44 protein-coding genes and 1 tRNA gene (2 of these 45 cut by a window edge) are annotated in these 57,671 nt (G+C 43.8%); 19 read left to right on the forward strand and 26 right to left on the reverse strand.

The annotated features are described in order from the left end of the window. Positions 1-3,092 carry the 3' portion of a phage tail tape measure protein gene (locus DTQ70_RS04355; protein ID WP_122929685.1) on the forward strand. The gene continues 85 nt to the left of window position 1, outside the view, so the window shows 3,092 of its 3,177 coding nt (coding positions 86-3,177); its start codon lies beyond the left edge, outside the window; the stop codon is at positions 3,090-3,092. A 259-nt stretch (positions 3,093-3,351) separates the two neighbouring features. On the opposite strand, the gene DTQ70_RS04365 is transcribed toward DTQ70_RS04355, so the two are convergent. From DTQ70_RS04365 to DTQ70_RS04405, 8 genes are all read right to left on the reverse strand, one after another. Next, positions 3,352-3,999: a heavy metal-binding domain-containing protein gene (locus DTQ70_RS04365; protein ID WP_122929687.1), complete on the reverse strand. Its 648-nt coding sequence runs from the start codon at positions 3,997-3,999 to the stop codon at positions 3,352-3,354. A gap of 54 nt (positions 4,000-4,053) precedes the next feature. Continuing rightward, complete coding sequence (locus DTQ70_RS04370; protein WP_122929688.1) at positions 4,054-4,236, reverse strand: hypothetical protein; 183 nt, start codon at positions 4,234-4,236, stop codon at positions 4,054-4,056. 37 nt (positions 4,237-4,273) lie between these two features. Then, complete coding sequence (locus DTQ70_RS04375) at positions 4,274-5,266, reverse strand: phage integrase SAM-like domain-containing protein (RefSeq protein WP_164489868.1); 993 nt, start codon at positions 5,264-5,266, stop codon at positions 4,274-4,276. Then, positions 5,224-5,751 carry a 3'-5' exonuclease gene (locus DTQ70_RS04380; RefSeq protein ID WP_122929690.1) on the reverse strand — a complete coding sequence of 176 codons (528 nt, stop codon included), beginning with the start codon at positions 5,749-5,751 and terminating at the stop codon, positions 5,224-5,226. Before DTQ70_RS04380 ends, DTQ70_RS04375 begins: the two co-directional genes overlap by 43 nt. A gap of 69 nt (positions 5,752-5,820) precedes the next feature. Further along, complete coding sequence (locus tag DTQ70_RS04385) at positions 5,821-6,564, reverse strand: hypothetical protein (protein WP_122929691.1); 744 nt, start codon at positions 6,562-6,564, stop codon at positions 5,821-5,823. 164 nt (positions 6,565-6,728) lie between these two features. Next, complete coding sequence (locus tag DTQ70_RS04390) at positions 6,729-7,961, reverse strand: phage integrase SAM-like domain-containing protein (protein ID WP_122929692.1); 1,233 nt, start codon at positions 7,959-7,961, stop codon at positions 6,729-6,731. Positions 7,962-8,160: 199 nt separating this feature from the next. Continuing rightward, entirely contained in the window at positions 8,161-9,081 is a 921-nt protein-coding gene (locus DTQ70_RS04395) for a transposase (RefSeq protein WP_229600055.1), read from the reverse strand. Positions 9,082-9,652: 571 nt separating this feature from the next. Beyond that, a tRNA-Lys gene (locus DTQ70_RS04405) sits at positions 9,653-9,725 on the reverse strand. Positions 9,726-10,006: 281 nt separating this feature from the next. Between DTQ70_RS04405 and DTQ70_RS04410 the strand changes: the two genes are divergently transcribed. From DTQ70_RS04410 to DTQ70_RS04440, 7 genes are all read left to right on the forward strand, one after another. Next, entirely contained in the window at positions 10,007-10,861 is an 855-nt protein-coding gene (locus DTQ70_RS04410) for a fumarylacetoacetate hydrolase family protein (RefSeq protein WP_122929693.1), read from the forward strand. A 110-nt stretch (positions 10,862-10,971) separates the two neighbouring features. Beyond that, complete coding sequence (locus DTQ70_RS04415; protein WP_122934260.1) at positions 10,972-13,137, forward strand: DUF5916 domain-containing protein; 2,166 nt, start codon at positions 10,972-10,974, stop codon at positions 13,135-13,137. 28 nt (positions 13,138-13,165) lie between these two features. Then, positions 13,166-13,849, forward strand: a complete 684-nt coding sequence (locus tag DTQ70_RS04420) for an HAD family hydrolase (RefSeq protein ID WP_122929694.1) — start codon at positions 13,166-13,168, stop codon at positions 13,847-13,849. A 264-nt stretch (positions 13,850-14,113) separates the two neighbouring features. Beyond that, positions 14,114-14,734, forward strand: coding sequence for a TetR/AcrR family transcriptional regulator (locus DTQ70_RS04425; protein ID WP_122929695.1), 621 nt, complete (start codon positions 14,114-14,116; stop codon positions 14,732-14,734). 101 nt (positions 14,735-14,835) lie between these two features. Beyond that, on the forward strand, positions 14,836-15,657 hold the full coding sequence (locus DTQ70_RS04430; protein WP_122929696.1) for a DAPG hydrolase family protein: 822 nt from the start codon (positions 14,836-14,838) through the stop codon (positions 15,655-15,657). Between the two features lies 1 nt (position 15,658). Next, on the forward strand, positions 15,659-17,008 hold the full coding sequence (locus DTQ70_RS04435; RefSeq protein WP_122929697.1) for an FAD-binding oxidoreductase: 1,350 nt from the start codon (positions 15,659-15,661) through the stop codon (positions 17,006-17,008). A 51-nt stretch (positions 17,009-17,059) separates the two neighbouring features. After that, the gene (locus DTQ70_RS04440; protein ID WP_122929698.1) at positions 17,060-21,721 is read left to right on the forward strand and encodes a tail fiber domain-containing protein; all 4,662 of its coding nucleotides are present in this window, start codon (positions 17,060-17,062) and stop codon (positions 21,719-21,721) included. An 82-nt stretch (positions 21,722-21,803) separates the two neighbouring features. Here the strand turns inward: DTQ70_RS04440 and DTQ70_RS04445 are convergent, their stop codons facing one another. Continuing rightward, positions 21,804-23,588: a MutS-related protein gene (locus tag DTQ70_RS04445; protein WP_229600067.1), complete on the reverse strand. Its 1,785-nt coding sequence runs from the start codon at positions 23,586-23,588 to the stop codon at positions 21,804-21,806. A 35-nt stretch (positions 23,589-23,623) separates the two neighbouring features. Next, on the reverse strand, positions 23,624-23,923 hold the full coding sequence (locus DTQ70_RS04450; protein ID WP_122929699.1) for a muconolactone Delta-isomerase family protein: 300 nt from the start codon (positions 23,921-23,923) through the stop codon (positions 23,624-23,626). Between the two features lie 138 nt (positions 23,924-24,061). Between DTQ70_RS04450 and DTQ70_RS04455 the strand changes: the two genes are divergently transcribed. After that, positions 24,062-24,589, forward strand: a complete 528-nt coding sequence (locus DTQ70_RS04455; RefSeq protein ID WP_122929700.1) for an acyl-CoA thioesterase — start codon at positions 24,062-24,064, stop codon at positions 24,587-24,589. Positions 24,590-24,612: 23 nt separating this feature from the next. Here the strand turns inward: DTQ70_RS04455 and DTQ70_RS04460 are convergent, their stop codons facing one another. Next, positions 24,613-24,900 carry an ATP-dependent Clp protease adaptor ClpS gene (locus DTQ70_RS04460; RefSeq protein WP_028527197.1) on the reverse strand — a complete coding sequence of 96 codons (288 nt, stop codon included), beginning with the start codon at positions 24,898-24,900 and terminating at the stop codon, positions 24,613-24,615. 104 nt (positions 24,901-25,004) lie between these two features. On the opposite strand from DTQ70_RS04460, the gene DTQ70_RS04465 reads away from it, so the two are divergent. Both DTQ70_RS04465 and DTQ70_RS04470 read left to right on the forward strand, forming a co-directional pair. Beyond that, entirely contained in the window at positions 25,005-26,474 is a 1,470-nt protein-coding gene (locus DTQ70_RS04465; RefSeq protein ID WP_122929701.1) for a sodium:solute symporter, read from the forward strand. A 20-nt stretch (positions 26,475-26,494) separates the two neighbouring features. Further along, on the forward strand, positions 26,495-27,211 hold the full coding sequence (locus tag DTQ70_RS04470; protein WP_122929702.1) for a LytTR family DNA-binding domain-containing protein: 717 nt from the start codon (positions 26,495-26,497) through the stop codon (positions 27,209-27,211). Between the two features lie 50 nt (positions 27,212-27,261). On the opposite strand, the gene DTQ70_RS04475 is transcribed toward DTQ70_RS04470, so the two are convergent. Both DTQ70_RS04475 and DTQ70_RS04480 read right to left on the reverse strand, forming a co-directional pair. Further along, on the reverse strand, positions 27,262-27,558 hold the full coding sequence (locus DTQ70_RS04475) for an HU family DNA-binding protein (protein WP_028527200.1): 297 nt from the start codon (positions 27,556-27,558) through the stop codon (positions 27,262-27,264). A gap of 352 nt (positions 27,559-27,910) precedes the next feature. Beyond that, positions 27,911-30,121 carry a hypothetical protein gene (locus tag DTQ70_RS04480; protein ID WP_122929703.1) on the reverse strand — a complete coding sequence of 737 codons (2,211 nt, stop codon included), beginning with the start codon at positions 30,119-30,121 and terminating at the stop codon, positions 27,911-27,913. Positions 30,122-30,504: 383 nt separating this feature from the next. On the opposite strand from DTQ70_RS04480, the gene DTQ70_RS04485 reads away from it, so the two are divergent. The 3 genes from DTQ70_RS04485 (at position 30,505) to DTQ70_RS04495 (ending at position 33,150) form a co-directional block, all read left to right on the forward strand. Beyond that, positions 30,505-30,945: a hypothetical protein gene (locus tag DTQ70_RS04485; protein ID WP_122929704.1), complete on the forward strand. Its 441-nt coding sequence runs from the start codon at positions 30,505-30,507 to the stop codon at positions 30,943-30,945. A 332-nt stretch (positions 30,946-31,277) separates the two neighbouring features. Beyond that, complete coding sequence (locus DTQ70_RS04490; RefSeq protein WP_122929705.1) at positions 31,278-32,102, forward strand: SGNH/GDSL hydrolase family protein; 825 nt, start codon at positions 31,278-31,280, stop codon at positions 32,100-32,102. Between the two features lie 154 nt (positions 32,103-32,256). Further along, the gene (locus tag DTQ70_RS04495; RefSeq protein ID WP_206019629.1) at positions 32,257-33,150 is read left to right on the forward strand and encodes an NAD(P)-dependent oxidoreductase; all 894 of its coding nucleotides are present in this window, start codon (positions 32,257-32,259) and stop codon (positions 33,148-33,150) included. A gap of 357 nt (positions 33,151-33,507) precedes the next feature. Here DTQ70_RS04495 and DTQ70_RS04500 read toward each other — a convergent pair whose 3' ends face one another. The 5 genes from DTQ70_RS04500 to DTQ70_RS04520 form a co-directional block, all read right to left on the reverse strand. Then, positions 33,508-34,956 (reverse strand): serine hydrolase, encoded by a 1,449-nt coding sequence (locus DTQ70_RS04500; RefSeq protein ID WP_122929706.1) that lies wholly within the window; start codon positions 34,954-34,956, stop codon positions 33,508-33,510. 261 nt (positions 34,957-35,217) lie between these two features. Beyond that, positions 35,218-36,399, reverse strand: a complete 1,182-nt coding sequence (locus DTQ70_RS04505) for an exo-alpha-sialidase (protein WP_122929707.1) — start codon at positions 36,397-36,399, stop codon at positions 35,218-35,220. 108 nt (positions 36,400-36,507) lie between these two features. Next, positions 36,508-37,563 (reverse strand): polysaccharide deacetylase family protein, encoded by a 1,056-nt coding sequence (locus DTQ70_RS04510; protein WP_122934263.1) that lies wholly within the window; start codon positions 37,561-37,563, stop codon positions 36,508-36,510. Positions 37,564-37,678: 115 nt separating this feature from the next. After that, entirely contained in the window at positions 37,679-40,090 is a 2,412-nt protein-coding gene (locus DTQ70_RS04515) for a GH92 family glycosyl hydrolase (protein WP_229600068.1), read from the reverse strand. Between the two features lie 31 nt (positions 40,091-40,121). Beyond that, positions 40,122-42,047, reverse strand: coding sequence for a PfkB family carbohydrate kinase (locus DTQ70_RS04520; RefSeq protein WP_122929708.1), 1,926 nt, complete (start codon positions 42,045-42,047; stop codon positions 40,122-40,124). Between the two features lie 434 nt (positions 42,048-42,481). Here DTQ70_RS04520 and DTQ70_RS04525 point away from each other — a divergent pair, with 434 nt between their 5' ends. Then, entirely contained in the window at positions 42,482-43,183 is a 702-nt protein-coding gene (locus DTQ70_RS04525) for a hypothetical protein (protein WP_122929709.1), read from the forward strand. 521 nt (positions 43,184-43,704) lie between these two features. Continuing rightward, positions 43,705-44,238, forward strand: a complete 534-nt coding sequence (locus tag DTQ70_RS04535) for a TlpA disulfide reductase family protein (RefSeq protein ID WP_122929711.1) — start codon at positions 43,705-43,707, stop codon at positions 44,236-44,238. Positions 44,239-44,355: 117 nt separating this feature from the next. On the opposite strand, the gene DTQ70_RS04540 is transcribed toward DTQ70_RS04535, so the two are convergent. Further along, on the reverse strand, positions 44,356-45,882 hold the full coding sequence (locus DTQ70_RS04540; protein ID WP_122929712.1) for an aldehyde dehydrogenase family protein: 1,527 nt from the start codon (positions 45,880-45,882) through the stop codon (positions 44,356-44,358). Positions 45,883-45,956: 74 nt separating this feature from the next. Then, a complete protein-coding gene (locus DTQ70_RS04545; protein ID WP_122929713.1) occupies positions 45,957-46,808 on the reverse strand; it encodes an AraC family transcriptional regulator in 852 nt (283 codons plus the stop codon). 250 nt (positions 46,809-47,058) lie between these two features. Here DTQ70_RS04545 and DTQ70_RS04550 point away from each other — a divergent pair, with 250 nt between their 5' ends. Next, entirely contained in the window at positions 47,059-48,318 is a 1,260-nt protein-coding gene (locus DTQ70_RS04550) for a sugar MFS transporter (RefSeq protein ID WP_122929714.1), read from the forward strand. A gap of 73 nt (positions 48,319-48,391) precedes the next feature. After that, positions 48,392-49,906: an alpha,alpha-trehalase TreF gene (gene treF / locus DTQ70_RS04555; RefSeq protein WP_122929715.1), complete on the forward strand. Its 1,515-nt coding sequence runs from the start codon at positions 48,392-48,394 to the stop codon at positions 49,904-49,906. 111 nt (positions 49,907-50,017) lie between these two features. Here treF and DTQ70_RS04560 read toward each other — a convergent pair whose 3' ends face one another. Beyond that, positions 50,018-51,739 carry an alpha-amylase family protein gene (locus tag DTQ70_RS04560; RefSeq protein ID WP_409050436.1) on the reverse strand — a complete coding sequence of 574 codons (1,722 nt, stop codon included), beginning with the start codon at positions 51,737-51,739 and terminating at the stop codon, positions 50,018-50,020. A gap of 159 nt (positions 51,740-51,898) precedes the next feature. Here DTQ70_RS04560 and DTQ70_RS04565 point away from each other — a divergent pair, with 159 nt between their 5' ends. Beyond that, entirely contained in the window at positions 51,899-53,002 is a 1,104-nt protein-coding gene (locus DTQ70_RS04565; protein ID WP_122929717.1) for a glycosyltransferase, read from the forward strand. An 11-nt stretch (positions 53,003-53,013) separates the two neighbouring features. On the opposite strand, the gene DTQ70_RS04570 is transcribed toward DTQ70_RS04565, so the two are convergent. The 5 genes from DTQ70_RS04570 to DTQ70_RS04590 form a co-directional block, all read right to left on the reverse strand. Continuing rightward, entirely contained in the window at positions 53,014-54,033 is a 1,020-nt protein-coding gene (locus DTQ70_RS04570) for a formylglycine-generating enzyme family protein (RefSeq protein WP_122929718.1), read from the reverse strand. Between the two features lie 25 nt (positions 54,034-54,058). After that, on the reverse strand, positions 54,059-55,426 hold the full coding sequence (gene radA, locus DTQ70_RS04575) for a DNA repair protein RadA (RefSeq protein ID WP_028522199.1): 1,368 nt from the start codon (positions 55,424-55,426) through the stop codon (positions 54,059-54,061). A gap of 47 nt (positions 55,427-55,473) precedes the next feature. Further along, on the reverse strand, positions 55,474-55,644 hold the full coding sequence (locus DTQ70_RS04580; protein ID WP_122929719.1) for a DpnD/PcfM family protein: 171 nt from the start codon (positions 55,642-55,644) through the stop codon (positions 55,474-55,476). Next, a complete protein-coding gene (locus DTQ70_RS04585) occupies positions 55,631-56,410 on the reverse strand; it encodes a DpnI domain-containing protein (RefSeq protein WP_122929720.1) in 780 nt (259 codons plus the stop codon). The genes DTQ70_RS04580 and DTQ70_RS04585 overlap by 14 nt, the downstream gene beginning before the upstream one ends. Before the next feature lie 127 nt (positions 56,411-56,537). Beyond that, positions 56,538-57,671, reverse strand: partial view of a citrate synthase gene (locus DTQ70_RS04590; protein ID WP_122929721.1) — the 3' portion only. 153 nt of this gene lie beyond the right edge of the window; 1,134 of the gene's 1,287 nt are visible here — the last part of the coding sequence; its start codon lies beyond the right edge, outside the window; it ends in the stop codon at positions 56,538-56,540.

The following is a 57,671-nucleotide window of genomic DNA, read 5'->3' on the forward strand; positions in this document are numbered from 1 at the left end:
TAGGGGGAGCGCTAAGTTACGTGAATACGGAGCTTAGAAAAATGAAGGCCAACGACCCCAAACGTGATGACCTCATAAAGCAGAAACAGCAAATTACCGCTGAATATCAGAAGCAGAAAAAGGAGATTGGGGACATTAGAACTGCCTGGCAAAAGTTTAAGCAGGAATTTGCGACCGTGGCCACTGGGGTGGTAGGTGGCAATGCCATGACCTTTGTTTTCCAACAAATGCTCAGCTACTTGCCACAAGTCACCGCTCATAGCTTAAAGCTGAAAGATGAGCTGGCAGACGTGGCCAAGAAAACCGACATGACCGACCGCGAGGTAAACAAGCTAAACGGGTCACTCAAAAAAATGGATACTCGAACCCCAACAAAAGAGCTTCGAGAAATGGCGGGTGTAGGCGGGCAATTTGGCGTAGCGAAAACGCAAATCGAGGGTTTTGTGGATGGAGCCGACAAGGTGAACGTTGCCTTGGGCGATCAGTTTGGAAGTGCGGAAGCCACTGCGGGCGCAGTACTGAAGCTGCGTAATATCTTTCAGAATATAAAGAGCGACAACATTAAGGAAGATATGCTGCACATTGGCAACGCGCTCAACGTGTTGGAAGCTGATGGCGCGGCTACGGGCGCGGGTATGGCCGATTTTGCGAGCCGAATGGGTGGGGTGCTTATCCCGCTCAAGGTAACAGAAGCGCAGGTGTTAGGACTATCGGCGACCTTGGAAGAACTGAACGTAACTGCAGAGCGTGGATCGACCGCTACAGTGGATATTTTCCAACGAATGTTGACCGAAACTGAAACCTTTGCGAAGGTGGCAGGAATACCACTAAACGATTATAAGAATCTTATCCAAAAGGATATTTTCGGTGCCTTCATGAAATACCTGGAAGGCTTGCAAAAGGTAGTGCCAAATCAGATCGAGTTTGCGCGCGTGCTCGAAGCCAGCAAGCTCACGGGCAGTGGTGCCAGTGAGGTACTTTCTAAGCTCGCTACCAATTCGGATATGCTTACCGAAAAAATCGGGAAGGCGGGTACGGCTCTCCAAAATACCGATAGTATTATGGCAGAGTTTCAGAAGCGTAACCACTCATTAGCGCTTGGACTCAAGCAACTTTCAGAGTGGTGGAACTCGCTCTTGTATAGCGATGCAGCTCAGAGTTTTGTCGAGAACAGCGTTAAAATGCTTACATCGATGTTGGGCCTTCGCGATATTGCCAAGGAGACTACTGCTAAGTTTGAAGCGCAGAAATCGACCGTCGGAAGTTTGGAAAAAGAACTGGTACCACTGCTAAACCGACAAGAGCAGTTAAAGAACATGGCCAAGCAGCTTGGGGGAGAAACCAAGCTGACTGATGAAATGCAGATTGAGCTACGAGAAAACATTAAAAAAATTGCTGAGATCGTGCCTGAAGCAGCCACGGAGTTTGACAAGTACGGAAACGTGCTCGACGTAAATACAGAGAAGGCGCGTAAGGCGATTGTAGTCCAAAAAGAGCTATTGAAATTCTACAATAAGGAAGCTATTAAGTCGAGCGAAAAAGAGCTTGACCAAGTCAGGGTAGAGCGACAAAACCTGATTGCCAAACGAAAAGCGGGCAAAATTACGAGTGTGAATTTTATGCCAGGAGCTGGGATAGGATCTACAACAACGACGGAAATCAATTCGGAAGATGCCAGGAAGATTGACGATCAAATTGCAGACGCGAACAAGCGTGAAATTGAGCTTAGAAATCGACTGTATGGCCTATCCCAAGAGAATAAGTACATGACAGCTGAAGAGAAACGAGCCATGCGAAACGGGCCAACTCCTACGAAAAAAAGTGGTGGGGGTAGCAGCTCCGCAGGCTCTGTGGTATCACCCTTGGGCGCTGATGAAAGTGGAAGCTCGAAAAGCAAGAAGTCCAAAAAACCTGTTGAAAAAGGAATAAGTTTTGGTGATTGGTACGAAACAGTACAGGGGGAGATTGATGCCTACGCCGATTTGGACGAAAAGGTGGCCGAAGAGCGGAAGAAGAACCTAGCCAATCTCCTAAAAGATGTTGGGGTAGAGTACGACACCTTCTATTTAAGCCTGGAACAAAAAGCAGCAAAAGGGCTAATTACCGATGAAGAGTTTCTGAAACAGAAGCGTGAAAAGGAGATTGAGGAGCTCACCACAATTAAAATGTTTACGGAGCTGTACGGTGAAGAAACAATAGAGCTTGATCGACAGATTGCACAAAAGCAAATTGAAATAACAAAGGATGCTGCCGACAAAAAAGTTGAAATCCTAAAGGAGCAAAAGAAAGCTGAAGAGCAAGTACGGAAGGATATAGCTGAGCTCGCCAAGGAGCAACACAAAGCCGAGTTTGATTTGAATCAGGCCAAAAGCCAGATGATGCAGGAAGGTATAGCCGCGCTGATGGGCATGGCCAAACAGCAATCGGGTATCTGGAAGGCATTATTTCTCGTGCAAAAAGGGATGGCCATTGCCGAAATTATCACCAAAGCACAGCTAGAATTGGCCAGTTATAAGTTGGCAATCGCAAGTTATTCGGCCCAAATCGCCGCCACTGGAGGTGTGAGCCCCGTGGGTTGGGCGGGAATAGCCACCACTACCGCCCAAATCGCCGCTACAAAAATGACGGCAGCGGCGGGCATCGCTACGATTGCAGCTCAGACCGTGCCCGTTTTTGCAGGACGCGAGGCAGGAGGAGCGGCCCCGCTCACCGTGAATAACGGTGCAGCTCAGGGCTACGTGGATAGACCTACGCTGTTTACCCAAAGCGCATTTGTGGCAGGGGAAGGCAACCGCCGTGAGTATATCGTCCCTTGGAAAATGCTGCAGGATCCTGTCGTTGCCGACATGGTAGGGATGATAGAGAGTGTTCGGCCACGTTACTACTCATCGGCAGGCGATGCCGCCGCCGCTCCCAGGGGAATAGCTACTGGAAGCGGCGGGCAAATGCTCAGCGATGGCCTTCTATTGCAAGTGATAGAGCTCCTGTCGAGAATTGACAGCAAAAGCGATAAGAAAATTGATTTCAACTTTTCGACTTTTGAAAAGACGCAAGAACGGCTTAACTTTATCCGAAAAGATACCAGTGCATAATGGAGGAAAAGCGGTGTAATACTTGTAGGTTTTGGGAAAGAATACAAGATAGTAACTACCAAAAAGATATGGGTAACTGCCATTTTTTAAGTGGCAAAAGGAGTCTCGACACAACTGAAGAAGATACTTATCCTTCTGTTGAAATAACTGGAATTGAGAGCAGTCCTATTTGTTATCATGATGGAATAGGGTTTGAGTATGAGACCAAAAGCTGGTTTGGGTGTATTCATCATAAATTAGCTTTTGGTCTCACGCAAAATTAATCAAGTTTACATGAGTTTAGGACTCGTAATCGGTCATACATCTTTTTAAGGTGTTCAAGTTCTCTTGATTGTTCACTTCCAAGGATGCTTATATTTTTGAGGCGTACGGCAGTACCAGCCATACAAACCATAAGCATTCCTTTTTCTCCACCAACTTCTGAGTAATCAATGTCAGTACCAATTACGGCATCCGCTCCTAAACTTAAGGCTTGTTTGCGAAGTTGAGCTTTACACAAATTTTCCCCAAAACGAAGCTTTCGGTTGTAACTTCCTGACTGCGTTCCAAGCAAATCATTAAAAGAAGATGAAAACTCAGAAAATACCCCTGTACCAGTGGTTGATTGGCCAGTAACCATATCAACTACTTCGTATTCCCAATTACTGGGTGACTGTAATGTGATTACAGGAATACAGCCGAATAATTCTTCAATTGACTTTTGGAGTTTAATTTTTTCATCCTTGTATTCATACAGGACTTTTTCGTATAAGTCTTTGCCGCATTTGCTACAATAAGCACTGGCATTAGCTTGACGAAATAAATTTATTAAGCGAGTTTGGTTTTCCCCTAGAATATAGATTGGGTTAAAAAGTGCTGAGTTGAGCTTTGTGTTACAGTTGGGGCAATGGGTGAGATTTTGTTCCATAAAGTTCCTACGTTGAATTTTGACTCAATATAGGAAATAAAAGAGACTAAGGAATTATAGTTCTTCCTTAGTCACTTTTTCATAGAAGGCAACAAGCCCCTTTGTAATCCTTTTTTTTGCGCTTGAAGTAGTGAATGCAACGGGCGAAGTATAACCGAACCACGATGCAATGTCTGCATCAGTAAGTTCGTGTTTGGCTTTTAGAGTTTTGTACTTTCTTTGAATGTCTTTTTCCATACATGTAGGTATTTGTAGCTACAAACTTAGTATATACCTACGTAAGAAAAAATGGGTCGTTGACAATTGTTGATGCTGAGTCCATCCCATCAGCCCTAATATAGACTAAGAAAATAGCCTCTGTAGAATGCCCTGTGATCTGTCTTATTTTTAACGTAGGTATTCCTGCTAAAAAAGCATTTGTGGCAAATGAACGACGAGCAGTGTGACTGCTCATGAGTGCATATTTAGGGTGTATTTCTCTAATCTTCTTTGCATTTCTTGTAAAGAACACCTCGATGTTTTGGGCTAACCCCGCTTTTTTGGCGATTTTTTTAATGTTCTTATTGTAGCTTTGAATGCTGTAAGTTTTAATTTTCCAATCTCTTGATTCTAAAATTTCCATAACTGTATTGGCAATTGGAATTACGACTACCTTGTCCGTCTTCTGGGTTCTAATCCTAAAGTACTTTTTCCCATCTTGCTCAACTGTGTACTGATTAATGTCTTGTAATAGCATGACTAAATCGCTCCTTCTTAGACCCGTAAAGGACTGTATTACATAAGCATCGCGAGTATCTCTTTGTACGCCCTTTAGTTTTAACGCTGCCAAAGCTTTTAATTCAGCAATGGTATTGTAAACTTGGGTTGTTACCTCTGGACTATAGGTGAATTCTTCCACCATGTAGGGTATTTTGTAGGTTCTGCAAGCTCTGCGAAGGTTAGTCTTAATCTGATTAATGGTACCGTGGACGGTATTTCTCTTAATGTTTCGTTGGGATAGGAAAGATAAAAAGTTTTGAAACCATGCATCGTTCATTTCGTGAACGTAGATTTTTTTGGAGGCTTTTTCAAAAGCCTCCAAGTGAAACAAAGCATCTTTAAGTCGGTGAATACCAGAGTATGTAAATCTGCTTCCTTGTTTAGTAAGAATTTGACCGGTCTCAATAAGTGGTATTCTTTCACGAATGAAAGTAGAGAGCCGATGACGATTAAAAAACCATTTGATCATAATACGATAGCGGCTCCAGTACTTTCTAAATAATTCCACACACTTAAAGTAGCCTGGGCGTCTGATAGTGCCCCATGTGGGCTTCCTGTCCAGTCGTGCCCCACCAACTCAGCAGCATAAGTTAATTTGTGACGTTTCCAAATTCCCCTTGTTTCATCCCAAATACCCATGTATTGAGAAAAACGAGCCATACAACAATGCACTTTTGGCTTAGCGATTGACAGGGCTGATTCAATAAACCGAGAGTCATAATCTGCACCATACATAACAACATTTTTGTATTGTTTCAGTACTGTGACAATGCTTGGATTTAGAGTTTCTAGGGTGGGGAAATTACCTTCGAAAATGAACTTAGGTGTTATTCCATTGATTTTAGTAGCATTAGGCCATTCCTTTTCCTTCGTAGGGGTTACGTAGGTATCAAGAAGCGTTTTGCCATTTTGATTAATAATAGCAATCGACAATAGCTCTGATGATTCGGAAGTGCCAGTTGTTTCTGTGTCGAGAATACAATACTTTTGCATGTTAGTTGTGAATTAAGGTTTACACTAATTTTTTGTCCCGTTCGCCTGCCAGTGAACGGGACGCTTCTTTTAATATTTAACTTCGACCCACCCTTCTTGAATAGCTTCAAGAACGTCAGCTCGTTCTAAACCAGCAACTGGGTAATTATGAATCTCAAACGTTGCATTTTTTACACAAGTCCGCCAGTTTTTAACTGAGCCACCGCTGGTAAAGCGGCCATCAAGAAGAAAGATATCGTCTTGGGCCTTGGCGCCAGAGTCTCTTCCCCATGCTTTTGCGATAGGACGACCAAATAATTCAACTCCTGAATGCCAAACTTCTTCGTTGTACTCTTTTACAGTAAGAGTACATACTTCGTATGGATGAAGTCCTGAAACGCTGTAACATGCTATCATCGCTTTTATTACATGGTCTTCGACAGATAAATCAAAAACCCATTCCCCATTGATAAAAGTCCCACGTAGCCCACGTGCTTTCTTTACAAATTCCTCATTGTAAGGTGAGATTGTTTTAATGCTGTTGCTTGTTTTGATAGTCTGAATTTTGTGTGCGTATTTTTTTTCTGGACTGTTGTCGGATTCTTTAATTGAAATGGTAGCTTCAACAGCAGCTTGAATTTCTTTAAGCTCAGTTACAGTTAGCTCGCCAAGCTTTGATAAGTCTATTGAGAGTTTTTTTACAGCAGCTTTAGCGTCATCCCAAGCGCTTTTTAAAGCATCAGCAAATTTTTTTCCTTGTTCTTTTACAAGTTCCCACGCATTTGTGAAAATTTTAGATAAGTCATAAGCGGGAGTAGTGATAATAGCTTGCATTGTTTTGTTATGTTTTAGGTTTACAAACCGCTCTGCCAAGCGGGTCAATCATCTAATTGACAATGCAAATATATAGGCATATACATATATGATACAAGTATTTGCATATAAATATTTATAATTTAGAATAAGTTTAAATAATTTTTCAAAGTAGGGTATGAATATTAAGCTTGTTGCAGCTTGCGCAATTCGTGGGCGACACGTCGCTCATCTTCTCGTACATAGGAATCTAAGCTACGATCACTCTTGAGGCCCAGTACTACCTTTACCGCTGAGCGGCTCCAGTTTAACTCGTTGAGTAACCAATCAGCCAGGGTTTTTCTGCCTGCTTTCACTGAAAGCTTGAGACTGACTGGCTCAAGGTTGATTTGTTGTCGATAGCTTAGGGGCATTTTACTTATTTCGACGTTTAGCTCCATGGCCATCAACTTCAAGTAATCGTTCATCTTTTGGCCTGATATGAAGGGTAGCTTGTGCCAACCTCCGTACTTAGCAATAATTTGGTTAATCTCAGGCCAGGCCGATGCGGGTACCTTGGCCATTTCCTCAGTTTTAATCCTAGACCATTTTATGAAGTCGTATCCTGCTACCTTATATATGACTGTTTCACCCTGGGCAGCCATATTTTTGAGGTCTTGATCATGAAACCCCGTGCGGCAATACAAAATAAAAATGTCGGCAGTTTGTTGGAGCTTATCGTTTGAAAAGTGATGGGAGCGTAGTAGCTCAAATTGAGCCACACTAAGAAAAACGTGGGGCTTCGTTTTCTCGTGTTTGATACGATGCCCGTCCAGCGGGTTTGACGTAAGCAACTTCTCAGATTTTGCCCAGGTAAGCATATCCTTTATGACTGACTGACTTTTTCTGATAGTGGCATCGGCGTAGTGCTGCTTTATTAGGTAACTTTTGAACTGCTTGAGCAAGTCAACGTCGAAGTTTTCTAATAGCTCATTTTGCTTCTTACGAGTAATTAGAAATTTGAGCACGTTGTCGCCCACGTCTTCATAACGATCAATGGTTTGTTTTTTAGGAGCTCCAGCATCGCGCATCGTTTTTATCCATTTCCTGAAGGTGTCCATGAACGTGAGCTCACTTGTATTAGACATATAGAGCTCCTTGATTTGGTGCGCTGTAAAGGGATTTCGACGCAAAGTGAGCATTGTGTACAACTCTACAAGCCTGGTTTCTATCTCTGATAGCTTCGCATTTTTATACATCGAATGATCGTCGCTCGACATGACGCGTTGCCTACCTGTATCCCAATCGGGATAATTACAGTCGATATGGGTAGAATAAAGGTCTGCTCGTTCACCATTTATGGTAATACGATGGTAGATGGTGCAGGTTTGCTTTTTTTTCTGCCCCTTCGTTTGGTGCCTGTAGAACAGGATTTCCATTCTTTTTTTTCATTATTGGATTAAAATTTAAGTTTGGGGCGGCAAACCAACCTAAAAAAGAATTATGGGACATATTTTTTATCCCAAAACTTATTAAACGGTTTGGAGGAGGGTGTGCGCCCGCGGGCTGGAGGTGTGCCACCAGGTGTGCGCCCGAGAAACTAATGGCTCAATTTCAAAATTTGTGGAGCAACTTGGATTAAGCATATAACTGAGTTAGCCGATACAGGAAGAATTCTATGTTTCTTACCCCTCTGAATTGACTTCTGAACGCTTTGATTTTAGCGTTGAAGGATTCGGCAGAAGCATTAGTACTTCTATTATCAAAGTAATTAAGAATCGTCTCATAGTGGTTTTGGATGGAGCGCGCCACCGTATTAAAGGCTTTAAATCCAGACTGACGTACTTTCTCGTGCCATTTGGCGAGTCGTGCCAATCCATACAGTTTATCATTGGTATGCTCAAAAATATGACTCAAAGACATGGTTAATTCATAAGCTTTTTTCAAGTCAGCATAGCGCTCAAAGAGTAATATTGCCCTTTGTTTTTGATTCTCTGTCCAATCTTTCTGCTTTTTGTAGAGCACATACCGGCTGCGAGCTAATAGCTGTTTAATTGTGTCACCATTGGATAATAGTTCCGGTTGATAGTCAGTCGAAGTTGATTTAGCGTGCTCTATAGCTTCATTTTCGGCATCCAATGCATCCCACCTGTGTTTGACCCGCATTTCCTGAAGAGCCTCTGCGGCCAGTTTTTGAACATGAAAGCGGTCAGTGACTCTGGTCGCTTTAGGAAAGCACCGTTTGGCAATCAGTTCCATATTACCCGCCATATCCAACGTTATCTCTTTTACTTTTTTGCGCTGACTTTCAGGGATTTTACGAAGAACTTCAATGACTTTTTCAGCTTTTGTTCCTGCCACAACAGCTACAATACTGCCTTTTCCTCCCTTGGCGGCCTTATTGGTCAAAATCGTATAAAGCTCTCCATGCGATAGGCTTGTCTCATCAATTGATAAGTGGCTACCCAAATTTTGAGGGTATAAAAGCCAGTTCTTGGCATGACTTCTTTGGTTCCAATTTTTAAAACCACTCTGATAATCATGGTAATGGCGTAGCAAACCTTTGCCCTTAACACCATAAAATTTCCCAATTGAATAGACGCTATTGGGGTTATTATTGAGTGATTCCCTTTAAAAAAAACGCGAACTCACTCGTCATCCGCGTTCCTTTTTCTACTTCTGTCCAATCTCTGTAGACAACCTTTTGGGTCTTGGTGTTTAGCCACCTGCGACGCTTAATGTGTAGAAATACCTTATGGCCGCGAATGGGAAAATCCTGAACTGTAATCGAGGGAAAGAAACCTTTGGATAACAGATTCGCCCGATCAGGGTGAGCAGTAGAAGCGTTCTTTTCTTCCAGATGCACCTGAAAGCAATCTTCTTGCTTGTCAACGGAAAGCAAAATAAAGTTTTCAAGAAGGAACTCAGGTAACAGAAACTGAACGATAGGTAGGAAACTCTCCAAAGCAAGTACGATTGATTAAAAGCACAAACTTAAAAAAATCCAACGCACTCCACAAATTTTGAACTTGATCCAAACTAATCCTTGAAGAGTGAGAGGGGAAGAAGCTGATATACAAGCAAAAAACCCGCCCTTTTGAGGCAGGTTGTCAACAAGATTTTGCTTTTGTGATCCCGCTGGGACTCGAACCCAGGACCCATACATTAAAAGTGTATTGCTCTACCAACTGAGCTACGGAATCCTACTTTTTCATTACTGCTTTCAACTTTTTTTGTTTCGTTGTCTGCGTTGTTCTGAAATCGTGGTGCAAAAGTACGTGGTTTGACAATACGACGCAAGTGCTGATGTGAAAATATTTTTAAAATATTTTTTAAATGACAGACAGTGAGTGAGTTAAAGTTGAAAATATTTTTAACTTTTTTTTGCGACTCTGATTTCTGGTTAGATTCTTGGTACGAAATGCTTATAAATTCGTAGTATTGAAAGTTAATCAATCATCACTCATTTATTTCCACTTCCATAATGAAACTATTTCGTTTTGGCGCATTTGAACAAGAGCAACCGGGAGTTATTTTGTCGGATGGCCGTAAAGTAAACGTAGCAGCGTTTGGCGAAGATTTTAACGAGGCATTTTTTGCCACCGATGGCCTTTCTCGCTTGGCTGATTGGCTCACCATTCACGCAGATACTTGCCCTGAGGTTTCGGAGGATGTTCGCCTCGGTTCGGCCATCGCGCGCCCTTCAAAAATTGTTTGCATCGGCTTGAACTATGCCAAACACGCAGCAGAGTCGGGGATGGATGTGCCAAAAGAACCCGTTATTTTCTTTAAATCCACTTCCGCTTTGTGCGGACCAAACGATAACGTAATCATTCCCCGTAATTCTGTCAAAACAGACTGGGAAGTAGAGTTGGCTTTCGTGATTGGTAAAAAAGCTAGCTACGTGGATGAAGCCAATGCGATGGATTATGTAGCGGGTTATATCTTACACAACGATTACTCAGAGCGTGAGTTTCAGTTGGAACGCAGCGGTCAATGGGTAAAAGGGAAAAGTAATGATACTTTTGCCCCGCTTGGGCCTTTCATGGCAACCAAAGATGAAATCGCTGATCCTCATACTCTTCGCCTTTGGTTGAAAGTGAATGATGAGATGCTGCAAGATTCAAATACCGATGACATGGTGTTTAAGATCCCAACGTTGGTAAGTTACCTAAGTCAATTTATGACTTTGCTTCCTGGCGATGTTATCTCAACAGGAACGCCGTTTGGGGTAGGGCTGGGCTTTAAGCCGCCAAGATACCTCAAAGCGGGCGATGTAGTCGAATTAGGCATCGAGGGACTTGGAACGCAACGCCAAGTGGCAGAAGCGTATCAATAAGACGAGTAAAAAAACTCGGCATTTTAGTTTATTATTTGTGCGGCTTGATGGTCTCCATTGAGCCGCACGCTTTTTCATTGATTTCAACCTATCTATCCAAACTTCAGACCATGTATCGGTTTTTGTGCTTACTGCTTTGTTGCACTTCTCTTCTTACGTTTGCTCAAAAGAAAAACGAAAAATTTCAATACCACATTTTTGAAGCCAATGGAGCTATTAAAATTGACGGCTTAGAAAATGACGCCGCTTGGCAACAGACTGAACTGGCGAAAGATTTTCACATGGTGACCCCCATGGACACAAGCCTGGCGCGCAACAAAACTGAAATGCGCCTCTGCTACGACCAACATAATTTATACATCATTGCGGTTTGTTACAAGGCGATAAAAGGCTCTTTTGTGGTTGAATCGTTAAAACGGGACTTTAATTTTGGCCTCAACGATAACTTTTTTGTGGTGCTAGATACATTTGAAGACCTCACGAATGGCTATTCGTTTGGGGCAAGTGCCGCAGGGGCGATTTGGGACGGGCAAGAGGCTGATGGAACGATGATAAACCTTAACTGGGACAATAAATGGCATTGTGTAACGCGCAATTATGAAGATCGCTACGTCTGGGAAGCGGCTATTCCGTTTAAAACTATTCGCTACCGCCCCGATAATTTACGTTGGGGTATTAATGGCAGCCGTTTGGACTTGGCGACCAACGAAAAATCGGCGTGGGCGCCCGTTCCGCGTCAGTTTCAATCGGCCAATTTAGGATATGCTGGGGTATTGGTGTGGGATAAGCCTTTGCCACCTGCTGGAAAAAATATCTCATTGATTCCTTACGCCTTGACGAGTATTTCTAAAAATCAATTAGCAAAAACACCAGCTGACTTTAAGCCAAACATCGGTGGTGATGCTAAAATTGCCCTCAATTCATCGCTCAACTTAGACTTAACTGTGAATCCTGATTTCTCTCAAGTGGAAGTGGACGTGCAGCAAACCAACCTCGATCGTTTTGAGTTATTTTTCCCCGAACGTCGTCAGTTTTTCCTTGAAAATGCGGATTTGTTCGCCAACTTCGGTTTTGCTACGTTACGGCCTTTCTTTTCCCGTCGGATTGGACTTGGTGTGCCGTTGTTGTTTGGAGCACGTTTGAGCGGAAAATTGGATAAAAATTGGCGAATTGGCGTATTAGACACGCAAACCAAAGAGGATGGTGCAACGCCCGCCCAAAACTTCGCGGTGGTGGCCTTGCAACGAAAGGTGTTTGCTCGCTCGAACGTAGGCTTGCTGATGGTGAATAAACAGTCGCTAAATCTTGATGAAAGTGTTCACAAAGGCGCATCGGCGTTTAATCGAAACGTAGGAGCCGAGTTTAACTTAGCCTCGGCCAATAACATCTGGACGGGGAAAGCCACCGTTTTGAAATCATTCAGTCCAAACGTTTCGGGTAATGACGTTGCTATTGCGAGTATTTTGAACTATAACAAAGCCAATTTTTTTTGGCAATGGCGTTATGAATTTGTGGGCGAAAATTACAACGCGGAAGTAGGTTACGTCCCTAATGCTGCCCGCCGTGGGTACCAAATGATGGCTCCTAACGTGGGGTATTTATTTTTTGTAAACTCCCCTTTATTGATTAGTCATGGCCCCTTGGTTCAGTCCACTTTATTTTGGAATAAATCAGGCAATCTGACGGATAATGAAACCTACATGGCTTACAATTTTAATTTTAGAAGCCGTGCCATTGGAACAGCTTGGGTAGCAACAAATTACGTTCAACTTCTGGCCCCTTTTGACCCAACTAATACTGGCCGTGAAAGATTGGCCACAGGGACTAAGCATTATTGGAATTCTTTTGGAACAGAGTTTACGTCAAGCCCTCGAAACCGATTTACGTATTCGTTTGCCACGCGCTATGGTGGCTTTTATGCCGACGGAACGCGCCTCAATTTAAGAACCACGCTGGGCTATCGTTTTCAGCCCTACGTAGCGACCAAGTTTTCGGTGGATTACAACATTATCAAAGTACCCTATTTGCAAAAGCCTGTTGAACTGTTGCTGGTAGGGCCACGGGTGGATGTGACATTCCGCAACAATCTTTTTTGGACGACTTTTGTGCAATACAACAATCAAGCAGATAATGTCAACCTAAACACGCGTTTGCAATGGCGCTACCAACCTGCGTCCGACTTGTTTATCGTCTATACCGACAATTATTTGCCCGAAAATTTGATGATTAAAAACCGAGCGTTGGTGCTCAAACTGACGTATTGGTGGAATATCTAAGTTGTGTATTTTTGCAAAAAATACGTAAATGAACATAAAAGTTGTTGCGTTCGACGCGGATGATACATTGTGGGTAAATGAGCCTTTTTTTTATGAAACAGAAAGGAAACTCTGTGCCTTATTGGAGGATTATTTACCCCACCACACGATTTCTCAAGAGTTGTATCGAATGCAAATTCATAACCTGCCGTTGTACGGGTATGGAGTTAAGAGCTTTATCTTGAGCATGATAGAGATGGCGTTGTCGGTGTCGGAGAAAACCATCAGTTTGGATGTCATTGAGAGAATCATTGCACTTGGTAAAGAAATGCTCGAAAAACCGATTGAACTTCTGGACGACGTCGAACATGTTTTACATTCGCTTTCGGGGCGGTATCGGTTGGTGGTGGCCACCAAAGGGGACTTGTTAGACCAAGAACGAAAATTGAAAAAATCGGGCTTGGAGCATTATTTCCACCATATCGAAATCATGAGTGAAAAGCGCGAAGTCGATTACCGTAAACTTATCAAACACCTTGATATTGCTCCCGAAGAATTTGTCATGATTGGTAATTCGCTCAAATCCGATGTGTTGCCAGTATTGACCATGGGTGGGCACGGATTTCACGTGCCGTTTCATACGACTTGGGCTTTTGAACAAATCGATCATCGCGTCGAACATGCTAATTTCAAGGAGTTTACTTCATTGAAAGAAGTGCTGGCGCATTTGTAATGTTAAAAGCAATGTTGAAAAGGGATTGGTGGGCTTAGTACCAATTCTAAACTGGCGAATTGAATTTTAGGGAAACCTTTGGCATGTGAAAGGCGTGTTGTGAGCAACCCTTGACACTGGGAGGTCGGGTTATGAGCAACCCTCTGCACGAGAAAGCAGGTTGTGAGCAACCTGCTGCACGGAGTGAAAAAATATTTTTTGGAAAAAAAATTGGAAGTAAATATTTTTATAAACAATTTTGTCGAGAAAAAAAAGAAAAGGTAAATGCCAAAAATCGACCACGATACCAAAGAGCGTATTTTAGCTGCCGCCGAGAAAGTGTTTCACGCCAACGGATTCAAAGGGGCGCGAACCTCGCTCATTGCGGAAGAAGCGGGTATCAGTCGGACGATGATGCACTACTATTTCAATTCCAAAGAAGAACTGTTTCAGGAAGTGCTCAAGCGGTCAGTAGGGGTTGTCCTCGCACACGCCCAAGGGGTTTTGACCCAGCCTCGCGACCTGAAAGAAATGGTCAACGGTTTGATTGATTTGTTGTGCGATGTTTGTGCGTTAAAACCTGGTTTGCCGACTTTTGTGGTTAATATTTTTAATGAATCGCCCGAAATTGCGTATTTCATGGCGATGGGACAATCAGATGAACTTCCCAAGGTGCTGGATCGGTTGCTGGAGGAGGCAAAACAGCAAGGAACGGTACAGTCGGATATAACGGGCGAACACCTAATGCTCCATATATATGGCTTATGTTCAATGGCTTACTTGGCGCATAATTACATCAAAGCCAAAGAAAAACGGAGTGACGAAGCCATGGCTGCTTTTTTGGAGGAGCGTAGGGTACAAATCAAAAGCTTTGTGTGGCATGCCCTTGGTAATCAGGGTATTTAAGTGCGTTTTGAAGGATTTTAAATTGAAAAAGGCGTCTCGCCTTATTTTTTGCGATTTATATAAACAATTTTGTTGAACTAAAATGTATAAAACAATTTGATATGACAACCCACGCCACCTACATGGGGTACCGAACGGACGATTTCGAGCACCCCTTTGCTAAGTTTTTTAACGATGTGATTGCCTCAATTCCTGCCAATGTAGCTGCGGCATTGGAACATGCCTTGCCGTCGTCGGAGGCGTTGGCTTTTGAGGAGGTGACCAAATTGGCAAACAAAGGCTACGATTCGGTTGAAAATGGGTACTTTATGCTGCCTGATGGGGGACTACACGTAGCCGTGCTGACTCCCATGCTGCACGTAACGCCCCCCATGTGGGACTGGTGGTTTGGTTGGCACGGTTGCCAAGATAATCGCTATAAATTATGGCACCCTGCTGCCCACAAATCTGCTCGCTGGGAAGATGGTCGGGACGATGAAGCGTACATTGGCCGCACGTCCATCATTGAAGAGTACATCGGAACTTCTCTCGAAAAAGCGGCTATTCAGTTTGTAGAACCTACGTCGTTGGGGTTTTCGGAAGAACAGATTGCCAACAAAGATGAAGTAGTCTATATCTGCGCCCGTTTAGGGTATCCTCATTTGCCCGTTGATTTTGGGTGGTTGGTACATCAAGTCCGTAAAACTGCCGTTGGTGCCGAAATGCGCTCACGGTTCTGGATGGGCGGAAAACACATTCAGTTGAGGGGCGACAATAAGCTGGTTCAGCTTGTATCATCAGTTTTGCCAAAAATTGCTCATCTGCCTGAGCGTCAGGCGAAAGACTTGTTGCAGCATTGCTCCGAAGAAATGAATCATTTGGCCAAAATCTTACCCGATTTATACCACGAATTTCACGAATCCAACCCTTTAAAACCATTTTAACATGAAACCAATTGCTATTTCAGGAGATATTATCCAACAAGGAGACAGAGGCTTTGATAGGGCTATTATGGATACTCTCTTTAATCAATGGGAGCCAGGCCGCCGTCCCGATATGATGGTAACCCCTAAAACCATCGACGACATTATTGACACCATTCATTATGCTCGGAAAGAAGGAAAACACATCAGTATTTGTTCGGGAGGACACAGCTGGTCGGCCAACCACGTTCGGAACAACAGCGTGTTGATTAACATGCGAAAATTTGATACGTATGAGGTAAACCGTGAGGCGATGACGGCCAAAGTTGGGCCAGGGGTAGGAGGAAGTACGTTGCTTACTGCCTTGTTTGACCAAGACTTGTTTTTTCCTGCGGGGCACTGCAAAGGCGTATGCGTAGGCGGTTATCTGCTTCAAGGAGGCTTTGGATGGAACGGTCGAAAATTGGGTATGGCCTGTGAAAATGTCATTGGAATTGATGTGGTGACGGCCAATGGCGATTACATTCATGCCAACGAACACCACAATTCGGATATTTATTGGGCGGCGCGGGGCTCGGGCGGTGGATTTTTTGGCGTGGTGGTGGCGTTTCATTTACGGCTTTTTAAGAAGCCTGCTTATTGTGGTTCTATAACCCACGTTTTTGATATTCAGCACCTTGAAGAGGTATTTCGATGGGCGCACGAAGTAGGGCCAAGCGTGCCTGATGCCGTCGAATTTCAGTTACTCACGAGCCGCAAAGTCTTGAAATTTTTGGGGCCAGGCATTGAAGCCGTTGCGCCCATTTTTGCGGATACCAAAGACGAACTCGAAGAGGCCAAGGCATTTATGTTAAATAGTCCCATTAAGCAAAAAGCATTTTTCAAAACGCCTTATTTGAAAGCGAATATGTCGTCGATGTATCGTTTTGTGATGACACATTACCCCGACGACCACCACTGGGGAGTGGACAATATGTGGACCAAAGCCTCCATCAATGAGCTTATGCCTTATTTGAAAGGTATGGTTGAAACCTTGCCACCTGCACCTTCGCACATGCTTTGGCTTAACTGGTACCCGCCAAAGCGCCTCCAAGACATGGCGTATTCGTTGGAAGATAACATTTATATTGCCTTGTACGGTACTTGGAAAGACGCAAAAGACATCCCGAACTACGGCAGTTGGGCCAAAGGATGGATGGAGAAAGCCAATCACTTGTCAACGGGGATTCAGTTGGCCGATGAAGGGCTTCACCAGCGTATGGCTCCTTTTGTGGCGTCGGATAATCTAAAACGCCTCGACGAAGTACGCGCCCAACGCGACCCGAATGGATTATTTAACCCTTGGCATAGTCGCCCTACGCTTACTTTATAACAAATTCCACGCCTTTATTTTTGTTCCACCACCTCTTTACTACACATTGTTATGAACTCACAGGTTATTTTACGCCGTGTTTATGCGCTGGCGATTGCATTGGTTTTGTCTTTACTTATTGGAAGTAAAACTGTTTATAGTCAGTCGGTTACTTTTACGCCTAATGGGGTGTGGTTGCCAAGCATGACCTCCAACGAACGTATCACAATGCCCGTTACGATGGGGCAATTGGTTTTCGATACCAATACGAAGTCGATTTGGTACCACACAGGCGTGGGAGGAGATTGGAAAGAATTGATAACGGTCAAACCGTCGGCGGATAATTTGGGTAACCATACTGCTACCCAAAATATCAATGTGGGCGATTACTTTTTGTCGCCCGATGGCCTCGATCGAGGGTTGAAAGTAGGTCGCGAACAGCTGTTGTTGCAATTGTCCAAACCACGTTTTCAATTGGGAACAAACTTGGCGACAAATTCACAAATCAATTTTGCCAACTACAGCCGAAATTGGGCCATAAGCACCTCCCAAGACCGATTTGAAATCGTGGACTCTACTTTTCAAACGCGCCCGTTTATCATTGAAAAAAATGCGTTTCATAACATGTTGTACATTCAGGAGGATAAAGTTGGAATCGGAACCAGTTCGCCTCGTGAAAAGTTAGAAGTGGCTGGAAAAATAAAAATGAATGGTTTTCAGTTGCACAATGGCACCAATACATCAGGGTTTATTCTGCAATCGGATGCGGGAGGGAACGGAACCTGGGTAAACCCAGCGGCGGCAGGTTTTAACTATTGGACGGTTGCCAACGGGGCCATGTTTCCGAATCAAAATGTGAACGTGGGGATTGGAACGGAAGCGCCTAGCTCGAAGCTAGAGGTGAATGGAAAATTGAAAGCGACAGAAGTAGAAATTGCTTCAACGTTGAAAACGGCTTCCATAGAAACATCAGGTACGACGAAAACGACGAACTTCCAATTGACCAATGGTGCGATTAACGGATATATTTTGCAGTCGGATGCCAACGGAAATGCAAGCTGGAAAAGCCCTGCTAGTTTGCCAATTAGCTTTTCTGAGAGCGACCCCAAGGTAGGGTCATTAAGCAGGAATACTTTGCCAAAATGGAACGGTAATAAGCTCACCGACGGAACGATGGTGGACAATGGCAATATTGGAATTGGGGTAACGTCGCCGACGAATAAGTTGGAAGTAGCTGGTACAACGAAAACGACGAATTTACAGTTGACCAACGGCGCGACCAACGGTTACATTTTGCAATCAGATGCTAGCGGAAATGCACTTTGGAAAGACCCATCGAGTCTGCCAATTAGTTTTAACGAAACCGACCCAAAAGTGGGAACGTTGACCAACAATGTGTTACCCAAATGGAACGGCACGAAGTTGACCGACGGCACGATGGTTGACAATGGCAATATTGGAATTGGAGTAGCATCACCGACGAATAAATTGGAAGTAGCAGGCACGACCAAAACGACGAATTTACAATTGACCAACGGAGCGACGAACGGTTACATTTTGCAATCGGACGCCAACGGAAATGCACTTTGGAAAGACCCTTCGAGCTTACCAATTAGTTTTAACGAAACCGACCCCAAAGTAGGGGCTTTAAGTACGAATGCTTTACCCAAATGGAACGGTACGAAGTTGACCGACGGAACGATGGTTGACAATGGCAATATTGGAATTGGGGTAACGTCGCCGACGAATAAATTGGAAGTAGCAGGTACGACCAAAACGACGAACTTCCAATTGACTAACGGCGCGACGAACGGTTACATTTTGCAGTCGGACGCCAACGGAAATGCACTTTGGAAAGACCCTTCGAGCCTGCCGATTACTTTTTCCGAAACTGACCCAAAAGTAGGGGCGTTGACTGCCAATGCTTTACCCAAATGGAACGGCACGAAGTTGACCGACGGCACGATGGTTGACAATGGCAATATTGGAATTGGAGTAGCATCACCGACGAATAAATTGGAAGTCGCAGGTACGACCAAAACGACAAACTTCCAACTCACCAATGGCGCGACGAACGGTTACATTTTGCAGTCGGACGCCAACGGAAATGCGGTTTGGAAAAACCCAACGTCGTTAGGAATAACTTTTACGGAAACTGACCCGAAAGTAGGAAGCCAATCAATGGATTATGTGCCAACTTGGGATGGAACAAAATTGGTAAAAGGGGGGATTTTTGATAATCGTCAAGGAAAAATAGGAATTTTAAACGATGATCCTAGAGCACCCTTGTCGGTGGGAAAAAGCTACATCACCAACTTAGACGCTATCACTTATTTTAACACTTCCGAGAACAAACCAGTAGTCATTGCCAGTGTTGATAACGCAACTCCTGACAATAATAAAGGTATAATGATAGGAGAGCAGGGAAACGAAATTCAAGGCCGTTCAGGTAATAGTTTGGCCACAAATGGCGATTTGATTTTGAATGCATACGATGGAAATGTCGGTATTGGAACAACTACTCCCAACAGTAAATTGGACGTAGAGGGCAAAATAAAATCAACGGATTTTCAGTTGACCAACGGCGCGACGGATGGTTACATTTTGCAGTCGGACGCGAGCGGAAATGCGGTTTGGATAGACCCATCGAGTTTGCCGATTAGCTTCAACGAAGCCGACCCGAAAGTGGGAAATCAGTTGACTTATTTTGTTCCTACTTGGAATGGAACCCAATTGGTCAAAGGAGGAATTTATAGCGACGTTTACGGAAATGTAGGTATTTTAAATTCAGACCCTAAAGCTCCTTTTTCGGTTGGCGAGAGCTATACAACCAATTTAAATGCAATAACTTACATCAATACCGCAGGAAATAAGCCCGTGGTGATTGCCAACATTGACAAAGCCATTCCCGCAAATAACAAAGGGTTGTTGCTTGGAGAGCGTGGAAACGAAATTCAGGGGCGTGCTGGAAATTCTTTGATTACAAATAGCGATTTGATTTTAAACCCGTATTCAGGGAATGTTGGGGTTGGTACATCTTCACCTACTGCAAAGTTGGATGTGAATGGAAACGCAAAAGCAAAAAGTATTCAATTGAGTGATGGTGCTCAAAACGGCTACATTCTCCAATCGGATGCGAGCGGAAATGCAAGTTGGGTGTCGCCAAATTTTACAGAATCCGACCCTAAAATTGGAAGTTTGACTAGCAATTTCTTGCCCAAATGGAACGGTTCTACCTTAGCCAATACCCAAATTTTTGATAATGGTACCAATGTGGGCATCGGAACAAATACCCCTTCGACAAAATTGGATATAAACGGGAAAGCGAAAGCTAGCCAGTTGCAACTGACTACGGGAGCAACCAACAATTATGTCCTAAAATCGGACGCCAGCGGAAATGCGTCGTGGGCAGATCCTAGCCATTTGACCACCATCTTGCAAGATGCTGACGGCAATACCAAAATTGAAGTTGAAAAAGCTGCCAATGAAGATGTTATCCACTTTTCAACGAACGGTAAAGAACGTTTTGCAATAAAAGGAGCTCAAATGGCGGTTTATAGCACGGGAGGTTCTACATTTTTGGGTTACGCTGCGGGCGAAAATGATGATTTGACCAATAACCTCAATACCTATGTGGGCTATTTTTCGGGGAATAAAACCACTACTGGCATCGGAAATGTAGCACTAGGTAGTCTTGCGCTAGAAAATAATGTGTCAGGAATTTACAATATAGCCATTGGTTCTCAATCGTTAAACCAAACAACAACAAGCTCGAACAATACTGCTGTGGGGGTCTTTGCAGGACAAAATGCGACGGGGTCGGGTAATATTTTTATCGGTTACGGAGCGGGAAAGAACGAAACGGGTAATAACAAGCTTTACATTGATAATTCGAATACATCTACTCCTTTGGTTTACGGTGATTTTTCTTCTAATGAACTATCAGTCAATGGTAAATTGGGAATAGGAACAACCACTCCAACCCAGGCCAAATTGGTTGTGAATGGAAATGCCAGCAATACACTGTCGTACGCTTATCTCAACGGAAGTAATCAGACAGGAACAGTTACCAATTACACTGCCAATTACTCCATCTATGCCTCTGACCGTGTGGCTGCTGTTGAATTTAATGCCTTTTCCGACGCGCGTATCAAAGACATCAAAGGCAAGTCAAACAATGTTCAGGACCTTGAAACCCTTTCAAAAATCGAAATTACGGATTACCAGTTCAAAGACAAAATCGAAAAAGGGAACGGCCATCACAAAAAAGTGATTGCTCAACAGGTAGAAACAGTTTACCCACAGGCGGTTAGTAAAACTACCGATGTCATTCCTGACATTTATCGGTTAGCCAACATCCAAAACAACTTTGTCGAATTGTCTAATCATCAGCTTACGGTTGGAGAAAAAGTAAAACTCATTTTTGGAGAAAAGCAGGAGGTCTTCGAGGTGGAGGCAGTGAATGAAAAAGGGTTTAAAATAAAAAATAACGGTACATCGCTCTTGGCCGTAACTTCGGTGTTTGTGTATGGCCGAGAGGTATCGGATTTTCGTTCGGTGGACTACGAAGCGCTGAGTACGCTAAACATTTCGGCAACGCAGGCATTGCTGAAACGTATTGAACAACTCGAATCCGAAAACACAATTTATAAGAATGAATTTAAGTCGTTTCGAGCGGAATTGGAGCAATTAAAAGCGGCCGTGACGGGAGTGAACGAGACAAAAGGAAAATAGTGCGTCGGGTTGCTCACACATGTACGTCGGGTACTCACAGATGTGCGTCGGGGTGCTCACACCCCGACGTCCCCAGCGGCACTCAGGGAATTTCAATCCCAATTTGTCGCATCAATGCCGTCGCGTTAAATTCACGGCAAACCCCTTCTTTCAACTGATAGTCGAAGTGTAGTTTACCTTCGGTGAAGGTAGAATAAAAACTGTAATTATGGGCAAACTGACCCTCGTTGGCCATGTCGCCCAGCTCAATGTCGTGGGTGGAAATAAACCCAGAAGCTTTTTGTAAATGAAGCTGGCGAATGAGCGCCTCAGCACCTTTGTGACGGTCAACGGAGTTGGTACCTTTTAATATTTCGTCCAAAAAGTAAAAAACAGGAATGGAGGAGCTTTCCGAAAGTTTGAGTAAGGTTTGTAAACGCTTCAACTCCGCATAAAACGAAGAGGTATTTTCTTCTAGCGAGTCCTGTGTTCGCATACTGGTAAAAACCTGAAGAATAGCGCTTGAAAACTGTTCGGCACAGACTACTGAGCCCGACAAAGCCAAAATGGTATTGACGCCAATGGTACGTAAAAAGGTGCTTTTTCCCGACATGTTTGAGCCCGTAATGATGGCAGTTTGACCCAAACCCTGTAATTCAAAATCATTACAAACGCGTTTGTCGGCCGCAATCAGCGGATGGCCGACGTGCTTGGTTTTGATGTAAAACGATTCGGTAGAAAGTTCCGCAAACGGATAGGCGGGATTAGAATAAGCAAATCCTGCCAAGCTACTAAGGGTTTCAAACTGACCCAAGATGTGAAACCACCGTCCAAGGTCGTCTTGGTGACGCTTTTTCCACGCTTCGAGTTGGGTCATCCACTGCAAATCCCACAATGAAGGAAGTCCAATGGCCAGCATAAAGTACGGATTCAACCGAAAATTGAGGTTTTCGGTCATTTTGGCAAGCTGTTCAATACTTTTAGACGCGGGGATGCCCGTGGTAAGTTGACTTTTGAGCTGTCGTAGTTTAGCGGACTCAAACGACTGATTTTCAATTTTTTCAAACAAAGCCGCGTAAGCTTTCAAGGTACCGACAATTTGCTCCGATTGCTCCGCGTATGCTTTCACCGAAAGGTTTAACTTACTCAAGATAAACCCGTGAAAAAGCAATACTGCAACGATAACAAGCCAAGGAATAAGACCCAAAGAAGCGGCAACAATCCCCGAAATTGTCAGAATGGGCAGCCACCTAAAACGCTTCCAGCGAAGTATGGATTCGTTTTCACCAGCTTTGAGCCAAAGTGATAAAAACTCGGTGGGCTGAGCAATTTGTTTTTCGAGGGCGGCGGTAGCTTCAAACTCTTGCCGCCAGTCGAGTAGGGGAACAAGCTCGGCAATGGCCAACTGACGAACCGTAATTTCGATGGGGTCGGCGGGAGCAAGTAACCAATGCGCTAGGGTTTTCATCCCCACTTTGGTATGCGCCCGATTGATGAGTTTAAAAAGCGAGTGTTTGCCAAAAACATCCAAATCGTAAGCATACGGATGGTTGGGTGGAGCAAACTCTTCCCCCGTTTCTTTTCTCAAAAAAGAAAGCGACAACCTTGCCGTCTCTTCTTTGTTGAGCTGAGTCAAAATCCGATAAAGGTTGAGAAGTCGGGAGGTTTTTTGGTGTTTGCGCAGCACAATCGCAAATAAAACCAACCCTAAAAATCCGATGGCAAAGGCAAGTGAAAAGTTACTTTTTGAAAACCACCAAACAGCGGCGGCTGCTAAAATAAAAATAGCAAGTCGAGCGGTAGAAAGTTGGTTATAACGGCGCTGGATTACTTCGGTTTGTGCTTGAAAAACGGCTTGTCGTTGGGTGTAGATTTCGGAAGGATTCACGGCTGAATTTTTTCCCAAAGGTACATATCTTTCGACTAATTGAGCGAAAACATCGGGAGTTTTACGGCCGTTGCGGTGTTATTAAACATCAATTCCGAAATAGTGGGCTCCATAAAATCAATCAAGGGAAACTGCGAAATAATTTCCAAAACGTGAAATTCGGTATCAGCTTTGATAACGCACCAAAGCTTGGTACGGTCGGACGAAAGGGCATACGACGTAATTTTTCCCGTCTCCATCAAATGGTTGATTTTTTGACGTTGACGCGGGATTTTCGCTAAGAACTCCTCCGTCATTTCGTCAGGGAGGGTAAATTCTACCATGAATTGACTCATAATCCTAGAATGTTAGATTACTGAAATAACAGCCAATATACTGAAATGGTTCGGAAAGTTGTGGTTTGAGAGTTTAGAATTACTTTTGTTGCTTGTATTATATTCGACAATCAACATTCTAAATTCGACATTCCAATTATGCCTCTTCCCAAAAAAGCCAGTGAGTCACACACCATCATGACCGAAATGGTATTGCCCAACGATACCAATACCCTCAACAACCTCATGGGAGGGCGGTTGCTGCATTGGATGGACATTTGTGCCGCAATCACTGCCCAGAAACACGCACATCGGACAGTTGTGACGGCATCGGTCGATAACGTATCTTTTGCCGAGCCGATAAAATTAGGAAACATTGTAACGTTTGAGGCGCAAGTAACTCGTGCTTTTACGTCGTCGATGGAAGTACACATTAAAGTGAGTGCCCAAAACCTTTCAGCGGGAGAGGCGGCTGTGCATACCAACTCGGCTTTTTACACTTTTGTAGCGGTTGACCAAAGCGGGCGACCCATCGAAGTTGCGCCCGTGATTGCTGAAACAGAAGAAGAAAAAAGCTTTTTTCAGAGCGCATTGCGCCGTCGGCAATTACGGTTGGTTTTGGCAGGGCGAATGAAACCCGCCGATGCCACCGAATTGAAAGCACTGTTTGGAGAAAGCGGCGAATAAGAAGTAAAGAAAAGGCAGAAGTACTAAAGTATTTCTGCCGAAATACCACGGCGACAAATCTCTTGGCGTTTGGGCACCAGTTCTTCCCAAGAACCATTTTTTACGCGGCATTTGCCTTTGTAATGAATGATGATGGTACACTGTTCTGCTTGTTCGGGGGTATGTTCGCAAACATCCATGAGGGTTTCGATCACCCAATCAAATGTATTCACCTCGTCGTTGAAAACCACTAGACTGTACAGGTCGGTTTCCACTACTTTTTGCTCTACTTCTTCGACTACATCGACTTCGGGCATTTCAAACAGTTGCATGTGCAAAGATTTGTATAGTTAATGAACTGATATAACAAATTTACGAAAAATCGTATAGGTTTGCAAAAGGTATAAACACATTCTAACCTTATTTGTTCCATTCTATGAGTCCATATGTAGCTCTCACCATTCTCATTGTGTATTTTGCGGTACTGATTGCCGTGTCTATTTATACCTCTAAAGGGGCAGACACCAATACTTTTTTTACGGCCAATAAGCAGTCTCCCTGGTACTTAGTAGCATTTGCCATGATAGGCACGTCTTTGTCGGGCGTTACTTTTATCTCCGTCCCTGGTGCGGTTGGAAAAATTCAATTTTCCTACTTTCAGGTTGTATTGGGCTATATTTTGGGATACTTGTTTATAGGTAGTGTGCTCATGCCGCTTTATTATCGCCTAAACTTGGTTTCTATTTATACCTACCTCGAACAGCGTTTTGGTTTTTGGGCCTACAAAACAGGGTCGGCTTTTTTCCTGCTTTCGCGCACACTCGGCTCGGCAGTTCGGCTGTACGTAGCGGCTCAAGTTCTTCAATTGGCCATGTACAACGGCCTTGGGATTCCCTTTGAAGTGTCGGTTTTGATTACGATTGCACTTATTTGGGTCTATACTTTTAAGGGTGGCGTAAAAACTATTATTATCACCGATACGCTCCAAACGACTTTTCTGGTTACGGCGGTTGCGCTTACCATTTATTTAATTTCTAAAGAGTTAAACTTTTCGTTTGGAGGGATGGTTTCAGCCGTGGCCGATAGCGAATATTCGCGTATTTTCTTCTTCGACGATCCAAAAGATAACAAATATTTCTGGAAACAATTTTTGTCGGGGGCGTTTATCGCCATTACCATGACGGGTATGGATCAAGATTTGATGCAGAAGAATTTGACCTGTAAAAACATCGGCGAAGCCCAGAAAAACATGTTTTGGTTTACCATTACATTGACCTTCGTCAACTTGATGTTTATGAGCCTTGGGGTGTTGTTGTATTTTTATGCCCAGGCCAAAAACATTACGTTACCAGAACGTACGGATGAAATTTACTCGATGTTGGCCCTGAATCATTTTGGACTCAACGAAGGAACCGCGGGGGTGGTCGTAGCAATTACGTTTTTGATTGGGATTACGGCTGCTACCTATGCAAGCTCGGATTCGGCACTTACGGCCCTGACAACGTCTTTTTGCATTGATTTTATGAACGTAACTAACAAACCCGAAAAAGAACGTGCGCGCATCAAGCACTGGGTTCACATTGGGTTTTCGTTGTTGTTTTATGTGGTGATTGTACTTTTCAACCAACTCAATAGCAAAGAAGTAATTACGGCTATTTTTGACATTGCTGGCTATACCTATGGGCCGTTGCTGGGCTTATTTGCGTTTGGGCTATATACCAAACGTTCGGTAAAAGACCGCCTGACGCCCATTGTGTGCGTTTTGGGCCCGATAATTACTTACGTGCTCAATCAAAATTCGGAAGCATGGTTTGATGGGTACAAAATTGGTTTTGAACGGCTTATGCTGAATGGCGCAATTGTATTTTTAGGTATGCTATTGATTTCAAAACCAAAAGAATCGTAATTTTAAAGAAAAATTCGTTCATGAAAATCAAAACACTGGTTGTTGATGATGATGTAAACTGGCAAAAAATCATTGGGAAATTTGTACAAATGCACCCCAATTTGGAGCTTGTGGGCGTGTGCGGATCTGCAATGGAAGGTTACGGTAAAATGAGCGATGTTGAAGTCGATTTACTGATTTGCGACATCGAAATGCCCGAAATGTCAGGTTTAAGCTTTGTAAAAAGCATCCGACATCGCCCATTTGTTATATTTGTTACAGCACATCGTGACTATGCCTTGGATTGTTATGAGGTATCGCCAGTGGATTTTTTGCTTAAACCGCTTGAATTAGACCGTTTCTTGATGGCGATTGAGAAGGTAAAAGAACGTTTTGTCAATGTGGAAGAAACTAGCCACGTTGAGCCTTACTTTTTTGTTAGAGAAAACTCTAATTACATACAAATCGCCTACAAAGATGTGCTCTACATGAAAGCCCAGGAAAATTACCTGCAAATTGTGACAAAGCAGGCATCATATTCCCCGATTGTGTCTATTTCAAAAATGGAGGAGCAACTTCGTGGCGAGGTGTTTATGCGGGTGCATCGATCCTATTTGGTACATCGTTCGGCGATTCAGGCTATTACAAAAAATGAAATTGTTTTAACCTCTGGCGATTCAATACCGATTGGGGAGCAATACCGCAACCAAATTACGCGCAAACACATTGAGGGAAACCTGATCAGTCGTATCCTATAGCTGCGGCACAAAGTAGAAGGGTGTTGGCGATTGCCAACGCCCTTCATTTGTTATAGGCTAGGCTCAAGGAGGCTTTTTTTAACTTCTTCAATAAAAATTTTTGAAGGTTTAAAAGTAGGGTATTCGTGTGCTTCTACCTCAACAAGGGTATTGCGTTTCACATTGCGCGCCGTCCGTTTTGCACGGTGTTTGTTTTGAAAATTGCCAAAACCGCGCACATAAATGATTTGGTGTTGGCTCAGTGAGTCTTTGATGACGTCAAACATCGCATCAAGCGTTGTTTCTACTTCGGTTTTGGTACGGTCGGTTTGTCGATAGATACGCGTTACCAATTCTGCTTTAGTCATTGTAATGGGTTTTTAGGTACAAAAATCATTTCGCATAAGAGTTTCAATAACCGTTGATGTGAGATAACTAAGTACCTTAGCCGAAGGTCGGCGGCACTATCAGTACAACAAAATTATATTCCAAAAATAGTATTTTAAAGTCCGATTCCAATTTTTTTATGAAACGGGTGCATTTGTACATAAAACCCACTATTTCGTACATGAAAATTGGAGCGGGCAAATTGGGTTGAAGATAGTGGGACACGAAAAGCGGAACGTAGCTTAATATACGTATATTTATGCCATTTAGGTATATAAAAAAACGCAGGCCACTTCATAGCGTAGCCTGCGTTGGAGTAAGATTTAAAAATTGTTATTTCTTGACGGTATTGGTGGTAGCGCCACTAATAACATCTAAATACCTGCCAGCCCAGTAAGGAAGCAGCCAAATATCTCCCGCACTCATTTCTGAACTACCACGCCCGTTTCGGTCTAAAATAAACCGACTGTTGTTGTGGCGAATAATGCCCAGCTCGTCGGGAGGAAGTACTTCTTTGGTGGTTTGTTCGATAAAGTTGGGAGGCAATAGTTCAATGTCTTTGCGGTGGCTATTTTTTACCGTCCAGTCAATCATATCGAGGGGATATTCCTGTAAATACCAGACCGATTCTTCCAAATCAAAATCTTGAATGCCTGTGATAGCCGTCAGAATATTCCAAAGACCATCTTTTTCGGGGCGCTCAAATTGCCAGTGGTCCACGATGGCTTTCTTGTAGTTGGCCTTCAATGTATCATTAAACGCGTAGCGATACAGCCCCCAGTAGCCCATGTAGTACATTTCGTCGTCGGAGTGGTTCCAGTCGCCCGAAAGCATCTTGCTCCAATCGCTGGCGTTGCCAGGAGCTTGTCCGATGATTTTCATGGGACGCATCAGGTTTTCGTAGTACCCGTGTTTTTTCATCAACTCAAATGCCTTGGCCTTGTATTTTTCTTTTTTGGTAAAATGATAGGCGGTTTGGAGCATGGCTACGATGTTGGACGAATTGAGCTTGCGGTCGCCCACGTTGATGGGGAAATTATTGACATAATCGGGGTTCCATTTTCCCCAAAGGGTCGGTTTTCCATCCCAGTCCACTAAATACATGTCATTTTTGATGATGTGGCTCATTAGTGTGTCAATCAACGCAATAGAGCGTGATTTGAGGTCTTTGTCGTCAATCAACTCAGCCATGGCACCAAACGCAAAAATGTGTCCAATCACTTCGTCGCTGCTTGTCGTGGACTTCCAATCCCATTCGGGGTCGTCGGTACGGCGCCAAGGTTTGTCATCGTATTTGTAACCCGTACGTTCATACGACCGCGACGGAAAACCTGGGATTTTATTGATGTCGTACAACCGTTCCATTGCATCGAGCGATTCGCGGCAGTTTTGGAGGGCTTGTGGGTCTTTGGTAGCGGCGTAGCGGAAGATTTGCCCACCCAAATACATGGAAGTCCAAAGCCCGTCGTTGTCAGAATCTTGCAATGTACCCGTGGCCAAATTGCCGTTTTTCATGCGTCCAAGCGTGCCATTAAAGCCATCCCGAATGTGGCGAGTGCGCACTTGTTTTTCGTAGAAAGTGGCTTTTTCTTGGAGCGTCATTTTGGTAAACATAATTTTTCCAAGCCCTTTGTCGGTCAATACCAACACCGAGCCATCTTCACCTTGGGCGATATGCGTCACTTGGTTGGACGGAAGCCAACGTTCGGAAGCATAATAGCTGTATTTCCCATCAGGTTTTTGGTAAAAAGCCCCCTCGCTTGAACCAAACCAAAGCTGATTCCCGATGGCAGTGATGCAAGTGATGTCGGTTGAGGGAAGTTTTTGCTGGAGTGGCGTGGTGACTTTACCCGTTTTATCCAGTTCCAAATACCCATTTTTAGTGCCTACAACGAGTTTGGAAACGGTGACCTCCAAGGCCGTGAGGTTATCGGCAGCATAGACTTTTTTCACTTCTTTGGCCCCTTCCGCCGCCGAATACACCGCTTTGTCGGTCAATACATAAAACTGTCCGTTGGAATATTTGATGTCCAAAACGCGTCCTTCGAGCCCCGTTTCTTTCCAACCCGTTCCTTGTTTGGGTAAGTATTCTAACTGTGAACTATTGGCAATGAAGAAATTAAAATCGCTGCCGCCTGCGAAGAGGTGGGCGTCGGGGAGTGAATGTTTGAGAAACAACTTACCCGCCCAAGCATCGCTCAAAACCGATTTGTTGTCAATCAAAACAAACTGCTGCTGGTAGAGCGATAGGTTGGCTATTTTTTTATCGGCAATGGGGCGGTAAGAAACATCTTTTTCTAACGTGCCAGGATAGAGCAACTGCCCCGCATGAGGTTGGAACAAACCCGTTTTTGTACTGATTTTGATGGTTCCATTGCGGTCAGTGAAAACACGAAGCGGCTCAACGCTGTCTTTGAAATAATACTTGATGGCGTAGTCCTGCGTAAAAGGTGTGTCGCGGTGGACGGGCTGTTTGGGTTTTTGGGCGACTAGGTTCAAAGTACATAGTACCGAGAATAAAAAAATGGATAAGAATACTCTCATTATTTAGGTGATTGGTGTAATAGTAACTTTTTTAGAATACGCAGATTTAAGCACCAAGGGCTATTTAGGAGATTCAATTTTGAAATCTAAGCTACTCGCGATACGCTAAATGTGTGTATTTTTGTACAATGAAACAGAAAAGGATGTTAACCACATTTTAAAAAACAGCCTCGGAGAGGCGAAACCTTTGTAGCAGAAAAAGGCCAACAAACCATCTCCCCAAAAACCTATCGAGGCAACCTATTTTACGGAGCAGTTGTCGCCCTGATGAAGCTTGAAGGAGGCCTTTATGGATTTTGTCTCCTAAAATTTCGACTCCCTGAGGCCCTTTTGTTTTTAATGCGTATAATTTGTATTTTAGTGAAAAATAAATCAGACCATTTATGAGTAAATCAATCGAATTTTTGAAGTATCTATATGATTCAGGCGCTGATACTGAGTCTATAGATGTTACAAAAAAACTGAAGACATTAGGATTTGAAAAAGAAGCAAAAGCCTATGATTTTTTAAGTACCTTGGAAAAGCAAAAATATATACAATGGTCTGACGGACGACCTACATATACAAATGTTAGCGATTCAATCATAATGTCTATGCCAATGCCAAATGCTGAGTTGCAATTTATTGCTAAACTTACTCTTGGAGGTCTTGCATATGTTGAAGAAAGAAAATTCAAAGTACGTAATACTAGAGCTGTTTATATATCGATTACTGTTGCTGTTATTTTTGGTTTATCGACAGCTTATCTCGGTTATTCTAATAGAGATAAAGATAACCAAATTGAGGCTTTAAAGGCAGAGTTAGCAAAAATAAAACCGAAATAGTAAGCAATAAAAAATATTTCGATGCACATTTGAAATTACAAAAGGAATTACTGAGTCAACAAAGTGTGGAATCATCTACAGAACCAAAGGATGAAAAATAGTACTAACTGCGAAATAAATCGTCACATCCGTTGTCCGTAGTCTTTCTAGGGGAGGCTGTGAGCGCATTATAGCAAATATTTTGTAAAAGGGTAAATACCAATTAGGTAGCTAAAAAGTGAGGATGTTGGTAAAAAAGTACCAATGTGGGTAAAAGACAACCAATAATCAAATATGTGTAATTTTCGTTAAAATAAAAGCCCAAAGTGCTTTTATAGCTAAACGCACTACACATGAAAAAATGGTTCATTGCTCCCGTATTGATTTTTCTCTTTTGCTGCTTCTCCCCCGAAAAAATGACGTGGGTGGCGTTGGGAGATTCAATCACTTACCTCAACGAACACCACAATGAAACGGGCAACCGAATCACCAAAGGCTACATGACGATGGTGACGGAGAAATTGCCTCACATTCAGTATATTAACCAAGGACATAATGGCTGGACGGCCGCGCGTATTGCGGAAAAAATTGAAAGCCTTAACTTGGTCAAGGCTGACGTTTATTCTATCTTCTTGGGTACCAATGATTGGTGGGGTGGGCGACCTGTGGGCACCATGGCCGACTACGAAAACAACACGGGTTTTGGCACACTCTATGGTTCATTTCGGATTATTATCAACAAATTTCGGAGCCTCAATCCCGACGCAAAAATCATTCTGATAACGCCGCTTCAACGCGTGGACTTTGTGTATATCGCCAACTTCAAGAATAATGCTTACGGGTCGTACAAAGACAAAAAAGGGCAATACTTGGAGCAATTTGCGGACGCCATCAAGGCCATTGGGGAGCGGGAGAAGCTACCCGTCGTGGACTTGTACCACGATAAAAAATTAGGACATTCTAAATTGGTGAAGTTTAAGCGACTCAAAGACCCACAAACGGGACAATACAGAAACTATTCGTATCCCGATTTTGTGAATATTCCGTTCAACCCCGAAACAGATGAGTACCCTTACCCCGTCGAATCCATCGCCATGACTTACGACGGCCTACATCCCTCTGATGCTGGTTATGAGGTGATTACGAAAAAAGTGGTGAAGATTTTGAAGAAATTGTAGATTTTTATAACCACTAAGGCACTAAGTGTCACTAAGAAGAGTAATATCTTAGTGTTTCTTAGTGTCTTAGTGGTTAAATATAAAGCAGCTAACTTTACAAGCCTAGGGGTTGTTATCAATACTGTTATTCATATTACACAAATCAATCACAACAATGCGAATATTATTTACGGGAGGTTCAGGAAAAGCTGGGAAACACGTCATTCCGTACCTGCTCGAACAAGGACATAAAGTGTTGAACCTAGATTTAACGCCGTTACATCATCCAGGAGTAGCTAACCTAACCGCCGATATTACCGATTCGGGGCAAATGTTTAATGCAATGACTTCCTACACGGGTTTTGATGAACTGGAATTGGGTACAGGTGTGCCAAAATTTGATGCAGTTGTGCATTTTGCAGCAGTTCCACGCATTTTGCTAAAGCCTGATAATGAAACGTTTCGGGTCAATACCGTAGGAACTTATAATGTGATTGAAGCGGCCGTAAAATTGGGTATTAAGAAGATTATCATTGCATCGTCGGAGACTACGTATGGTATATGTTTTTCGGATGGGATGACTGACCCTCATTCGTTGCCATTGGAAGAGGATTACGACGTTGACCCAATGGATAGCTACGGGTTGTCGAAAGTAGTAAATGAAAAAACCGCGCGAAGTTTTCAGCGTCGCTCAGGCTTCGATATTTACGCACTTCGTATCGGAAATGTGATTGAGCCGCACGAATACGCAGAACTATTCCCCCATTATTTCAACCACCCCGAAGTACGCCGCCGAAATGCTTTTTGTTACATAGATGCCCGTGATTTGGGGCAAATTGTGGATTTGTGTCTAAAAAAAGATGGCCTTGGTTATCAAGTGTTTAATGCGGGAAATGACCATAATGGCGCTGTTATTCCGAGCAAAGAACTGGCTGAGCGGTTTTTCCCAAATGTATCCATTACACGAGAACTGGAAGAACACGAAGCGCTGTTTTCTAATCGGAAAATTTGTGAGGTGTTGGGATTCAAAGAAGAACACAACTGGCGGAAATATGTAAAATGGGAATAATGTAAGGCCAAAAGCAGATATGATAATCGACTGCACTCCCATCACCAATAATAACTGCAATGGTTATGATTCAGGCTAAAAGAAGCACGTCGATACTTTTCATTAAAATGGACTGACTTTAGAGTAAAGGCTGTTTTGTAAATGACGAGCAGGAAAGGTAAAAATGTTTGCTTCGGGAATAAAATAATCTATCTCCCAAGTTATTCGCCCTCTTCCACATGGTGACTGCAAACGCAAAATAAACATCTTGTTTGTAACATGGTAATTACCAGTTAGATAAGGTAAAGGTGAGGATGTTGGTGAAAAAATATAGTACAGGCGACACCCCGCAAAATCGGCAAAGTGAGGCAAACAATTTTATTTGTTGTTTGCTGGTTGTTTGATTATTTTTTGAATACCGACAATTAATCGCCCTATGTTGGTTCTGTTGTTTACTACGATAAAACATCCACTATTCAATTCAGGGAATGCTGTTAAGTTAGCGGTAGAGCCTTGAGTACTGCCATTGTGCTGTAACTCTCGATATATACCGTTAGTTCGTATTCCCCAACCCAACCCAATTCCATTTTTTGTGGGTTCATGCGTTAGTTTAATAATAGGGTGTTTTTCTGAAAGTTGTGCTTCTAAATAATGTAGCATGTCATTCGTAGATGAGTGAATATCTCCCGCAGGCCCCAGACATCCTCCTTCCTGAAAAGCGACCTGTTTTCCATTTTCACTGTAAACCAATGCCATTTTTTCTTTATCTGATGGGCTAAGTTTATAGCCGCTGGATTGCATTTTCAGTGGAACAAAAATGTATTTATTGAGCAAAGTACCTAAAGGCTGATTATAGACCTTTTCCATAATATACCCTAATAAAGCTATTCCCCAATTGGAGTATTCAAATTTGTAGCCAGGAAGTGTATCTAATTTTATTTCATGCAATGCCTTAAAGAATAGGATTGTGTCATAATTTTGTTCTGGAGTGAGGGGATTAAAGTTGGCTTGTTCGCCAATGTTCTGGGGTAATGTGGGCAAACGGGACGTGTGATTGGCTAAGTGTTGTAGCGTAATAGGTTGTCCTTGGTAGCTTAAATTAGGAAAACTGTCAGGTAAAAAGCGTGTAATATCATCAGTAAGCGTTACTTTTTTATCAATTATTGCTTGAGCCAATATGGTTGTGATAAATGTCTTTGTTATGGAGCCTATTTCATAAACCGTGTGTGAATTAGGTAATTGACCCTTGCCCTTCTGTGTTTCTCCGTAGTTATATATGATTTTTTTTCCATCTTTTATAAGACCTATAGACAGTCCAGTGGCATTGGGATCACGGAAGTATTCTCGCACAAGACTGTCAATGGCTATATCCATTTTGCTTCTAAGTGGATTGTCATTTTTTACAGGTGGACATACTGCAAGAAGTTGGGGGGCTACATTTGAGATTCCAAAACTGCTGAATTTTTTAGTAGGTGTCACTTGCAGAAAAAGATTTAGATCTCTGGCTTCAAGCTCCAAATGATACGAAATGCCACCTCTGAGTTCTGTTTGTGATTTTATACCAACGATATTTCCACTGTTGCGATTACCTCTCAGGTAATTAACCAATCGGCTCTCGGAAATCTTTTTTGTAAAAGAGGTATCGGCTAGCATGTAAATTCCTTTGAAATCATTTCGATTGAAACGGGCGACAATTGAATCTTTTACTACATCAGAGATAGTTTGGTTGACTTGAGCTAAAGCAGAAAGAAGTGGTGTAATACAAATAATCAGTATTACAATTGTTGGCTTTTGGGTGAGGGAAATTTTAAGAAACTTTTTAAGCATGGCAGAAATAAAATTAGTTTTTTTATTGTGCCCTATTATAATGCCAGCCTTTTAAGTTGTTGATTTCCAGTAGTAATGGCTATGTTGTTAGGCCTTTAAATGTCCGAAATTGGACAAGCTCTTTTTAATTGTGGACAAACCCTAAACTGAGGAATTATGGGGTGTTTGTAGGATGAAAGACCATTTGAAAGTGCCAATCATATAAAGTAAAAGAAGGATTTTGGTAAAAACACCAAAATGCCAAAAAACAAAATGAATTTATCATTGATTCTTTACTAATTTAGGATTCACCACCACGTATTTGATGGACTTATTTTTGTTGTCGGCGTGGGCAGAATAAGTGATGTGCAAAAGCCCGTCGGGTGTTTGGATGAGGCAAGGGTACGAATAACCGCCTTTGTCGCGGGGATGGTCTTCTAAGCGGGTTTTCCATTTCCACGTCTTGCCCTCGTCGTCAGAAAGATACAGGCTGACACGGTAGCGACCGTCTTCAATGTCGTTGCCAAGAAAGGCCAACCGCCCATCTTGCAAATTCAACAATTCGACACTCGCGGTGTTTGGAATGTCACTCTTGACCGAAGCCGTCCACGATTCCCCTTGGTCGGACGATTCGCTCACGTGAACGCGCGTGGGCGCATCGCCACTGTCGCGGAGGTAGGCGATGAGGTTGCCGTTTTTACGTACGGCCAACGCAGGCTGAATTGGCCCACGACCCACCAAAGGAAGGCTAGGACGCCAAGTCGCACCAAAATCGTCCGAAATAGCCATCATCGAAAAATTATATCCGTCGGAATAAAGAGGCAAAACAATCCGACCGTTGTCAAACTGAAGCGGCTTGATGCGCGTCATCCATCCGATGCTTCTTTTGGTGGCATCTTTGGCGGCTTCGATGACCATGTTGTCGTATTTGGGGGCATAACCCGCCCATCCTGCGGTGTATTCGGGTAGTTTTTTGAATTTGTCGGCTACTTCTTTGGCAAAACGGTCGTCGGGTTTAAGCAAAATATTGTCTTGCCAATTCCAAACGGGCGCACCGTTGCCGTTATAATCCGTTGATGTTTTAAACCGAAGAATCGACTGTTCCCATTGATTGGCTTGTACGGCAATCCATACCAAAAACAAAGTGCCTTTTTGGTTTAAAAACAACACAGGATTGCAGTCGGGGAGGAGTGGGGTATCGGCCATTTCAAACGGCTCGCTCCATTTCGTTTGTCCTTTTTTGAGTCGAGAACCCATGATTTTCACATCGTCGGCCGTACGTTCACCGCTGCCATAAAACCATACCGAAAGAAAATCACCGTTGGGCAAAGCGACAAGGCTACTTCCGTGGACGTGTTTTTCTTGGGGTTGAAAAATCAGCGTCGATTGGACGATGGGAGATTGGGCAAAAGTGGTTTTACAACAAATAAAGGCAAAGAGGAGGAAATAAAAATGAGATTTCATTAGTGCTTTTTTGTGTTAAAAAACTTGTTTTTTTGTCATGCTGAAAGCATCTAAAACGGTGGCTAATTCGTGCGGATTTTAGACTCTTACAGGGTGACAAATAAGGGCTTACTTCACTTTCTTACGACGTTCCATTACTTCACGCCAAGTGGTGAGAATAATACCCTTGGATTGGATGTAAGCTTTCAACTCGGGGCTCATCATCGAGAACATATCGGCATACCGCGACCCTCCCGAAGCACTGATGTGCTTGAAAGCATCGGTGATGTCGCTGCTGTGGACGATAAACATGGCCAAGCCTGGCTGCATGGCATTGAGGGTTTCGATGAATTGTTGAGCTTTATATTTGCCCCATTCTTCGGGAGATGGGTTCGGAGTTGATGGTTTCCAGTCGCCGCTGATGGTGTGCAAATCGTCCAAAACAGGTAAGCCCAATTGCCAAATTTTTTGTCCCACCGCCGTTGATGATTTGGTCAATTCAGGGTCGGGAAGTTTCATCCCTTCTTGCCATTTTCCTTCGGCTTTGAGTTTTTTGACCACAGGCAAATTGAGGCATTCTTTTAACAGTTTATTATTGCCTCCAGGAAACATGACAGGAATCTGGTACTCGGCTCCTACTTTGATGTAACGTTCCAAAAAAGGTTGGTGTGCAAAAAGTGTCCCCATGTGGGAGTCGAGGTGCGTAGGTTTGAGCCCCATGCGCAGTGCACGCTCCACTTGCGCGCGAATTTCTTTTTCAACGTCGTCGGCCGTGCCATTTTTCACCACTTGGGCTACTTCGTGCCATAAATTGCCTTCGTTATCGACCAAACTAGGCACGTTCTGAAAGCCCGCCAACGGCGTCCAGCGGTAGTCGCGCCACTCAGAGGTGAGGGTAAGGTGAACCCCTGCGTCCAAATTGGGGTTGCTTTTTTTGATGTAATTCACAAAACTCGCCGACCATGCACACGGAAACATGATGCTGCATGAAGTGGCAACGCCTTGCTCCACCGATTTGATGGTACCCTGATTGGATGAATACGACATGCCTGGGTCGTCAACGTGAAAAATGACTACCTTAGCGCCTTTGGGCCAGCCGAGTTTTTCGGCGTAGGTCTCTTGGGATTGGGCTGTGAGAGCAAGTAGAGATGTGGCTAAAAGAAGGGTTAATTTGTAGATTTTCATTGTATTGATTTTTGGTTTTACCACATAGTTATCATAGGTAAGCTTCACATAGACGACATTAGTAAACTATGTTTTCTAAGTGAAAAATTCTATGTTTTCTATGTGGTAAAAGAAACTAAAGACTCTGAGAGTAAGGCACAGATGTTTTACCCGTTGCCCATGTTTTATTAGGTTGGTCACCCATTTCAAACACCAATTCTCCACCCGCCATTATTTCGCTGTGGTCAATCCAGCTACGGTCAAAAGGCTTGCCGTTGAGGGTTGCCGATTGGATGTAGCGGTTTTTATCAGAATTGTTGTGGGTAATGATTTTGAACGTTTTCCCTTCTTTTACCCCAAAACTTACTTCGTCAAACAACGGACTGGCGATGACGTATTGCGAACTTCCAGGCGTTACCGAGTACAGCCCCATGCTGCTCATTAGATACCAGGATGAAAGCGAACCCATGTCTTCGTTTCCACACAAACCTGCTGGCCCCGTGCGGTAGAAACGCTTGAGCACTTCGCGCACCCAGTACTGAGTTTTCCAAGGTTGAGCCGCGTAATTGTACAAGTAAGCTACGTGGTGCGAAGGCTGGTTTCCGTGAACATATTGGCCAATCGTACCCACGACGCCGACGTATTTGGGCGGGGTAATGGACGCATCCATGTTGAAAAACGTATCCAAACGCTCAGCAAAAGCCTGATTTCCACCCAGTAGCTTTATCAGTCCAGAGGCGTCGTGCTGCACCGACCACAAATATTGCCATGCGTTTGACTCAGTATAATGGCGGTTGGGACGGCGACCTACCAAAAGCGGGTCGAAATAGCGGTAATAATGATGCTCACCTACGGAGTCAATGGCTTGTTGGTTGTTGCCTAATGCTTCCAACCAAGCGCCATTGGCACGGCGTGGACGCATAAATTGGGTGGAGGCGTCATAGACATTGCGGTAATTTTGGGCGCGTCGGTAAAACATGGCGGCATCGTCTTTTTTGCCCAATGCCTCGGCCAAACGTGCAATGCACCAGTCATCGTAGGCCAATTCCATGGTGTTGGGCACCGATTCGGTCGTTCTGTCGCAAGGCGCATAGCCAAGACTGATATAGTCGGTCAAACCAGCTCGGCCTGCGCTGGCAGGAATATTGGCGGGCGGTGACTCCAAGGCTTTGCGGCGCATGGCGGCATAGAGTGCCTCTATGTCCCAGTCGCGATAACCTTTAAAATAGGCGTCCACCACGACAGGAATCAGGTGGTCGCCTACCATGCTTGGGCGGTAGGTATTGCGGAAATGTTGGGCAGGAAGCCAGCCAAATTCTTGGGTTTTGGCACCAATAGATTTGACAAAATCATTGACATGCTGAGGTGCAACAAGGGCCAACAACGGATGCTGCGAACGATAGGTATCCCAACAAGAAAACGATGTGAAAAAGCTGTAATTCTGCGCTTTATGGATTTTATGATCCATGCCCATGTATTGCCCATCGACGTCTTGACCTGTATATTGAGACAACAAACTGCGGTAGAGAGCGGTGTAAAAAATCTCCTTTTGAGCCTCGTCATTGGTTTTGACAGCGACTCTTTTCAGTTCTTCGTTCCACGATTCGCGGGCATCATTTTTAACTTTGTCAAAATCCCAATGCGGAACTTCGGCTTGTAGGTTTTTGCGAGCACCCTCCACACTCACGTGCGAAATCGCTACTTTGACCGTCACTTGGTCGCCTTTTTTGGTAGAATAACCCACAAAATAGCCAATATTGAGCCCTTTTTCTTCGGTTTTGTAAGGCCAATACCCTTCGGCTGATTCAGGTGTGATGTAGTCGTTGTCCCACGTACCATAGTACTCAAAAGGGCGGCTAAATTTTGCCACAAAATACACCATCGTACCGTTAGCGTCTTTGTAACCTTCGAGGGTAGAATCGTTGACCATTTTTACAAACGAATCGCCACTCGTAGCATTTCCCCCGATTTCGTGGCCAATGTCCATCAAAATGGTCGCTTTTCGTGCTTTGGGGAACGTATAACGATGCACTCCTACGCGGGTGGTAGCGGTAAGTTCGGCCTTTACTTTGGGGTCTTTGAGGAAAACCGAATAATAACCTGGTTTGGCGACTTCGTCTTTTTTGTCATAACGGGAGCGATAGCCCGCGTCGGGGTTTTCTTTGGTCCCCGCTGAGGTTTGTACTTTGTCTCCCACAATCGGCATCAACAAAATATCACCTCCCGTGGTCATGCCTACACCGCTGAAATGGGTATGGCTAAAGCCCATGATGGAGCTATCGGCGTAGGTATAACCCGCGGCGTACGTCCATCCTTTTACGTCGTGGTCGGGACTGAGCTGTACCATGCCGTAGGGGAGCGTTGCGCCAGGGAAGGTATGCCCAAAAAAATCGGTTCCGTTGAACGGATCCACGTAATCGACGGGGTCTTTGGAAGACGAACCACATCCCCACCAAAGAAGGGAAGTAGCTAATAATAAAAAAGAGGCAAGATGCCTGTGAATAGTCGTCACTCGGCAAAGCCGAGCGACTGCGTGACGAAATTTCATTTTCAAATTACCCAATTTTCAAATTTTCAAATTACACCGTTTCGGTAATCTCTTCTTCTTTAAAAAGCAAACTGACGAGCTTTTGATACTGCGAGAAATCAGCAATAATGAGTTGCGCACCTGCTTTCACGAGGCGTGGGCGTTTGTCGAGGTTATAGCCAAAACGTTGCACTTCATTACTGGCAATTCCCACCGAAATCCCCCCTGAACGGCGTCCTTCACGGATTTCGTCGGGACCATCGCCCAACACCACTAATTCGTTTCCGTTGAGGTTGTTTTCGCGGATGATGCGTTCAATAATCATCTTTTTGGAGAACTTAGTGTATTCGCGGAGCGCACCATAAATACCACCGTCAAACAAATCGGCATAGCCAAGCACGGTAGCTTCGTTGCGAACATCATCCACGTCGGTACCGCTGGCGAGGTACATGGTCACGCCGCGCGCTTTGAGTTCTTGCAAAAACGAAACCGCGCCTTTGAGGGTGTAATCCTGCCAATCCAGTTCGCCCGCTTGAAGTTTGGCAACGCGTTTGTCCACCAACTCCATGAGGGCATCGTTGTAGATTTGCTTATACTCAAACTTGTCCAAAATCTGGTCTTCGGGTACATAGCCCGCTTCCCGAACCATGTTGACCAGCCCTTCCATCTGGTAAATGGTTTGAATCCCAGTGGTTTTGTGGATAAACTCTTTGACTTGTCGTAGCACTTTGTTGTACGTCGCTTGATCGACTGAGTCGTAGTGATTTCCCAAAATCGCCTTCATCATCACGGGTTCCATGATTTCCTCCCAGCCGTGGCGTAGGGTACTGATGGTGCCGTCGTGGTCAAAAACGGCGTATTTGATGTGTCCAAGTCGGTCTAAAATAGATTCGTCGCAAAGCTCAATTTCGGTTTCGGGGAGAAAGACCGCTTGGCGAGGGTTTTCAGCCAAGTCAACTTGGTAGGCATAGTGCGGGTCTTGGCTGATGGCCAAAATTTCTTGCGCGTTGGCAGTACCAGTGGTAAATAGTTTTTGTACCGTAACCCCTGCCGCAAAATTGGCAAACTCAGCAGCTTCGGCTGGACTGACCCCTACCGAAAGGCAAAGGGTAATGGCGCTGATGACAGTATCGCCCGCGCCTACGGTGTCGAGGCGGCTGGTGAGTTGAAGGCCAGGTACTTCGTTGAATCCTGTGGTGTCAAAAGATGTAATTCCGCGTGCCCCGCAGGTGACAAAAACGGGTTTTTGAGAAGCAGCATGCAAAGCTTTTCCGTATTTGAGGACATCGGCACGGGGGAGAACTGTACGAGGCTCTACTTCTACGCCATTGAGGTGGGCGGCTTCTACGTCGTTTAGTTTTCGGTAAACGTTTGAAAAACGCTCGTTGAAGTGGCGAGAATCAACTAAAATGATTTTGTGGCTGTATTGGTCAAAAAGGGCATTGGCTTTTTCGATAAAACTGTCGTTGGTGATACTTCCAACCACTTGTTGGTTGAAAATCAGGGCATCACAGCTTTCTAAGGCCGACTGAATACTGGCTAAAATCAATTCATCAGTTTCGAGTGAACGCTGATTATACACCCCGAAGTCGATGCGGGGTTCTTCCACCCCTTCGACGTAGCGTTTGAGGTACGAATAGGTTTGGAAATCTTCTTTTTGGACAAAAAGCGAGCTAGTGTCGGCTCCGAGGGCTTGTAGTTGAATCGCTAATTCACGACCAAAAATATCATCGCCCACAACACCAATGACTTTGATAGAAGCAGGCTCAAGGGCGGCCAGATTGGCAACCACATTGCCTGCCCCACCAGGTGTATAATAGTGACGTTCAACGGCTTGCGCTTGTAATCCCGTTTCGATGGAGACTTCCGAATTACGGGGGTCCATGATCCAGTAAGAATCCAAACAATAGTCGCCATAGACGGCAACTTTAGCCGATTTTATTTTTTCAAGAATAGCATTGATGTGCAAGGTGTTCATAAAAACAGATGGGAATATCTACCGTTTAATTTTAATGGTAAATACTCCCATCAGAGAAATCAAGGCTACTGTTTTACTGATTAAATTCAAAGTTTATCTTCGTTTGGTGCTATGTGATTGGTGTTTGTGAGCAACCCTTTTGTTGGGATTAGAGAATCCCAACGCACGCGTGTGTGAGCGGGATTCTCAAATCCCGCGAAGGCGTAGTATGTGTGCAAGGGTTCTCAAACCCTTACTGTTTAAGAAATGCTTTTAAGTTTAACGGGTTTGTGAGCAACCCTTTTGTTGGGATTAGAGAATCCCAACGCACGCGAAGGCAGTGATTCTTTCTCTTTTTCTGGGGAATCAACAGAATTTTTCGTTACTTACTTTCTGAAATAATTGTACTCCTAACTACGCTTAAACCTACTAATCAAACACTGATTTTTTGTAAAATGGAAGGCAGAAAAATAAAACAATTTCTCAAAAGTGTTCTTGAAAAATACATTTCTGAAGTACTCGTCATTTTTATTGGTATATCAATGTCCTTTTTCTTTGACGAATGGAGAGAAAATAGACAAGATAGAGAAACGATGAGAAAGCACCTAGCCGTCTTGAGAGCCAACCTTGTTCAAGATACTACCCAACTGACACATATGGTGCGTTTTGGTAATAATGTTGTACGGAGTATCGATAAACTAGTTTATTTTAAACAGGACTCAGAAATTACCGATAGTATTGTCACTTATATTGATAATGCGGCAAGTTACTTGGTGTTTAAACCAAATCTGATTGCTTATGAAGAGATTAAGCAGTCGGCACACACAAATTTAATTGAAAACGATTCTTTAAAAACGCTTTTTTTGTACCACTATACTTCCACCATCCAGAATTGTTTAGAGTGGTGTGAAGTGGATAAAACTCATACGATGACTCAGCTTATTCCAGAGATGACCATTTATTTTCCTGTGGTGGCCGATTCTCTCAATAAAGTTTCTTCAAGTGAAAAGGCAAAGGCGTTGAAGGTGAAAAAGCTTAGAAATCTACTTCTGGCAAATGCCACTTACAAAAAAGTGACTATACAGTTTTTAAACATAACCAAAAAGTCAACCAAAGCCCTTTTGAAAAAAGTGGATGAAGAGCTGGAGAAAGAATGATACGTTGGGATTTGAGAATCCCAACGCACGCGAGTGAGCGGGATTCTCAAATCCCGCGTCGTATGTGTTGAAGGGTTTTCAAACCCTTGTTTTTTTTTGAAGAAATGCTTTTTAAGTTTAACGGGGTTGTGAGCAACCCTTTCGTTGGGATTTGAGAATCCCAACGCACGCGAGAGTGAAGCGGGATTCTCAAATCCCGCGTACGCGCAGTGAGTGTGGAAGGGTTCTCAAACCCTTGCTGTTTAAGAAACATTTTTAAGTTTAACGGGGTTGTGAGCAACCCTTTCGTTGGGATTTGAGAATCCCAACGCACACGAGAGTGAGCGGGATTCTCAAATCCCGCGTATGCGTCGTATGTGTGGAAGGGTTCTCAAACCCTTGCTGTTTTAAAATATATGCCTAAAGATTGGTTTAAGTGTTTTGTAGTCAGCTAATTCATGGATGCTTGTGAGGGTACTATTTTGTAATTAAAAATGTAATAATAAATGATACATATCGTTACTACATAAAAACTCTGAATTATGAAAAAAATCGCTATTTGTCTTTGGCTAGTTACTTGCGTTTTGTGTGTATGTGCACAAACTTCAGTTCCTAATTTTCTAAAAATGAATACGCCTGATCCGCTTCCCGTAGGCAAGGTTGCTCCTAAGTTGGAGTTTAAAGACATGAGTGGTGAGTTAGTTAGCTTAGAGCACTTGAAAGGAAATGTGCTTGTCCTCAATTTTTGGAATATTGGATGTAAAGGCTGTGAACAGGAACGAGAAACCCTTAACTGGTTGAGTGACTCCCTGAAAAATCAGTCAGTCAAATTTATCTCTATCACTTTAAATCATCCAATCAAACAAAGGGAATGGTTTGATAAACATCCTATTAGTTATCAAATAGTTGGTAATGTGGACTTTATGGGGATACAAGGGCCTTCCTTTTTTAATTACCGTTGTATGCCAACCACGGTTGTAATTGGTAAAGACGGGGTTGTGAAGTATAACCAGTGTGGGCCAATCATTGGAAAAGAGGCGGCTCTGGCATTCACCAAACACATGATATTCAAGTAGAAAATTCCCATAAACCTTGGGATTCGCGAATCCTAACGCACGGGAGTGTGAGCGGGATTCTCAAATCCCGCGTATGCGTAGTGAGTGTGCAAGGGTTCTCAAACCCTTGCTGTTTACCTAAAGCTCAAACTTTATCCCTTGTGCCAGCGGCAGTGTAGTACCGTAATTGATGGTATTGGTTTGGCGACGCATGTAGGCTTTCCACGCATCCGAACCCGATTCGCGGCCACCGCCCGTTTCTTTTTCTCCTCCAAAAGCTCCCCCAATTTCAGCGCCCGAAGTTCCGATGTTGACATTCGCAATGCCACAATCCGAACCTGATTGGCTCAAAAATTGCTCCGCTTCGCGCAAATGCAAGGTGAAAATGGCCGACGAAAGTCCTTGAGGAACACCGTTTTGTAAGGCAATGGCCTCGTCGAGGGTTTTGTATTTTATCAAATAAAGAATCGGGGCAAAGGTTTCGTGTTGGACGACGGGCCAATGATTTTCGACTTCCGCAATACAAGGCTTTACGTAACAACCCGAACCAAAATCGTCGCCCGATAAAACGCGAGGTTCTACGGCAAACGTCCCGCCTAAGGCCCCCACTTGCGCTACGGCCGATTGGTAACTTTGCACCGCGGCTTCGTCAATCAAAGGGCCAACGTGGTTATGAGCGTCCAACGGATTTCCAATGCGAAGCTGTCCGTAGGCTTTGACCAACTGATTCTTGACATCTTCGTAAATACTTTCATGGATAATCAAGCGGCGAGTGGTGGTGCAACGCTGCCCTGCCGTGCCCACTGCCCCAAAAACAATGGCAGGAATGGCCAAGGGGAGGTCGGCATGTTGCGAAACAATGATGGCGTTGTTGCCGCCTAGTTCCAACAAACTGCGTCCCAAACGACCGCCTACCGCTTGCCCGACGGCTTTCCCCATGCGCGTGCTACCTGTGGCCGATACGAGCGGAATGCGCTCGTCGTGCGAGAGCCATTCGCCCACTTCGCGACCACCTACAATTAGTCCCGAAACACCTTCGGGTACGTCATTGGATTTCAATACCTCCTGAATAATATGCTGACAAGCGATGGCCGTCAAAGGCGTTTTTTCAGACGGTTTCCACACGCAGACATCGCCGCAGACCCAAGCCAGCATGGTGTTCCATGACCAAACGGCCACGGGAAAATTAAAAGCTGAAATAATGCCGACAATGCCGATGGGGTGCCATTGTTCGTACATACGGTGTGAGGGACGCTCGCTGTGCATCGTCAGGCCGTAGAGTTGGCGTGAAAGCCCCACGGCAAAGTCGCAGATGTCGATGATTTCTTGTACTTCGCCGAGTCCTTCTTGGAGGCTTTTGCCCATTTCGTAGCTGACGAGCGTTCCTAATTCGGTTTTGTATTTTCGAAACTGTTCGCCCATTTGGCGCACAATTTCACCGCGTTTGGGGGCGGGAAAAAGCCGCCACGTTTTAAATGCTTCTTGGGCTTGCCCTACGACGGTGTCGTAGTCTTGGCGATTTGCAGATTGTACTTTTCCAATAAGTTTGCCATCAACGGGTGAGTACGAAGCGATTTCTTCGCCTTGGCCCGCCCAAGTGGCTAATCCCGTACTGATACCATGGTTTGACTCCGCAATGCGGAGTGCGTTAAGAATGTCTTGCATGTAAATTAAGGCCGTCGAAACGGTTGATTTTTGGATGATTGATGAAGTTTCCGAAGCAAATGTACAATAATTTGCTATTGAAGTAGTGCTTTTCGATACACCGAAGGACTCTGATTTTTGTGCGCTTTGAAGACACGGTTGAAATAGGCAATGTTGCCAAAACCACATTCAAAACTTACGTCGGTAATACTTTTATCGGTAGCCAGCAAACGACAAGCTTGATTGACACGGTATTGATTCATAAAATCGGTAAAAGTCAGGTTCATCATTTTTTTGAAATAATGACAAAACGAAGGAACGGCCAAGTGAGCTACCGAGGCTACTTCTTGAATATCAACGGGTTTTTGGAAATTTTCTTCTACGTATTTGAGAATACGATTCAGCCGTGCTTCGTCTTTGGAATTAATTTCGAGTTTCAGTCCTTCCATGTTCAGAAGCGAGTAGTCTTGCGTATGCGCCAGCAAGTGCAAGATTTGAATAAGCTCCATCAATCGCTCAAAAGGGGATAAAGTAAGGAGTTTTTTGAGTCGTTTTTGGATTTTGATTTTTGTCTCTCCGTGAAAACATACGCCTTGCTTCGACCGTGCAAACAACTGACGAATGGGTGTCATTTCGGGCATTTCTAAAAACTGTTCACCCCAGAAATTCTCTTTGAGTTGAACCACGATTTCTTCGTGTGTACCAATCGCTTCCTGTCCAAAACCAGAATGGGGTAAATTGGGGCCGATGAACACCAAATCGCCATCGTCGTATTGGCTAACGTGCGTCCCCACGTGCCGCCGTCCCGAACCACCAAAAACACTGACGATTTCGTATTCGGGATGATAGTGGTATTGCCAACGAAAAAGCTCAGGCAAAACAACGTTGTGAATGATTCGGAAAGAGCTGCCCTCGTCGGGTTGGACAATCTCGTATTCGGTTTTCATACCCTGTGTTAAGCTATTTTTGGTAAAAATAAGGAAAAGATTCTTAATACAGGATAAAAAATGAACAATACAAGTTTATTTTTTATCCAAAAAAAAGTTGAATTTTGTTGTGAAAAAATTGGACTTGGCTTTATCTCACTCACCTATGATGAAAGGGGAGCGCTTTTAACCGCTCCCCTTCCTTTTTCCCACCGATTTTCGTTCTATTGTCGCTCGACCCTTAAACGTCTAACCATAACCAATTCTCTAAATGCAATCGTACTGGAAAGTTAAGCTGTCGATTTTTCTAAATTATTTCGTTTTTGCCATTTTGCTCAATAGCGTAGGAACGGTGATTTTGCAAGTTCAACGCACCTATGGTGTATCCGAAACTTCTGCTTCAGTGCTCGAAGCTTTCAAAGATTTGACCATTGCGGCTGTCTCATTTATTGTTGCTTCTTATATCAACCGATTGGGATACAAACGCGCCATGTTGATTGCCTTGGGGGGCAATGCCCTGATTTGCTTTTTGATGCCCACAATTCATTCGTTTGGAATGACAAAACTCCTTTTTGCGGTCGCAGGAGCTGGTTTTGCACTCATTAAAGTGTCGGTTTACGGAACGATTGGTTTGGTAACGGCCGATAAAAAGGAGCACATTAGCTTGATGAATTTTATTGAGTCTTTCTTTATGATTGGGATATTAACTGGCTACTTTATTTTTACCAGTTTTATGGATGAATCCACTCCTACGGCTTGGCTCAACGTGTATTATATGCTCGGAGGGATTGCGCTGGTGGCCTTTTTGCTTTTGCTAACGACTTCCTTGGATGAATCATCGTTAAAAGTTGATAGCAATAAGCCTGTTTTTGAGGATTTTGCCGAAATGCTCCGCTTGGTCATTTTGCCTTTGGTATTGGTGTTTGTGATTTGTGCTTTTACTTACGTTTTGATTGAGCAAAGCATTATGAGTTGGCTACCGACTTTTAATAATAAAGTACTGAAACTCCCCGCAGCTTTGAGCATTCAAATGGCGAGTTTGTTGGCGATTGCTACGGCATTGGGTCGGTTTTTGGCAGGAGTCGTGCTGAAAAGACTCAATTGGATGGTCGTACTTGTGGGCTGCTTGGTGATTTCGGCGGGCTTGGTACTTATTGCTTTACCGCTGGCCGAAGGGGTAGATACGTCAGCCGTGACAGGCTGGGGAAATGCGCCCGTGGCGGCGTTTATTTTTCCGATGATTGGGTTGTTTTTAGCCCCTATTTACCCTGCCATTAATTCACTAATTCTGAGTTCGTTACCCGTCAAACAGCACGGAATTATGTCGGGGCTGATTGTGATTTTTTCGGCTTTGGGTGGGACAACGGGCTCGCTCATAACGGGTTATGTTTTTGAACATTATGGAGGACAAACTGCCTTCTATTTTTCTCTTTTACCCATCAGCATTTTGACTGTAGCACTGTTTTTCTTTAGCCGTCTCCAAGGCTCAAATAGCTCAGTTGACATTAGCGGAGCGGGAGCAGGACATTAAACTTCCCGAAAGTTTAAAACTTTCGGGAAGTTTAAGAAGGAAGTTTCAGAATATACCAAAATAACGTTGTAAGATGACTATTTCAGAAGCACAAAAATCAGGGTTTTTGTTGGCCGAATCATTGGGCGATTTGTACGAAGATGTCCAACAAAGTGCGCTATTTTCGGATTCTAAAACGTTTATGGATGCCGTAGCCAAACAACCCATCGAACAGATTGTGGAGGCGTATCTAGTTCAGAAACAGATGTCTTCGTTCGATTTGGCCAGTTTCGTTACGGAGCATTTTTTGCTTCCTACTGAGCAGCCAACGGGATATTATAACGACGCTTCTAAACCTATCAAACAGCACATCGAAGACCTGTGGACGGTTTTGACCCGACAGCCGCAAGATACGGGTGGAACCTTGATTCCGTTGCCTTATTCGTATGTAGTTCCTGGAGGGCGCTTTCGCGAGGTATATTATTGGGACTCGTATTTTACCATGTTGGGGTTACAAGTTTCCAAGAGAATCGACTTGATTGAGGCGATGGTCAATAATTTTGCGTATTTGATTGATCAGGTGGGTTTTATCCCCAACGGCAACCGAACGTATTACCTTGGGCGTTCGCAGCCGCCGTTTTTTGCGTTGATGGTTTCACTATTGGCCGAAGAAAAAGGGGAGGAGGTGTGGAAGCGTTATTTACCGCAACTGGAGAAGGAATATTCTTTTTGGATGAAGGAAGAAAATGAGGAAGTTGAGGCAAGTTTTCGGCGAGTAATCTTACCAAACGGTGCCGTGCTGAATCGTTATTGGGACGACACTGCCCTGCCCCGACCCGAAGCCTACAAAGAGGATGTCGAATTGGCACACGAAGCGTCTCATTCTTTGCCCGAAACCGTCTATAGGCACGTTCGGGCTGCGGCCGAATCGGGCTGGGATTTTAGCAGCCGTTGGTTCAAAGAAGGCCAACACATGACGACCATTCACACCACCGACTTGCTTCCTGTTGACCTGAATTGCCTTCTTTTATTTTTGGAACAATCGCTTGAACGAGCTTATCGTTTGCAAAATAACCTTGTCAAAGCAGAAGAACTAGCGGGATTGGCATCGCAACGAAATGCGGCCATCCAAACGTATTGTTGGGATGCTTCGCAGTCGTTTTATGTGGATTACAATTGGGTAGAACAAGTCCCTTCCCCAAATTTGACCTTAGCTGCTGCTTTTCCGTTGTTTTTTGGGGTAGCGACTCCCGAACAGGCGAAATTGGTAGCGAGTCAATTAGAAGAAAAATTCTTGAAAACAGGAGGTTTATTCACCACTTTACAAACCACCCCTCAGCAGTGGGATGCGCCCAATGGCTGGGCCCCTTTGCAATGGATGGCATACGCGGGAGCAAAACGCTACGGCCTTACCGATGTCGCAGATAAGATTGCGCAAAATTGGACAAAAAATTGTGAGTTGTACTACCAAAAAACGGGCAAACTCATGGAAAAATACAACGTTCAAACGGACGAGCTATCGGCCCAAGGGGGAGAATATCCCAACCAAGACGGATTCGGATGGACCAATGGGGTGTATCTAAAAATGAAGCAAGAATTGGGAGCGTAGTAATGAAGCAGTGCTTTATCTACTTAACGTATTCCTTCTTGTGGATAGATTGGAAAAGTGAACACATTAAAAAAGCCCTTCTCCAGAAAGGAGAAGGGCTGGGGTAATACCTTATTTCACTTTTTTGATTTCAAAAATCCGTACGCTGTTGGCTTCCAATTCTACCGAAACGCCGTTTTGAGCTTCTACTGTAAGGGTTTCGGGGTGCATAAAGATTTCTTTTAACGTATAATTTCCCGTGGCCGAAAGCCCCATCGTTTCCCACGCGTGAGCAGGTACTTGAATCGTTGTTTTTGCGCCATTTTGTAAGTCAAAGTTGCAGACAATCAGGAGTTTTTGTTTGTCGGTATGGCGAAGGTACGTGAACATTTTGGCGTTGTTATAACCCGCATATTGACCGTTAGCGTATTGCAAATCATAGAAGGCACCGTTCCGAATCGCGTCCGAAGTATTGGTCAGTTTCAGTAAATCTTGGTAAAATTTACGCAGCGTTTTTTGTTCGGGAGAAAGTTTCCCTCCGTCAAATTTTCCACCGTTAATCCACGCTTGGTATTCGGGTACGCCCCAATAATCAAACATTGTTGTGCGACCGTCTTCCCCCGAAAAACCTTCAGCGACCGTTGGTTTTACGCCTACTTCTTGACCAAAATAGAGCATCAGCGGCCCCGTGTGGAGTGTAGCCGAAACGACCATGGCAGGAATGGCGTAAAATGGATTTTTAGCAAAATAAGTGGAAGCAATGCGGTGTTCGTCGTGGTTTTCGAGGAAACGAAGCATTCGATTGCTAAAATTACCCGATTCGTTTTGCCATACCCGCGTGATGTCACCCGTATGTCCGTGACCTTCCATCAGTCGGCGGAGTGAGTCGTACAAACCTACTTTGTCGTAGAGGTAGTCAAATTTTCCGTTGAAAAGATAATTATGGTATTCGGCAGGATTGTAGATTTCGGCAATGAAGATTTGATTTGGATAGACCTTTTTTACCTCGGGAATTACCCAACCCCAAAATTCAAAAGGCACCATTTCGGCCATGTCACACCGAAAACCATCGACGCCCTTTTGCGCCCAATACAGCAAAATATCTCTCATTTTTAGCCACGTACTCGGAATGGGGTCAAAGTGTTTTTGGCGGCCGTTGAGGTAATCAACCCCGTAGTTTAGTTTAATGGTTTCAAACCAGTCGTTGATGCTTGGTTTTGCCGCAAAAACGTCGTTCCCAGTCGCTTTGGCGGGATTTTCGGCATACGGAAACGCTTCTACCCCTGGTGGAATTGGAACGTTGTCGGGTACTTGAAACGCTTGATTTGGGAGGTAATAAAAGTTGTTTTGAGGGTCAAATGAGACGTTTTTGTTATCCTCTTCCCCAAAATCTTTGACGCCTTTGGGCTTGACGTCCGAATGGTATTGCCGCGCGACGTGGTTAGGGACGCAGTCGATAATTACCTTCAAATCAGCTTTGTGTGACCGCTCTACGAGGGCTTCAAACTCTTTCATTCGGTTTGGTACGTCAACGGCCAAATCGGGATTGACGTCGTAATAATCCTTGATGGCATAGGGCGAACCCGCAATTCCTTTGACCACGTACGGATTGTCTTTTGGGATTCCAAAGGCCGAATAATCGGTCATGGTAGCGTGCTCAATAACGCCCGTGAACCAAACGTGTGAAATGCCGAACTTTTTGAGCGAAGTGAGGGCTTTGTCGTTAATGTCGTTGAATTTTCCAACGCCGTTTTCGTCGCGACTTCCGTAAAATTTGTTGGTGGTTTTTAGGTTGCCAAAGAGGCGGGTGTAAATTTGGTAAACTACAATTTTGTCAGAGGTGGGTAAAGACATACGCGGTGAAAATTTAGGTGAAGGCTGGGCAAGCGATTGAAAAGTTGATGCTACAGCAACCACCCCCAAGATGGTTTTGGTGAGTGCTTTCATTGATCATAGGTTAGTTAAAAAAAGGTTCTTTTTTCAAAAATAGGCGGATTAGCGCATATTTGCAAGATGCAAGACGTCACTTCTCCTCCGCGTGTTCTTTTAGTAAGTACGGTTCATCCCGCCACCGATCCTCGGATTGTGGGGAAAATTGCATCAAGTTTACGTCAGCACTTTGAAGTGCAGGTACTTTTACCCGAGCAGCCTGTTTCGGATGATTTTTTTAACGTTCGACTTCCTTTTTTCAAACGAATTTGGCAGCGAGTCTTGGTAGCTCACCCCGTGATATTGCTTCATTTTCTGAGAACCCGCCCGCAATTCGTTCACATTTTTGTAGCTGAATTATTGCCGTTAGCCTTTGTTTTTCAGTGGTTTGGAGCAGAGGTGATTTACGAAGTACAAGAAAATTTATACAAAAAAATTCCACTCAAAACCTATAACCGAGGCTGGCTTTGGGTGCGCCTTTTTCAATTTTTTGACCAAAAAGCTCGTAAACAGTTCAAGATTGTTTTTACCGAAGACGCTTACCTCAATGAATACCAGAACCTGACGAAACCCTATGCGGTAGTTCACAATTTTGCTGCTTCTGAGTGGCTTTTAGTGCCGCCACCCGTTCCAAATCTTGACCAACCTACCTTTTTTTATGCGGGTGTTATAAGTGTTGAAAGGGCGTTTGATACGCTTGTAAAAGCAATTGTTGTTGTCAAAAAGAAATACCCTTCGGTTCGTGTTCAGCTGTTTGGCCCCGTACGTATCCCTAACGTGACTCAATTGGAAGGCTACCAAGAAGTCAAAGATAATTTGATTTTTTACGGGTATCAGTCGCAAAAACAGGCGTTTGTGTACGCCCGTGAGGCATTGGCAGGCATCGCGCTGCTCAAGCCCGTCGGCGATTATATCGATTCTTATCCTACCAAATTGTTTGATTACATGGCGTTGTCTTTGCCTGTCATTACGTCCGATTTACCTTTGTTAACCCACGTTGTTGATGGAAGTCAATGTGGATTCTGTGTCAATCCGTATGATGCAGGTGCGTTGGCAGAACAGCTGATTAGGTGCATTGAAAATCCCCAAAATTTAAAAAAAATGGGGGAAAATGGCCGTAATGCAATAAAAGAAAAATACAATTGGGACAATGAGTCGAAAAAGCTATTGGAATTGTATCAAAAATAGATATTGCAAACTTACTTTATATCTTTCACGCAACGAAAACCGACGTGAAAAAGGCTGGTTTCGGGTGATGACGACGAGCGCCCTGATACCCGATACCCGTGACACCAAGTGGGTTCACACAAAAATGAACCACCGCGTTGAGCCCGTTCGGCCGAAATATCCCCCTCGCGAACGGGCATTCTAAATAACGCTTCGTAGTTGAATTTTAAGTTCGACTGCCATTCCCAAACGTTCCCGCTCATGTCAGTGAGGCCGAGGGGCGTTTTACCAAATTTTCCCACGGGCGAAGTGTATAAAAAACCATCTTCGTTGAAGTTTTTGACGGGGAATTTGCCCTGCCAAATGTTGGCATTGTACTTGCCTCCCGTCTGAATGTCGTTGCCCCAGGGGTAAAACGTGCGGCTATTGTTGGCGTTGCGGGCGGCGTGTTCCCATTCTATTTCGCAAGGTAGGCGTTTGCCAGCCCATTTGGCGTAAGCGTTAGCATCGTTCCAAGACACTTGCGTAACAGGATGATTATCAGGTGCAGCAGGGAAGTCTGTTCCCATTGGATGATGCCAGTTGGCACCGTCTTTCAGAATCCATTGTTGCTGCGTTGACTCATCAATAATACCGCCGTTGCCAAATTTTTCGGCTTCGGTTTTGTAATTGGTCGCTTCCACAAATGCCCGAAATTCTTTTACCGTAACGGGATGTTCGTCAATGTAGAAGGGAGCTACTTTGGCCCAAAAAGAGGGACGTTCGTGCTGATGACCATCGTCGGAGCCAATCTGTACAACCCCGCCTTGCACATAAACCATCTGTTTGGGGGCTTTGGTTTGAGCTGGTGCCGTGACCGTAGTATCCGAAGGTTTATCTAGCCCTAAGTACAAAACAGTAGCAGGAAAGCCCAGCTCTTTGACAAAGGCTTCGTTGAGGGCAACCGTTTTTGTTTCTTCTTGTTGCTGCTCCGAATTCGAATCATCCGTTGACTGACAGCTTGCAAAAAGTAAACCTATTGAAAGAAAATAGCCTAAAAAATAGCGTGACATCGGTGTAAAGGTGTAAAAGGGCACTTTATCGTAAAACTTCCCCAAAAACCTCATCAAGTTTTGCAACGGGGATAATTTGGATGTTGTAGTTTTTGAAAATCAACCCTTTAACATTGTATTTGGATATGTAAATTTTCTTAAAACCGAGCTTTTCAGCTTCCGCAATTCGCCCTTCGATTCGATTCACGGCCCGTACTTCGCCACCCAGCCCGACTTCCCCCGCAAAACAGATGGAAGGGGGGACATAAGAATCTTCGTAGGAAGAAGCAAGAGACGTAACGACTGCCAAGTCGATGGCGGGGTCTTCGACGCGAAGGCCGCCTGCTACATTAAGGAAAACATCTTGCGTTCCTAACCGAAAACCGCCTCGTTTTTCGAGTACCGCCAACAACATTTGTAGGCGTTTGTTATCAAAACCTGTACTGCTTCGTTGAGGTGTTCCGTAGTTGGCGACACTCACAAGCGACTGAATTTCAATCTTTAAGGGTCTATTTCCTTCTAGCATTGACCCAATCGTAATGCCGCTGAGGTGCTCTTCTCGTTGGGAGATTAAAATTTCGGAAGGATTGGTTACTTGACGAAGTCCCGACCCCAGCATTTCGTAGATTCCCAGTTCGGAGGTGCTACCAAAACGGTTTTTGGTCGTGCGCAAAATGCGGTAAGTGGTATGGCGGTCGCCCTCAAATTGCAGCACGGTGTCCACCATGTGTTCGAGGGTTTTGGGCCCTGCCAAATTTCCATCTTTGGTAATATGCCCAATCATAAACACGGGAACGCCGCTTTCTTTGGCATATTTCATTAATTCGGCCGCGCATTGACGCACCTGCGACACACTACCCGCGCCTGACTCAATCAGCGACGATTGCATGGTTTGGATGGAGTCAATGATGAGTACATCGGGGTCAAATTCTTCGATTTGGCGGAAAATATTGTCGGTGGAGGTTTCGGTAAGGATAAAGCAATTGTTGTTTTTACTACTCAAACGCTCCGCCCGCATTTTAATTTGCGATTCGCTTTCTTCTCCCGAAACGTACAGCACTTTTTGGGTAAGTGTAAGGGCAATTTGGAGCATCAACGTTGATTTCCCAATACCAGGTTCACCTCCAATCAATACCAATGAACCTAACACAATTCCACCTCCCAAAACGCGATTAAGCTCGGCATCGGAAGTGACGATGCGAGGCTCTTCTTCGTATTTTATTTCGTTGATGGCTTTCGGTTTGGGGGCTAAGCTCACCGATTTCCACTGAGCCAATGGCCCTTTTTTGTCTTCTTTCTCAATGACTTCTTCTACCAAAGTATTCCACTCACCACAAGATGGGCAACGCCCCATCCATTTTGTAGCTTGGTGGCCACAGTTTTGACAGAAATAGGCTGTTTTTACTTTTGCCATTCGACAATGTCTTTATTTATATTGAATTGTAACTTATCAAAAATTGATTATTCACTATATTCATCTATTTGAGTTGCAACGTGGTTGCTCCAATCTAAGACAATTTCCTCATTTTTGTACTTCTTATGTACTCTATCAATAGCTTCTTCAACAGTGTTGGCCTCGATTTCAACTATCTGTGCAAGAGTTTCTTTAATCTCAATTTTAAATACTTTCATTTTTTAATTTTTTGTAGTGACCACGCCCATTAAATTCAATAATTCCTTTGTCTCTTAAAATCTGTAATTGTTGTCTTATTTTATCTTTTATAAATCGGTTGTTTGGATACTTTTCCTTTAAAATGCCCTCAAATTGATAAACGTCTTCAAGAATAAAATTTTCTTTTTTTACGGAATCAATACACTTCAAAATATCTAATAGCCAGCCTTTTGCATTCGTGTCTTTAGTTCTAATAAATAAAGTCTGGTTGAATGCCTTTTTGACAATTTCGGGGTTAATAATTTGACTGTTTTTGACTATAAATACTTTTCCAAATTCAGAAATTTGGGAAATATCAATATTACAACCTACCCAACCTGCTCTTTTTGCCTTGGTAGATAAGGGCTTTCTTGGAATTATTATTTGAGGAGAAAAAAAATGCTTAGGAATAATTACGAAATTACTTACTGCCAATTGTTTTGTGTACGATAAGAAGAAAAAATTAGGATTGTTCTCTGAATTAATTCTTTCAATCATTGTTGAGTAAGCACCATCTACAATCAAATTGCCAATTTTTTGATATTTACTTTTTAGCTCAAATTCTTCTGTGCAATTTTTGCAATAAAAGTCTGCAACAGGTCGATTATTTTCAAACTCTTGTAAGGGCGTAATACCACATTTAGGACAATAGGAGTTTTTCAACACCCAATTTTCACTTAAAACTCGGGTAATTTGAGATTTCTTTGAATAATTTTGAGCCAAATCTTTGTTGAAGTTCAAATTCATTGTTTCCTATTTAGAATCAATTAACTAGGCAAAATTAAACGCGAATAGAAATATCATTGTTAAGCATAAACAAAAAGCGTTGACAGTGACTCCACCATCAACGCTTTTTTATTAAAATGGAGACATTCTAGCGCTCGTTCATGGGAACAAAATCGCGAGGAGTAGCACCAGTGTAAATCTGACGTGGGCGGCCAATGGGCTCCTTGTTGGTACGCATTTCTTTCCACTGTGCAATCCAACCTGGAAGACGACCAATCGCAAACATCACGGTAAACATGTTGGTTGGAATACCCAAGGCACGGTAAATGATACCTGAGTAGAAGTCAACGTTTGGATACAAGCGACGGCTCACGAAGTATGGGTCGTGAAGGGCGGCTTCTTCTAAACCTTTGGCGATTTCCAATACTGGATCGTTTACGCCCAATTTCGACAATACGTCATCCGCTGCTTTTTTGATGATTTTCGCACGTGGGTCAAAGTTTTTGTAAACACGGTGGCCAAAACCAAACAAACGGAAACCGCTTGTTTTCGCGTTTTTCGCCATGTCCACGTATTTCGCCACATCACCGCCGTCGGCTTTGATGTCTTCCAACATTTCGATTACTTCTTGGTTAGCACCGCCGTGGAGTGGTCCCCATAAGGCGCAAATACCTGCTGAGATAGAAGAGTAAATGTTGGCTTTTGAAGACCCTACCAAACGAACGGTTGAAGTAGAACAGTTTTGTTCGTGGTCGGCGTGGAGAATCAACAATTTGTTGAGAGCTTTTGAAACAACTGGATCTACTTTGTATTCTTCCACAGGCAACGCAAACATCATGTGAAGGAAGTTAGAACAGTAGTCCAACTCATTCTTAGGATAATTTACTGGGTGGCCTTGTGATTTTTTGAACGACCAAGTAGCAATAGTTGGCAATTTAGCCAACAAACGAATGATATGAAGTTCTGTGCTATCAGGGGCTTTTTCGTCGTACGAATCTGGGTAAAAAGCGCTCATGGCACTTACTAACGACGACAACACGCCCATCGGGTGAGCGTTTACGGGGAAGCCATCGAAAATTCTGCGCATATCTTCGTTTACCATCGTATGGACACGAATTTTATGCTCAAACGCCTCGTATTCGGCTTGCGTTGGAAGCTCTCCGTAAATTAATAGGTAGGCTACTTCCAAAAAAGTAGCTTTTTCCGCGAGTTCTTCAATTGAGTATCCACGATACCGCAAAATCCCTTCTTCTCCGTCCAAAAATGTAATGGCACTTTTGGT

This window comes from Runella sp. SP2 (genome assembly GCF_003711225.1).
In the GTDB taxonomy this organism is placed as follows: domain Bacteria; phylum Bacteroidota; class Bacteroidia; order Cytophagales; family Spirosomataceae; genus Runella.

What these genes read in the sequence shown, in the direction of transcription:
- DTQ70_RS04450 (WP_122929699.1), bottom strand. Translation starts at nt 23,923, where the DNA reads ATGAGTCAATTCATGGTAGAATTTACCCTCCCTGACGAAATGACGGAG.
- DTQ70_RS04495 (WP_206019629.1), top strand. Translation starts at nt 32,257, where the DNA reads ATGCGAATATTATTTACGGGAGGTTCAGGAAAAGCTGGGAAACACGTC.
- DTQ70_RS04380 (WP_122929690.1), bottom strand. Translation starts at nt 5,751, where the DNA reads ATGCAAAAGTATTGTATTCTCGACACAGAAACAACTGGCACTTCCGAA.
- DTQ70_RS04425 (WP_122929695.1), top strand. Translation starts at nt 14,114, where the DNA reads ATGCCAAAAATCGACCACGATACCAAAGAGCGTATTTTAGCTGCCGCC.
- DTQ70_RS04475 (WP_028527200.1), bottom strand. Translation starts at nt 27,558, where the DNA reads ATGACTAAAGCAGAATTGGTAACGCGTATCTATCGACAAACCGACCGT.
- DTQ70_RS04515 (WP_229600068.1), bottom strand. Translation starts at nt 40,090, where the DNA reads ATGAAATTTCGTCACGCAGTCGCTCGGCTTTGCCGAGTGACGACTATT.
- DTQ70_RS04550 (WP_122929714.1), top strand. Translation starts at nt 47,059, where the DNA reads ATGCAATCGTACTGGAAAGTTAAGCTGTCGATTTTTCTAAATTATTTC.
- DTQ70_RS04570 (WP_122929718.1), bottom strand. Translation starts at nt 54,033, where the DNA reads ATGTCACGCTATTTTTTAGGCTATTTTCTTTCAATAGGTTTACTTTTT.
- DTQ70_RS04565 (WP_122929717.1), top strand. Translation starts at nt 51,899, where the DNA reads ATGCAAGACGTCACTTCTCCTCCGCGTGTTCTTTTAGTAAGTACGGTT.
- DTQ70_RS04455 (WP_122929700.1), top strand. Translation starts at nt 24,062, where the DNA reads ATGCCTCTTCCCAAAAAAGCCAGTGAGTCACACACCATCATGACCGAA.
- treF (WP_122929715.1), top strand. Translation starts at nt 48,392, where the DNA reads ATGACTATTTCAGAAGCACAAAAATCAGGGTTTTTGTTGGCCGAATCA.
- DTQ70_RS04540 (WP_122929712.1), bottom strand. Translation starts at nt 45,882, where the DNA reads ATGCAAGACATTCTTAACGCACTCCGCATTGCGGAGTCAAACCATGGT.
- DTQ70_RS04535 (WP_122929711.1), top strand. Translation starts at nt 43,705, where the DNA reads ATGAAAAAAATCGCTATTTGTCTTTGGCTAGTTACTTGCGTTTTGTGT.
- DTQ70_RS04580 (WP_122929719.1), bottom strand. Translation starts at nt 55,644, where the DNA reads ATGAAAGTATTTAAAATTGAGATTAAAGAAACTCTTGCACAGATAGTT.
- DTQ70_RS04470 (WP_122929702.1), top strand. Translation starts at nt 26,495, where the DNA reads ATGAAAATCAAAACACTGGTTGTTGATGATGATGTAAACTGGCAAAAA.
- DTQ70_RS04420 (WP_122929694.1), top strand. Translation starts at nt 13,166, where the DNA reads ATGAACATAAAAGTTGTTGCGTTCGACGCGGATGATACATTGTGGGTA.
- DTQ70_RS04490 (WP_122929705.1), top strand. Translation starts at nt 31,278, where the DNA reads ATGAAAAAATGGTTCATTGCTCCCGTATTGATTTTTCTCTTTTGCTGC.
- DTQ70_RS04435 (WP_122929697.1), top strand. Translation starts at nt 15,659, where the DNA reads ATGAAACCAATTGCTATTTCAGGAGATATTATCCAACAAGGAGACAGA.
- DTQ70_RS04385 (WP_122929691.1), bottom strand. Translation starts at nt 6,564, where the DNA reads ATGCAAGCTATTATCACTACTCCCGCTTATGACTTATCTAAAATTTTC.
- DTQ70_RS04480 (WP_122929703.1), bottom strand. Translation starts at nt 30,121, where the DNA reads ATGAGAGTATTCTTATCCATTTTTTTATTCTCGGTACTATGTACTTTG.
- DTQ70_RS04560 (WP_409050436.1), bottom strand. Translation starts at nt 51,739, where the DNA reads ATGTCTTTACCCACCTCTGACAAAATTGTAGTTTACCAAATTTACACC.
- DTQ70_RS04505 (WP_122929707.1), bottom strand. Translation starts at nt 36,399, where the DNA reads ATGAAATCTCATTTTTATTTCCTCCTCTTTGCCTTTATTTGTTGTAAA.
- DTQ70_RS04520 (WP_122929708.1), bottom strand. Translation starts at nt 42,047, where the DNA reads ATGAACACCTTGCACATCAATGCTATTCTTGAAAAAATAAAATCGGCT.
- radA (WP_028522199.1), bottom strand. Translation starts at nt 55,426, where the DNA reads ATGGCAAAAGTAAAAACAGCCTATTTCTGTCAAAACTGTGGCCACCAA.
- DTQ70_RS04370 (WP_122929688.1), bottom strand. Translation starts at nt 4,236, where the DNA reads ATGGAAAAAGACATTCAAAGAAAGTACAAAACTCTAAAAGCCAAACAC.
- DTQ70_RS04485 (WP_122929704.1), top strand. Translation starts at nt 30,505, where the DNA reads ATGAGTAAATCAATCGAATTTTTGAAGTATCTATATGATTCAGGCGCT.
- DTQ70_RS04365 (WP_122929687.1), bottom strand. Translation starts at nt 3,999, where the DNA reads ATGGAACAAAATCTCACCCATTGCCCCAACTGTAACACAAAGCTCAAC.
- DTQ70_RS04440 (WP_122929698.1), top strand. Translation starts at nt 17,060, where the DNA reads ATGAACTCACAGGTTATTTTACGCCGTGTTTATGCGCTGGCGATTGCA.
- DTQ70_RS04525 (WP_122929709.1), top strand. Translation starts at nt 42,482, where the DNA reads ATGGAAGGCAGAAAAATAAAACAATTTCTCAAAAGTGTTCTTGAAAAA.
- DTQ70_RS04510 (WP_122934263.1), bottom strand. Translation starts at nt 37,563, where the DNA reads ATGAAAATCTACAAATTAACCCTTCTTTTAGCCACATCTCTACTTGCT.
- DTQ70_RS04430 (WP_122929696.1), top strand. Translation starts at nt 14,836, where the DNA reads ATGACAACCCACGCCACCTACATGGGGTACCGAACGGACGATTTCGAG.
- DTQ70_RS04460 (WP_028527197.1), bottom strand. Translation starts at nt 24,900, where the DNA reads ATGCAACTGTTTGAAATGCCCGAAGTCGATGTAGTCGAAGAAGTAGAG.
- DTQ70_RS04465 (WP_122929701.1), top strand. Translation starts at nt 25,005, where the DNA reads ATGAGTCCATATGTAGCTCTCACCATTCTCATTGTGTATTTTGCGGTA.
- DTQ70_RS04500 (WP_122929706.1), bottom strand. Translation starts at nt 34,956, where the DNA reads ATGCTTAAAAAGTTTCTTAAAATTTCCCTCACCCAAAAGCCAACAATT.
- DTQ70_RS04415 (WP_122934260.1), top strand. Translation starts at nt 10,972, where the DNA reads ATGTATCGGTTTTTGTGCTTACTGCTTTGTTGCACTTCTCTTCTTACG.
- DTQ70_RS04410 (WP_122929693.1), top strand. Translation starts at nt 10,007, where the DNA reads ATGAAACTATTTCGTTTTGGCGCATTTGAACAAGAGCAACCGGGAGTT.
- DTQ70_RS04390 (WP_122929692.1), bottom strand. Translation starts at nt 7,961, where the DNA reads ATGGAAATCCTGTTCTACAGGCACCAAACGAAGGGGCAGAAAAAAAAG.
- DTQ70_RS04545 (WP_122929713.1), bottom strand. Translation starts at nt 46,808, where the DNA reads ATGAAAACCGAATACGAGATTGTCCAACCCGACGAGGGCAGCTCTTTC.
- DTQ70_RS04585 (WP_122929720.1), bottom strand. Translation starts at nt 56,410, where the DNA reads ATGAATTTGAACTTCAACAAAGATTTGGCTCAAAATTATTCAAAGAAA.